Source organism: Paenibacillus sp. IHB B 3084, assembly GCF_001447315.1.
In the GTDB taxonomy this organism is placed as follows: Bacteria; Bacillota; Bacilli; order Paenibacillales; family Paenibacillaceae; genus Paenibacillus.
In genome coordinates, this window is sequence record NZ_CP013203.1 from 4,396,334 (window position 1) to 4,454,004 (window position 57,671).

Genomic DNA, 57,671 nt, shown 5'->3' on the forward strand with positions numbered 1-57,671 from the left:
GTCTGGTATAGGACACCCGCTTGGTTGTGATGTCCAAATGCTTGTCAAGATGCTCCAGACGCGGGAGAAAACGCGAAAACCATTCGCCCAAAAGAAAGCCGAGCATGCCGCCCAATGTATTTGCCATCAGATCGTCCACATCGAACACACGATACGCATGGTCAAAAATCCGTACAGTCCTGTTAGCTGCGTCATTTCAAAGAAGAGGGAAAGGCCAAAGGACAGGATCAGACACCATCCCCACCGCGCACGGAAATAATAACGTAAGAACATACCGAAAGGCACAGTCATAAGAACGTTAAAAACGACCTGGAGAAAAGCGCGTTCCTTCAGCAAATGCAGATAGCTGGAGGGTTGGGAGGGAGAGACGGAAGTCTCCCTGATAATGTCATGAATGAACTGCAAGGGCATTAGCTGCAATGCGCCTCCGGTTAACGCCGTATTATGACGCGATGCCGGTAGAGGCAAAATCACCAGAAAGAAAGCATTCATTAAGTATAAAAGCAACAGGTAAAGCAGCAATGCTCTCGTTTTATGGATATAACCATGCCTGCGGTACTGTACGATCAGAAAAGGTAGCGTAAACAGCAACGCGGCAAAGGGAAAGGCGAGAAAGGCATAAGAAACAGGAAACAGATACGCTTGAATCATGAGCTGTTTACGCCTGCTTTCCCCGGAACTTCACCAAAGACCAGATGACCAGAAATGCCATGAAAGCCACGCACACGCTAATGCTGATGCGATTTTGCGGGTCAAGCAAGAACAGGAATGCAATTACCCATAGGCATCCCACCGTAACCGCCGTCACATAAGGGAATCCCCATATTTTGAAGCTTGGCTCCACCGGATAAGATTTGCGCAGCTTCAACTGGGACAGACAAATACAGCTCCAGACGAGCAAAACGACAAAGCCCGGTACGGCCATCAGAATACGGAACAGTCCGTCCTGATCAATATAAGCGACCATCGAACCGACAATCAGGATCACGGCACACCATTTGAGACTATTCACCGGAACCCCATTCGAGGATACCCGGGCGAGTGATTTAGGACCTTCTCCGTTGACTGCCAGCGAATGCAGCATACGTGTAGCCCCGTAAATCCCCGAATTGGCGGCAGACAGTACGGCAGTAATCAAAATGAAGTTCATGACATGGGCCGAGCCTTGGAGTCCTGCCGAAGACAGCACCTGTACGAATGGGCTGGTATTCGCATCCAGCTGATTCCAGGGAATCAAGCCGCAAATGATAAGAATCGGCAGCGTATAAAACAATACGACGCGAAAAATAAAGCTTTTTACCACCTTAGGCAGTACCTTTTCCGGATTTTCTGTTTCTGTTAACGTCAGACCGATCAACTCAGAGCCTCCGTAGGAAAAGGTAACCACCAGCAGCGCCGAGAAAATAGCCAGCCAGCCATTGGGGAGAAATCCGCCATTCTGTACGTAATTGCTCAGATAAGGAGGAGTTTCAGTTGGGATAATGCCGAACAGGATACACCCACCCAATGCAATAAAGATGATAATCATGGCAATCTTAATACCCGCAAGCCAAAATTCAAGCTCCCCGAAACCGCCGACACTCAGCATGTTGACCACAATAATGAAGGCCGCACTCGCTAAACTGAGTACCCATAAGGGAACGTCTGGCAACCAGTATTGCAGGAAGCTTCCCGCTGCGATGACCTCAATGATGCAGACGGCCAGCCACATGAAGCAATACAACCAGCCGATGATAAAGGAAAGTCGTTCTCCAAAAGCTTTGCGAATAAAATCCTTCATATTCATGTTGGGATAGACGGTAGCCATCTCGGCAATTGCGCCCATAACGACCAAGAGCAGAAGCCCTGCGAAGATATAAGATAGAATGACCCCAGGCCCCGCCAGGCTGATCGTTTCGGTACTTCCTTTAAAAATACCGGTCCCGATGACTCCACCCATAGCCATAAAGGTAATATGCCTAGGGAGCAGTTTTTTGTGCAAAGTGGCTTCATTTGATTTCAATCTGAAATCCTCCTTCATAAAGTCAATAGCTTCAGCATAGCCCAAACAGGGTTGCTTCAATTAGGTTTATACTACATGAAAATATCCAATTAGGAAATGAAAGAAATAGGAATTGGCAAGGAGTTAACCATATATAATTCTACTATGACTAAAATGGGGGGAATAACCTGAAGAGAAATGTGTAGAAGAGCAGTTAAGAGGCAGAATGATGGCGCTGACGATTGCTCTATCTGCGGTCATTCTGCCTTTATTGTTCTGCTCGGCGGATATTTAAGTGATCATGTAGGAGTATCGCATTGCGGTGAAGGATTAGCTCCGCAATATTCCTTTAGCCCGCACTTGCTTGAGCCAACCAGGAAACTCATTCAGCAGACGGTCATACAATTCTGCGTCTGTCACGGAGTCAATGTCATCCAAGGCAAAGAAATCTGCATTATCCACTACGCGACCGCGCAGATTATCCAACTTTTGAAGGACTCCATAATCGGCATTACCGAGTCCGACGAATTGCCAGAAAATCGGAGATTTCGAGTACTTGATCAGCAGCTTTGATATTTTTTTCGTTTCATACACGCCGCCATCACTGAAAAAGATAATGTAGGTTGGGATTGTTTCATTAGGTACTTCTTCTGTATATTTTAAAATGATATCCGTCATCACTTCAGGCTCATTGTTACCTATTCCTATTTTCCCATATCCAGGTTCTGGGAAAGTCCGTTTTACGTAATTCTCGTAATCTCGTTCCGTGACGCTTGGAGCGCGTTGGGCTTTGTCTGCAAAAAACCATACGTCCATTTCACCATCGTCATCCATACAGGCGGCTACAGCCAACACACGTTCGAAGGCTTTTTGCACGGTTCCCAGTGAGTACAGCTTCCCCATGGAACCAGAAGCGTCTAATACAACCGCTACTCGTGCTTTTTCATGGTCTATCTGTTTCTTTTTCAGTGAAATTTGCACACTCTGCTTAAGTAAATTGATTTTTCCGCTACCGGGAAAGGAAGCATTCGCCTCCGCTTTGGCATTCACAGTATTCGTCGGTGCTGCTGACGGCTCCTCTTCTTCTACGGTGACGCCATGAGCCTCGGCAAGCGGTTTCAGGCCTCCGTTGAAACCACGCCCAACTGCGCGGAGCTTGAAGCCTGAGGTATGGCGGTATATTTCAGCGAATACGAGTGACGTTTCTTTGGTGGCCTCGGTAATGCTATAGGCGATATGTACCTGCCTTCCCTGAACGGTCAATGTGCAGCCAATCACATCAGCAAAAGTGCCTGGACCATCCAGAGTGGCGGCAAATACACATTTATCAACCCCAGTTCCTTGCAAAGCCCTTAAGGCTACAGTGAATTCAGCGGTTTTGTTATTCGGGCGCTCTAAACGTATATGGCTGTGCGGATCTGCTGGTTGATTGTAAAAAATGAAATAGTCATCCGAAGCGACTTTACCATCTTGGCCTACCATAAAACAGCTAACATCCAGCTCGGCTGGCGCATGCTCCCATGTAATGGTGACCCGTACTGTATCCTCCTTACCTAAAGGAGCATTAGCTCCTGTACTTAATACCATTTTTGAACCACTCATGCTGTCTACCTCCTATGTATTTCAAAATCATTATATTTATACAAATTGTACCATGGAAATCGTTTATTCGCCTTATTTCGAGCAGGAATTTTTGTCTCATGGTAGGCATAGTAGAAGATGATATATAATGGGGTTGGTTTGGAAAAATAAGATGGTATTTATGAAGCGGAGGCTTTGACAAGTGAAGCAGGAACGGAAAAAGCGGACAGGTTCCCAAACCGGGACGGGCAAGAAGTATGAGGCTGATGAGCTGAACAAGCTGCTTTCCGCATGGCTCCATTCGTCGATCCGTGTTATGGATGTCCGACATATTCGGCTGGAGCGGGAAGAGCGGCTTCAACCGTATCGTCTTCCGGCGCAGGCTTTCGTATTTGTGTTACAGGGAAGTGTACGCTTGCCTACGGAGGATCAGGATGATACAAGACATTCATGGTACGTGCTGCATGGCAGCAAAGGCCTGGAACTGAATATGACTGCCTCGGAACGAGGGATCGAATATATTCTTGTACTATATAAAGTGGCTTCTCTATCCGGACATGCAGTGTATAACCTTCCCCCTGTAGCTCATGGCTTTGTGCCGACGTATCCGGTTATGTTGTATCAAAAGCTGCAACTATTGGAGCAGGCATGGCATGATAAGGATACGTTGTCCAAGGTGCAGGCTCAGGGCAGGTTCTATGATTTTGCGTATGAATGTATGCGGCAATTGCAGGAGCAGAAGGTTCGAATGCCTTCCCGGGATATGGTGACACAGGCGATTCAATTTATGCAGACGCATTATGCAGAGTCCATTACGTTAGAACGGTTGGCCGGATTATTGGAATGCAGTCCAAGACACCTGACCCGGTTATTTAAAAAACAAACGGATTGCAGCCCGATTATGTTTCTGATCCAGCTACGAATGGACAAGGCGAAGGAGCTTCTGCGGAAGACAGATGCCACCTTACAGGATATCGCTGTCGGCGTGGGATACCCGGATGTCTATTTTTTTAGCCGGGCATTCAAAAAATATATCGGAGTATCCCCTGTTCATTATCGGGCCAGTTTACATCCTTCGCTCTTTTCGAGGGACAAAAGTCCAGATAATCCATTAGGCAGGTCTGGATGTTCCATTGATTCGATAAGTGGTGCACCGCATACTGTTACTGAGGATAATAATCATTATCAAAATTATGATGAAGGGATTTTACGAATGAATAGAAATAAAAGACATTCCATGGCGTTTATTGTATTGCTTAGTTTTACCCTGCTAGTCAGCGCGTGTTCAGGCACATCAAGTCCTGCGGCAACCGATGGCGCTTCTACAGGGACCAACAATACATCGGCAGAACAGACATCGCAGGAACGGGTGCTGAAGGATGCACTTGGACATGAGGTAAAGGTTCCGGCTCAGCCTCAGCGTGTGATCGCTTCTTATCTGGAGGATCATCTGGTTGCCCTAGGTGTTAAACCCGTAGCCCAATGGTCGGTAGGCAAAAATTCAGTTCAAGGCTACCTGCAAAAAGAACTGAAGGACGTTCCTACCATCGCTTCAGATCTTCCGTTTGAGGCGGTTCTGAACTTCAAGCCTGATTTAATCATTATGGACAGTGCGAGTATGGTAGAGGGGGATAAATATAACCAATACTTTAAAATTGCTCCAACCTACGTGGTAGGCAGTAATCTGAACAACGATTGGCGTCAAGAGCTGCTGACCATAGGTGAGGTGCTGAACAAGAGCAGCGAAGCGAAGCAGGCATTGAGCAATTATGACAAAAAGCAGCAGAAGCTAAAGCCAAGCTGAGCCAGACTGTTGGACAAAAAACCGCAGCGTCATTGTGGGTAACGGACAAAAACGTGTATGTAGTGAACCAGAATTTGTCCAGCGGTGATGTATTATACAACGACTTGGGATTCAAGGTTCCACAAGTCGTACAGGAGATTTCCAAAACAGGCAAGGTGAACTGGAGTAACTTATCCCTGGAGAAACTGGCGCAATTGGATGCGGATTATATCTTTATCGTGAACAGCAAAGGCGTAAGCAAGGATGAGATCATCAAAGATCCTGTATGGGAAGGGATTCCAGCGGTTAAAGAAGGCCATATATATGATTTTGGTAAAGATTCCAGTTGGCTTTATACAGGTACGATTGCAAACGGACAAATGATTGATGATGTTCTGAAAAGTGTAACTCCATAATTGAGATTGTAATTCAAAAGCGCTCACCCGTCGTTACGGCTTTATGCCGCAGTGATGGAGGAGCGCTTTTTTATGAAAAGATGCCTGCATAGGGCAGACATCTGAGTTTGCTTTTTAGATTAAGATTGCGGAGATACGAGGATTTTAACCTGATTTTTCTCTTTCAGCAGAGCTTCAAAACCGTGTTCAATCACTTCATCGAGCTTAATACGTTTGGTAACGAGCTTGTCCGCAGGGAAATACCCTTTTTCCATCAGGCTGATTACAGCCGGGAACACATCACGGTAACCGATAATGCCGGTCATATTGCGCTCTTTCATAACGATATTGTTAGGCTTGATTGGAGCTTCTTTTTCGAAAATGCTGACGATCATAATTTGTCCGCTGATTTTGGTGGACTCGATCGCTTGAGTCAGTACAGGAGGTACTCCAGTGACTTCATAGGCTACATCTACGCCGCCGTTGGTCCGTTTGTGCAGTTCTTCCACCACATCATAAGTCTTAGGATCAAGCACAATAGCACCCAGCTCTTCAGCTTTAGCTTTACGCTCCTCAGAAAGCTCTACTGCATAAATCTCAGATGCGCCCGAAGCTTTCAACGCTTCAATAACCAGCAATCCGATAGGACCAGCGCCGAATACTACAGCTTTGTCGCCGACTTTTAGTTGGCTTTGGCGAACAGCATACAGGGCAACGGCTGAAGGTTCTACCAAAGCGCCTTGCTCGAAAGACACGCTTTCGGGAATTTTGTGAACCATATGCTCGTCTGCTGCGACATATTCGGAAAATCCACCACCGCCGCCTGCCAGACCGAGGAAGCCCATTTTATCGCAAAGATTATATTTGCCTTGTTTACATGCATCACATTCTCCACATGCAAAAATCGGTTCTACGACCACACGGTCGCCAACCTGAATCTTGGTTACACCTTCGCCGATTTCGACCACTTGTCCAGAGAATTCATGTCCCATGACGACAGGAGCCTTTTCACCAGTTAATGGATGAGGAGCATCTTGGGGAATGAAGATCGGTCCTGCCACATATTCATGCAGATCACTCCCGCAAATGCCGCACCATTCCACTTTGATTTTTACTTTTCCTGCCAGAGCAGCGGGCTGCTCAATGTTTTCCAGACGTAAATCTTTTACTCCATGCCATCTCAATGCTTGCATGTCTGTCATCTCCTTGACGAATATATGATCATGTATTGTTATAAAAGCAAATGAATTAGGAAACGTTTCCGAAAAATAATATGTCACAATTTTTACACATTGTCAAACCAAATTCATACAAAAAGCACTTGATTTTTGTGTGAATATAATCACTTGTTACTACAGCGCTATATTTGGGCTATCGCTTTGACTAAAGAGATTTTGTGAATTTTTTAAACAAAGAAGCAATGATGAAGAAACTACTTCAATTTTTAAATACTCGTTCTATGGTATAATATCAATACAGAGATTTTATTGTTGAAAGTCAGAAAACGATTCCGACCGTGAAAGGATTTTGGGTGTGCCAGATCAAAAAAAAGTAACCATAGAGGATGTAGCCAAGCGAGCAGGGGTCGGTATTGCGACTGTCTCCAGAGCTATTAACGATAGTGAGGGCATCAGCCCGAGAACGAAGGCATTGATTTTGCAAGTGATTGAAGAAATGGGTTTTACGCCCAATACCTCGGCTCAGAGCCTGAAGGTTCGCCAAACACACCAAATTGCGTTGGCGGTGCCGGATATCCGTAACGCGATTATCCCTGAGATCGCTTGGTCCGTGGAGCAAGCTGCCAAGCAGCATGGTTACCGTGTCGTGCAAATTAATACCGCCGGAAATGCCAGAATGGAGCTTGAAACGGTGCGGGAGGTCAAGAAGCTGCATGTGGACGGACTTATTATTATGCCACTGGCGTATCCCAAAATGCTGGTGGATCTGATCAATAAAGCCAGCGTTCCGGTGTCCATCATTAACTACGGCAAAAAGCTGGGCGAAGACGTCAAAGCCGATATTGTCAGTCTGGCCCGACAAGAGGGACGGCTTGTGATGGAGCATTTGCTTAAAATCGGTCGAACGAGAATTGCTTATGCAGGCGCTGCGAAGGACAAAATCGAGGAAAGATACTTTGCCTATGAGCAATTTCTCCCGCATGTGGATATTTCTCTTGTTTATTTTGGCGATGATTTCTCCTTTGAGACGGGATTGCGTGCAGCCGATTATTTTTATAGCTTGAAACACATGCCGGATGCCATTTATGCGGTTAACGATATGGTAGCGATAGGAATCGTGAATCGATTTAAGGATTTGGGTGTAAAAGTGCCGGAAGAGGTAGCGGTGGTCGGCATTGATAACAATTTATGGGCTACGGTAACAACGCCGCAGATCAGCTCTGTTTCCATTATGGGAGAAGAGGTGGCACGATTGGCTGCGGAGCTGCTGCTCAAGCGGATTCAGGATCAGACACCGGGCGATTACGAGCGTGTGCAATTTGAGCCTCGTCTGATCGTGAGGGAATCGAGCGTCTCCGTGATCCGTAAGCCTACGGTTGGACGTGACGCGTAGAAGTCTAGATGGAATCTTCCTATCGTTATAACGATGGATGAACGGTCGCAAGCGTAGTAGGATATGGGTGGATTTTGGGCAATCATAACTACCATTGTTTGTTCGGACAGGAGAGTGAATTCATGTCAAAAGGTAGCGTGTTCGTTTCTGTAGCTTGTACTGCACTATTGCTGGCTGTAACCGTAGGTTGTACAACCAATCCGGTGGAAAAGCATGCTGACGCTGCGCCGCCGTCTGGAGCAAGTGCCGGGAAGCCCAAGCAAACTGCAGCCAATACGCAGCATACCCGGCAAAGTAAAGAGGAGCTGGTGCTTTCCTTTTATAAGGATTCATCCCTCAGTGATGAAGCAAAAGTACGTCACATGACGGACCATTTAGCAGGAATCCAATGGGGAAAGATGAACGAAATCAATGAACATCTAAGCCTGGAAATCATCGAATATCTGTATAGGCAGCGCGCTTTTATTCCATCGGAAAGTTTTCCAAATGTGATCCGAGCTTCTGAAGGATTGGATGGAGCTTTAAGCGAAAGCTATGCTGGTCTTATGGGAGATTTGTTTACAAGAGACAGAACTGCGATGACTCGAGCATTGGCAAATATGGACAAAACCAACCGCACACAAGGTATAGGAAGCATCGGGTATGCTCTCAGCTATAGAGAACCAAAGGAAGTCAAGAAAGAGATTCAACAATGGCAGGCAGGACAAAAGCTTACTACGGCAGAGAAGGATGTCATTCGAGCCTTGTTCGTCAAGCTGGATAATCCGTATTGATGCTCAAATAGTGATGACCACATGCATAGAGGAATATATTGAACAGCCGCGTCTCTACGGGAGGAGCGGCTGTTTGTGCTGTTTTTTTACATTCTGCCATGTATGATCGGGATAAGCGTTAGTAGAAGCAGTGGTTTCAGATGTTCATCTAACAACGGGTTCAAATGGTCGGGTGATCCTGATCCGAGCGCAAGCGTTTGATATCACTAATTGGAGGCAGGCCGAACAAGTGGGCGTATTCGCGGCTGAATTGTGAGGGACTCTCGTAACCTACCTGAAAACCGACATCTGCCGCATCCGCTGATTCGGATAACAACAGGCGGCGGGACTCTTGTAGACGTAATTGTTTTTGATATTGCATTGGGCTCATAGCCGTAACCTCTTTAAAATGACGATGTAGTGACGAAGGACTCATATTCGCTAGTTTGGACAATTCCTCAATACGCAACGGCTTATCATAATCCTGCTTAATCCGCTTTATGACTTCTGCGATTCGGTTGGAATGGCTGCCGGTCATGACCAGTTGTTTTAAGGATTCCCCCTGATTACCCTGTAAAATCCTATACAGTATCTCACGAATGACTAATGGAGCTAGCACCGGAACATCCTGCGGGATTTCCAAAAGATGCACTAGCCTTACCACGGCATCCAGCAGTAGAGAGTTAGTTTGGCTTACATACAAGCCTCGTCTGGAATCAGGCATTGGGCTTGTGGGAAAAGCAGATTCCTTGATCAGGTCCAAAACCTGATGCGGATCAAAATTGAGCCGGAGGCACAAATAAGGAACTTCTGCTGACGCTTGGATGACCTGCCCGGATATCGGCAAATCCACCGACACGACAAGGTAGTCGGATGTGCCGTAATGGTAACTTTCCTCTGCGAGCATCACGACTTTTCTGCCTTGTGCCACAATACATAAGGCAGGTTCATGGACTTGATGTATCGGAACGGTTGTATTTGAACTTCGGACGAAGTGAAGCGAAGGTATGGCTGTAGCGAGAACTCCGTCCTGATTTGAAAATCGTTCTATGAGCCTTGCCAACTCGGCTTGTTTTTCCATGGTAGAACCCTCTATTTTGGTTGCCCCCATCATGACACATCCCTTCTTTGCAAAGCAGTCCGTTTTCATTTTCAGTAGTTTATTACATATTAAGGGTCTTTGGAGGATTAGGCAATTATTTGCTCTGATTCTTCTACCAGCTCAAAACATCATCGTCTCATAATAAGGGTACAGAAACAACGCCAAATCAACAGATGAAGCACGTGATCAGAGGCAAAGTGCCTACACAGGTAGCTACATTGTGGAAGGTAACCATATCGAGTATGTGGACGACACCGGGTTTACGGCAGATGGCGAATTTGAGGATGGTGTTCTGTATCATGCAGGGATGTTTTTCAGTCAGCTTTTAAACTAAAGGAGGAATAAGCATGTTGGATATTAAAGGGAAAGTCGTAGCTATTACGGGGGCAAGCAGTGGGATCGGTGAAGCTACTGCCCGTTTACTTGCTCACCATGGGGCTCATGTGATATTAGGGGCCAGACGCACAGAGCGATTGGAGGCTCTGACATCCGAGATTCGTTCTAACGGTGGATCGGCTGATTATCAGCAACTAGATGTGACTAAGAGGGACCAGATGGAAGCGTTCATTAAGTACGCGGAAAAAACATTTGGGCGTGTGGATGTAATTTTGAACAATGCGGGAGTGATGCCTCTTTCAAAATTAGAAGCCCTGAAGGTAGAGGAATGGGATCGCATGATTGATGTAAATATACGGGGCGTTCTGCATGGGATTGCGGCAGGGCTTCCGATTATGAAAAAGCAAGGATTTGGTCAGTTTATCAATATCGCCTCTATTGGCGCGTATAGTGTAACCCCGACTGCAGCGGTGTATTGCGCTACGAAGTATGCGGTTCGGGCGATTTCTGAAGGATTGCGTCTGGAGGTGGGGGGAGATATTCGTGTGACGCTGGTATCGCCGGGAGTAACCGAATCTGAGCTTGCTGACAGTATTTCAGATGAAGAGGCCCGGCAAGGAATGAAAGAGTACCGTCGCATTTCGATTTCGCCTGATGCCATTGCCCGTTCTATTCTGTATGCCATGGAGCAGCCAGCGGATGTAGATGTTAATGAAATTATTGTCAGACCCACGGCAAGCCCGAATTAACGCCATGGCATCCATGATTCCCCTTTCTACTCAGATCATTTTTCCCTCCATCCTTTATGGATGGGGGGTATTTATAGGATAAGAAGGACCATCATTCACACCACAGAGTGTAAAAAAGCTGTGCCTTTATAATAAGCGGGTTTACTTTTACAAATGTTTGTGATAACTTTATTTCGACAAACATCGAAATTAAGATTAGACGTAGAAGGGGGCTGAACAGGGTGAAAGATGCTACAGATATGCAGCAAGCTGTAAAAATATATAAAGCGCTGGGCGAACCGACTCGTCTCAAAATAGCATTTTTGCTGAAAGAGGAAAGTGACCAATGCTGCTCTGTTCTGGGTGAGAAGCTGAACAGTGTTGCAATTTCAACGTTATCGCATCATCTGAAGCAAATGGCAGAATCCGGACTGCTGACGTTCCGTAAAGAGGGAACCTTTATTTATTACAGCCTGGATGTTGAAGTAGCGAAGAAATATGCCCCATACCTGATGATATAATTTTTTTAGTCTTAATTTCGATATTTGTAAAAATATAAAAATATAATAGAAAAGAGGCGTTATATAAAATGCAGAGCACGTGGAAAGTATACATTTTGGCAATTATCAGTTTTTTGGTAGGCACATCTGAATATATTATCTCAGGAATTCTGGATCAAATTGCAACTACAATGGGAATTACGGTGGCTGCCGCAGGTCAGTTAATTACAGTGTTCTCCCTTGCTTACGCTATTGGCACGCCGATTCTGATGGCAGTCACTGCTAAAATGGACAGACGTAAACTGCTCCTGTATTCCCTCGGATTGTTCGCAGTTGCCAATCTGCTCTCCTTTGTTCTGCCGGGTTTTGGCATGTTTATTGCCGCACGTATTCTCATGGCACTCGGGGCGGGGATGGTCGTGGTTACAGCACTAAGTATTGCAGCGAAAATTGCTCCAGCCGGCAAGCAGGCCAGCTCCATTGCTACGGTCACCATGGGTTTTACAGCCTCGCTAATTATTGGTATTCCGCTTGGCAGAATGATATCTTCCGCATATGGATGGAAAACCGTATTTCTCGGCATCGCTTTGGCAGGGATTATCGCCCTGATTGTTATTGCTATGACGATTCCCCGTATAAAAGGAGATAAACCTGTCCCCTTACTGCAACAGTTTGCTCTTCTAAAAAAGCCCGAAGTCGCTTTGGGATTAGGCATTACCTTCTTTTGGCTTGGAGGTTATTCACTTGCATATACTTATATCTCACCATACTTGCTGGATGTATCAGGTGTAGGAGAGGATATGCTGAGCATCGTATTACTCGCCTTCGGGATTGCCAGTCTGATCGGGTCGAAAATCGGTGGATACAGTGCAGATAGAAAGGGCATTCCCTTTACGTTATTCGGAGGCATGGTGCTGCATATGATTTCGTTGCTCTTACTTCCTTTTGCAGCTCACTCCCTGATCGCAGTATTCGCTTTATTGATCCTTTGGTCGTTCGCAGCCTGGACATCGGGGCCGACTCAACAATATAATCTGGTCACTCTTGTACCAGAGTCTTCTGGCGTAATGCTGAGCCTCAATCAGTCTACGATGCAGCTTGCAATGGCAGCTGGAGCCGGAATTGGTGGCGTGGTTGTAGGTCAGGTTTCGCTGGCTTCCATCACCTGGTTTGGAGCAGCAGGGGTCGCTATCGCCATTGTGGCTACGTATTTACTTTCACGGAGATCCTCAGTTCAAACGCAAGTGAGTGTTACGGAATAAGGTATATAGGTAAGTAGATATAGTTGTACCTCTGAAATACAGATATAATAATGGAATTAGTGTTTCACAAGGAGAAATTAATGAAGAAAAAGATAAGGCAGATTGTCGTCGAAGGGCAAACTTATGAATATTTACTGAATCATCATTTTGTGAATGGTCAAAGCATTAATGTATTAAAAGTTTTTTGGGAAGGGAAAAAGATTGCACCACTCTTGGTTACCTTTTTGACATGGAATGATCCCATTGGAGGTAGTCCATTGGCTACAGGTGTCGAACTGTATCATCATAGGAGTGGAGTCTCGGAAATATATAATCTCAATTATCCGAAAATCGTTCGGGCATGGATTCTACATGGTTTAGAAAGCGGATGGACAGGAAAAGAAACATGGGAGATTGAAGACGCATTATCAACAATGATCGATATGGGCTATGAAGCACAATGGTTAAGACCCAAAGCATAAGAGAAGAACCCGACAATCGCGTCGGGTTCTTCTAGCGCCACAAAAAGTCCGCCTTTTTGAAGATCAGTCCAGCGAATCACATTGGGAAAAAGTCGTTCTACATATTCTCTGGGTGGACGCTCGTGAGCTTGAGTCGTTAAAGCTGCACCATGAGGAACAGAGCATTGTCGCCTGATCCCGGCCAACAGGTTCGTTGCAGTCTTTCTTTCAAATCCTGTATATCCTGACTTCCAATATTTAAAGAGAAAGGTTGAAGGTCCATTCATATCCTCCTCAGATGCTGTTTGCGGTTGCCTCTCTATGTAATTATGTGAGTGTTACCCAAAATGTTGCAGGTTGCAAACAGTTAGTGAGAAAGCTTGTTGAATCTATCAGGATTTGAATTTCTGCGCTATACGCTTCTTATTCTTTTGACGCCAAATCCATCTTTCGATAAAGTTTTTTTCTTTTCTTTCCTGAAGTGTTTCCTTCATACCCTTGATGAGAAATTCGGATCTGCGCTTGTCATTTCTGCTAATCTCGCGCAGTTCCTCAATAAATTTATTGTCCATGTCCGCATCTCCGTTAGTTCAGGATTATACAATGTGCCAAGCTAGATTATACAGAACATATGTTCCTTTTTCAAGTCTGTTACGTGTTTATGAAATCATAGAACGATTTTGTGAAATGGTAATCCCAGGCCCAAACCAATTCTTCCAGTGGACATAAGCTAGAATTGGAAAGGAGGAATTACAACATGATCAGCAAAGCATTTGTATCTCAAACGTATCCGCGTCTTACCGTCTTTGGTGAAGAAAATTTTCGGGGGGCCAGCAGAGTATACACGGGAAATTTAGGTATTCGTGATCCGTTCTCGATGGCATAAAGAGCCTGCGTTTCTTTTCTACAAGCAGCGATGCTACACTGGTACTCTTTACCCGCACACGGTTTAAAGGTAATTTTCAAGTCTTTAGAGGCAATCGCCGCTTCGCCGACCTGGATGATCTGATTCGTGGAAATGATGTAGAATCTCTTATCTCTACCAATCAACGTTTGATGTTGCAGCAAATCCGTAATATCCGCAGTACCGGGAAACTTCCATCCGGCTATCGTTTGATCTAACGACCTCCCTTTCGACTTAAGGAACATTTTACAAGACTGTTTCAGGAGCTTGCAAGTTTCGGGCTTCCGGGGCAGTCTTTCTATTTGTACACGCGACTTACATACTTGAATGATGAGAGGAACTGTACGAGAGAATAGGGGGTTTATAGTATACTGAGGACATACAAATTACATAATTACGTATTTTAAAGTTCAAATCAGGGAGCATTTTTGTGTAGGAGGAATCTATGAGTCTTTCAAAGCTGGAGTATTTTGTGTCGGTTGCTGAGCTCTCAAGTTTTACCCAAGCAGCTAAAAGGCATTATATTTCGCAAACCGCCATCAGTCAGCAGATCGCCTCTTTGGAGAAAGAACTTAGTATCAAGCTGTTTGATCGCACTGTAAATCCTATTAAGTTGACCGAAGCCGGAGCGGTGTTTTACAAGGATGTTCAAGCGATGCTGAGCCAATATCAGAATGCTATTAAAAAGCGCAGCATATCTATAAAAATCAAAATCGCATCCTGACCATAGGCTACTCCAGTCTCTATGAAATCCAGCTCATTTCGGATATCGCTGTCAAATTTCAAGAGCTGCACCTGGATGTAGAAATTACATTTATCAAGAAAAATATTGACGATCTGGTGGAGGCTTTGAGCAATGGGGCCTGTGATGTTGCTTTCACCATGGACTGTGCTTTTGACGAGAATAACAAGAAAATCAAACAGTATCCGGTATTTAAAGGCAGCATGCTCTTGGGCGTGGGGAAAAAGCATCCGAAAGCGAATCAGAAGACCATCGAATCCAAAGAGCTTCAGCATGAAAAAATTATTTTTCTGAGTGAAGAGCCTTCCTCTGTAGCTTTGAACGGAATGATCGAAAATTGCCGTGCGGACGGCTATGAGCCATGTGTTATTGAGAAGGTTTCAACGCTGGAAACGCTGATTCTATTAGTAGAGCTGCATAGAGGTGTTGCCTTTTTCCCCAATGTGCCCCAAGTCACCCAGGATAACAGAATCTCTTATCTGTCCATTACGAACTCGCCGCATCAATTTCAAATTGTCGTGGGATATCCGTCCAAATCCTTGAATACATTAACGGAAAGCTTTCTATCGTACGTGAAAGAGACCGTTGTATAGTAGACTCTCGTATATAGCAGATGTGTTGGGCCTCATAAGTTAAACTTATGAGGTATAATTATTTTATGTTATGACCAGACGGAGCCTTGATTTAAAATCAAGATAACAAGTCGAACTTAGGTTTGTGAAAACAATTACTAAATGATAGAGCGTAAAACAAAGGAGCTGTTGGACATGGCGAATGTACAAGGGAAAACAATTATTACAGGAGCAGATGGACAATTCGGAAGCAGTGTGGCTAAAGGAATTCTCAAAACTGTAGCACCGGAGAACCTTATTTTTACAAGCCCTAACCCAGAAGCTTTGGATGAATATAAAAATTAGGCGTAGATGTGAGAAAAGCGGATTTTAACAGCGTGGAATCTATTAAAAACGCTTTTGAAGGCGGGGAGCAATTCTTTCTGGTTTCGATGCCGATTATTGGAGAAGAACGGGTGCAAATGCACAAAAATGCGGTAGACGGTGCAGTAGCGGCGGGCGTAAAGAAAATCGTGTACACGTCCTTTTTGGGTGCAGGTGATGACGAAAACCCCGCTTTGGTTACCGTAGACCATCGTATTACCGAAAAATATATTCAACAATCCGGCCTGAAATGGAACTTCATGCGTGACAGTCAATATTTTGAATCCTTGCTTCGCTATGGATTGCCGGATGCCTTGAACAAGGGTGAATGGATTTTCAATTATGGAGATGGAAAATGCGCGTTTATTTCGCGTGAAGACTGTGCCCAAACGGCCGTAGCACTGTTGTTAGGTAAGGGAGAAGATAATACGACCTATGATGTTACAGGTCCGGAGCTGCTTTCAGCCGATGATATTGTGCAGATCACGACCGAAATTACAGGCAGACCGCTTCGTTTTGTAAATAAAACGGATGAGGAAATGTATGCATTGTGGGATAGTCTGGGTGTACCGAGAAACACAGATCAAGGGATGAAAAATTCGCCTATTCCTTGGTGTAGTGATGATATGGTAACGGGCGGCCGCGCTTTGCGTGAAGGTCTGATGGCGGTGCTCAGCGATGATGTGGAGAAATTGACGGGTCAGAAGCGCAAAACCATCCGGGAAATGATACAACAAGCTTATGATCGCGGTGAATTTTGATTCGGTAGAACAAGCATGTGAAATGTGCCAGAGAACCCCTTCGAGGAGCCTCTGGTTTTTTGTTTTCGTTTGAATAACCTTTATTGTTTTGTTGAAAATATTTTCAATTTGCTTGGTGGATTTGGAGCAAATAGATTCCCACAGACCATAAGGGCAAGAATGAGGACGAAACAAAAATATCCTCTTGATAGAATGAGATACATCACATATCAGGAGGCTATTACATGAACAAAATACAGCAATTTAAAGCACTTCACACATCAGAGGAACTGTTGTTTTTGGGGAATGCGTGGGACTTGTTATCTGCCGTGGCTTTGGAGAAGGCAGGCTTTCAGGCGATTGGCACGACGAGCTGGGGGATTGCGAATACGCTTGGATTGTCCGACGGGGAGCTTATTGATTTTGACCAGCATATAAGGATTATTCAGACGATTGCAGATCATGTCCAGATTCCGGTGTCGGCAGATATTGAGGCAGGGTATGGGGAGGACACAGCAACGATTGTCGAGCATGTTTTAAGGACAGCAGATGTGGGAGTCGCAGGGATTAATATTGAAGATTCATTAAAACAGCAAAAGGGACTTCGAGAAGTGGTTCTGCATAGTAACCTTCTGTCCAAAATAAGAGCAGCACTGGATGCTCATGGATTTAACGATTTTTTTATAAATGCAAGAACGGATACATATTTACAAAAGGATGTTCCGCTTTCCGAAACGATCGAACGAGCAAAATCGTATGTGGAGAGTGGAGCGAGCGGAATTTTTGTTCCGGGGTTGAAGGTTGATGAAGAGATCAGGGAAGTGGTACATCAGGTACATGCTCCGCTTAATCTTTTATCCTTGCCGGGGCTGACGAATACCCGTAAGGTTCAGCAATTAGGAGTGAAACGGTTTAGCTTTGGCAATGCATTTTCGGATCATATCATTACTGCTTTGAAAAAGAACGCTGAGCAACTGATAGAGCTACAAGATACTTCGCATTTATATGCGTGAGGATGAACTTTAGAAAGGACAGGATATTCGATCATGGCTGAAATCAATCTTTCTTTTGAAGAAATGTGGGAGAAAATTATGGCGTGTGATCGTAAATATGACGGGTTGTTTTTTACCGCGGTGAAAACAACCCGAATATACTGCCGACCTTCCTGTCGATCCAAAAAGCCGAAAAAAGTAAATGTTGAGTTTTATGATGACATCGATACTGTGGAAAAGGCGGGGTTTCGTGCCTGCAAAAGATGTCAACCTCATATTGATCATTCACCGTATATCAGGCTTGTCCAGACTGTGGTTACCTTCCTGGTCAATCACTATAAGGAACGACTGGTACTGCAGGATATTGCGGATTATGCTGGAGTAAGTCCCTTTTATCTGGACCGAATCTTTAAACAGGAAACCTCAGAAACCCCGCGTACCTATCTGGAAAAAATAAGAGTGGATAAAGCAGCTTATCTGCTTAAAAGTACCGATTGTACCAATCTTGAGATTTGCTATGAGACGGGCTTTCAAAGTCCTTCGAATTTTTATAAGGCATTTCGCTGTTTGAAGCAGTGTTCCCCTAGTGAATACAGGAAGCTGAACAGGTGAATAGATGCTGTAGATCTATAGACACAGGAGGTTGTTATCCTTTTATGAGCAGGCTATATTTATTGAATTATGCATCCCCGATTGGAGAGATAGAAATATGGGGCACAGATGAGGCCGTCCATTCTATCATGTTCTCTGATCGGGATACATCAACTACCACGATGCTGGACGAGACTTCACACCCCGTTTTAGAGGCGTGCGCTAGTCAGCTTGACGAGTATTTTAAAGGTACGCGCTATGAGTTTACGTTTCCTTATGCTTTTGAGGGCACAGATTTTCAGAAAAATGTATGGGATGCTTTGGTGAAAGTAGGCTACGGTGAAACAGCGGCCTATAAAGACATTGCCTCTTCGATTGGAAATGAAAAAGCCATTAGAGCTGTAGGCAGCGCCAATGGGAAAAACAAGCTGAGTATCGTGATTCCATGCCACCGAATTATTGGTTCCAACCAGAAATTAACGGGTTATGCGGGGGGCTTATGGAGAAAGGAATGGCTACTCAGGCATGAGAATCAATTCAAGGAGCTAAATATGAATATGTAACAACAGCAAAAAAAGTAAGACACAATATCCATAATTGTCATCAGATGGAATTAACTTCATCTAACCCTATGCTATGATTTACCAAAAAGAAAGATTCAAAAAGGGGAAATAAGGATGAAGTTCAGAAGGACTATATTTTTATTTATGTTTTCAACGATGCTCATGGGTTTGTTTGCTGTAGGAACAGAAAGAGCACATGCAGACAATTCTATGGTACTAAGAGATGGAAACAAGCTTATACTTATACTTGATGATGGTAACGGGATCAACAAAGAGTTTAAATTTAATATGGACTATAGTATTAAGCAAGGTACTCCAATTCGTTTGTACAGCAATCTTACTGAAATTTTCCCCGGAGATTTTTCGGTTGATTATGCTAATTCTACGATAACAATTTCGGATACTCACGCAGCACCTTATCCAGGATCAAAGAATTATATTGAGTTTCCGATTGAACCAGACATGGAATGGTCTGCCGGAAAAATGTGGGGTGTAGCTCTTCCTAATGGAGATGGTCTGAGTCGTACTTTCAAAATAAAGACCCGCAATGTGATTAAAGAAGGCACCAAGACCCATTTAATTATTGACAATACGCACTTTTCTCCTTCTGATTTCACAGTTGATTACGTAAACAAAACACTAACGATTGAAAATAAAGCACCAGCACCTCCTTTTGGGGCGAAAATTGAATTTTACTACAATAAATTGGACACCATCGACACAGAGCCCTCCGATAAATTCTCAATAATATCATTTTTCCGTGATCCAAGAATCATTCAGCTTGAAGCGGAATCCAAAATGGCTCCAACGGTCAGTGAACCAGTGGCTGCTCCATCTGTTGATGAGCCGAAAGTAACGCAGCCCGTTATCGAGTCTAAAGAAGATCAAGCTGTAGATGAATCACCCGAGATTCCTTTGTCTATACCGTCTGGAGAAAGCTTTCCGGGTACGTTTACGATCAATTCTTCGGGTACTTCGTTTACAGTTCGTTTGAAGATGAAAAATATTCAGCCCACGTACACTTCCTACGTTATGGTGAAAAATTCGGAAGAACAGTTGGTTAAACGCATCCAGTTCGATCCGGAAACAACGTTTAGCTACCCTTTGAGCAACCTGAACTTGTCTACGGGCGGGTACTACTTTTATATTAAAATGATGGATCAGTCGGGCAATTCGGCAGCGTCTGTCCCCCAGTTTATTCCCGTAAATAATAACAAAGCTCAGGTTTTGGTGTTTATTGATGGGAAGCTGCAACAATATGAGCAGCCTGCGACTTCGATTAGCGGAAGCATGCTGGTGCCGTTTCGTACTGTTTTTGAGGCGCTTGGAGCGAAGGTGAAATGGGATGGTGCTACGAAGACCGTTACCGCGACCAAAGGGAATACAACGATCAAGTTAAGCGTAGGCTCCAGAGATGCCTATATCAATGGTAAGTTAGTGCGTCTCAATGCGGCGCCGAGATTAATTAACGGCAAAGTGATGGTTCCTATCCGCTTTGTAAGTGAGGCGCTGGGAGCCAAGGTGAAGTGGAATATTGCCGCTCAGAGTGTTGTGATCTTTCTTGCCCCGCAACAGGTTTTAACAACAAATGAAAGTGAACAATTAATGGATGAAGACGAGGCCAACACTGAGCCACAATCGAAGCCTGCCATACTGAACAATATATCCAATACCATCACCAAATCTTCTGATATCGTATTCGTTATTGATGTTACGAGTAGTATGACCGGAACGCTGGATTATGTAAGACAGAAGGTTAAAGGCTTTGTTGATTTGGTTCCATCAGGCTCCCAATTTGCCGTTGTTGCATTTCGGGACATTAATTTAACAGCAGATAAAGATTTGGAGTATTTTGATTTTACGGCGGATAAGAGCAAGTTAAAAGGGAATTTGAATACGTTACGTCCTTCTGCTGGCGGGGATCTGAAAGAATCCGGGCTGGAGGCCATCCAGCTGGCTGTAAGTAAATTTTCCAAAAGCTCTAATTCCAAAACCATCATATTCATTACAGATGCACCCGTACATGATAAAATACAGCGCTGGGTAAAGCCCGTTTTTCAGTGGACGAAATAAACGAGCAATTACAGAAAAATGGCGTTATTTTTAATGCGATAGTTCCTGCAAGCGGACTGGCCAATAAACAAATGAAAAAGCTCGTAGATAGCAACAAAGGAACCTTGTATGATATTAAGGATGCTAAGCTGAATTTAGCGAAGTAGGTTTGTCCAAACCATAATAAAGCCGTATAAAGGGAGCTGATGTCAGGCTCCCTTTTGCTATCATAAGCAACCTGTGATGTAAGAGTTCTAAATGGCTGAAAGCTCACTCTCCGTCACCCATTTATGATTTTTGACAGGCTCTCCTCCTGTAGTCGGCGTATAATCTACCATATATACGGTCGTTGGCTCCGCGGAATCAATGGTAGCCTTGGCCCCATCCATCCCCTTCATATGATCTGCTGCCAGGATAACTTCCGTGCCCGGTGCATAGGGCTCGCTGCCCGCATCTTTAATCTCTTCATGAATAACCCACTTATGTTTAGTCACTTTTTCCCCTCCAGTGGTTGGAGTATATGAAACCGTATAAGCAGTAGTCATATAAGCACCAATAATCGTGGCAGTAGCGCCGTTCATGCCTGCCATATGGTCAGCTCGGATGATCGCTTGGCTGCCAACTTTGAAGGCTGGATTGGGGTGATTAAAAATAGACAGGTGTGCCTGATATTATGGAGCTAGTGAAATATGAGATCAAAGGAGTCGCCGGATGGAGGCCACTGAAAAACATGGTTCTTACAGATAGCTGAAAGAGAATCCATTAAAAAGACGACATTCATTCCTTTATTTTTGAATGAGATGTCGTCTTTTTTTTGCTTCCTCATGTCTACGAGTGCTCCTCTTTTTAGCTCATCAACTTCAAGATCCGCTTCAGATTCACCGCGAAAATCGCCATCGCTCCTTGCATTTCCATGCCAATCAGACCCGAGGAGGATGCCACATCATACCCGTGTCTGTGCTTGAGTTCACTGTTCTTGGCTTCAATTTTGTATCGCTCTTTGGCCTTGGTCTTAAAGACCTCACTCTCCTGAAATACGGCTTGAGCCAGATGTTCGTCGCTTTTTATACTTACAGAATACGTCTTGCTTTTTGCCCCGTCCTTGTAGCAGCCTTCCCGAAGAAGGCATCGCTTGCATGTTTCTACGTCAAAGTAATAGGTGTCGGTTTGGTTTTCTCCTCGGCCTTTTTTCCCCTGCCGCGCCCGGCGAGTTGCCAGATGACCAGCCTTGCACACATACATCCCTGCATCTTTATTGAACTCAAATTCGTCTTCCTTCTTTCGGTTTCCCTGAGTAATCAAAGGATGTAGTTTTGCGACCAGTTGGATGTTTTCTTGTGCACTGTAGGCGAGGTTATCTTTTTCTGAATAGGCTGCATCTCCAATCACCGTTTCCACTTTCATTCCTACCGCCTTACTTTTTTCAATCAAGGTTTGGAGTTGCTTGCCGTCGTGTTTTTCCCCGGTGGTAATTGTTGCCGCTGTTATGATTCGCTCTTCACTCATAGCGATGTGGGTTTTGTAACCAAAAAACGAGAAGTCCACACTTTTGTGACCCCTTTTGGCATCGGGATCCGCAGACGTTTGCAGATGCTCCACATCGTCGGTGACGGTTTCTTTCAATAAATTCAACGGTTCTGTAACCTTCGGCAGTCCGGTAAATCGCCCATCCTGTTCAATCACAGCGACCAGTTGCTGGCTATACTGGATTTCATCTTCTAGGACATCCGTGGCGGGTTTGGCGGGAAACTTACTTTTCATGGATTCATCCAGCGTGTAGATGGCCTTTCTGAGACGCTTGGAACGTTCCCGTAGCACGGCTTGCGGTGTTTTTTCAGTGTAGCGGGCTTGGGTATGAGTTGCGTCCACAATAATAGATTTACTGTGAATAACGCCTTTTTCGATGGCGATTTCCACCGTTTTGCCGATGAGCAAATCTAACAACTTCATACCTTTGAGCCGTAATTTGCGAAACTTGGTGAGTAGACTGGGATCAATGACAGCTTCTTCTGGAGCCATATGCAGAAAAAACTTGAATGACAAATCCGTTTTTGAGCGCTCAACCAGGTCGATGTCAGACAAGTCAAAGATGGACTTGAGTAGCAAATATTTAAACATCCGAACCGGATCTACAGCTGTACGTCCGTTGTCATGACAATAGTTGTCATGCAGTTCCTCATACACAAAGCTAAAGTCCACCAGTTCGTCCATTCTCCGCAACATATGATCTTTGGGGATGAGTACATCGTAAAGTGCTGTATACGGACTCAACAAAAAGCTCTGCTGTTTCGGGAGCACAGGGATCACCAACCTTGGATAAGATACTTCAATTATACCGAAAAAAAGAGACAGACTCTTCAAAAAAATGAGGAACTGTCTCTTTTGGTGAGCTGGGAGACTTTTTCAGTGGCCTCGCCGGATGCGGTCCTTTTTTGTTATGGAGAAGATGTGTTATCAAATATTGTTGACAGTTATCAAAATATCATTGTAATATTTATAAACACATAAGATTACTCGGAATTTGATTGGATTGCAGCATTCTAACTTAACAAAAAGCAGATGATATTAGGGGGAGAAATCGAAATGAAGAAAAAATGGGTTCCATTTATACTGCTGGTGGGAGCAGTCGCACTTTTTATCTCTGGCTGTGGCAGTAAGAATACGACGGGAAATGCTGCGAGTGAAGAAAAGAAGACACTGCATATCAGTTTTAATCCAGGTCCTTATAGTGATCAGTTCAAGAATGGAGTGGCTCCGTATTTGGAGAAGAAGGGCTACAAGATTACATATAAAGAATTTACAGACGGCGTTCAGCCCAATGTAGCTGTGGCTAATGGTGATATTGATGCTAATGTGTTCCAGCATTCACTCTATCTGGCTTCTATGAATAAGCGGGAGAATATTGATCTGGTTGGAGCTGTGCAGGTTCCGACTCCACCGATGGGATTGTACTCCAGCAAGCATACCAGCCTTGACGAAGTCAGCGACGGTGCTCAAATCAACCTGCCGAACGAGCCAGTCAATATGCTGCGTGCGCTGAATATTTTAAAAGAAGTGGGCTGGATTACGTTAAAGGATAATATTGATCCACTGCAAACATCGGTGAACGACATCACTTCTAATCCGCATCATTTGCAATTTGTGGCTACTGACCCGGCACAGGGACCACGCGCACTGGAGGATGTTGATTTTGCTGCTATTCAGGGGAACTTTGCCGTTTCGAATGGAATGAAGCTGACCTCGGCATTACAGCTTGAAAATATGACAGACCCATTCACGAACGTGGTGGCTGTGGATAGCAAGAACAAGGACAAGCCATTCGTCAAAGACATTATTGAGGGGTATCATTCAGATGAATTCCAAAAGTACATCAAATCGAATCCGGTTTATGAAGGCTATAAGCTGCCAAGCTATTTTAAATAATATGGGGTTACTGTCTTCTGCGGGCTGACACTGTCAGCCTGTATCTTATGGATAAAAGGTGGCAATGAACGTGATTTTTTCATCCTCTGATCTCGTTAAGGCTCTGCCTGACAACTATTTTAGCGTCATTGACGACAAAGTGAACCTGTACAAAAGCAAATTAATAGATGTAATCAATTTGGCAGCCGGCAACCCGGATCAGCAGACACCGGCGCATATCATCAGCGCTTTGAAGGAAGCAGTTGATCAACCGATAAATCAGGGCTACCCGCCTTTTCACGGGAAAAAAAGCACACTGGAGGCAGTCGCCGCGTTCTATAAACGGGAGTATCAGGTGGAGCTTGATCCCGATCGGGAGGTTGCCGTATTCAACGGCTCCGCCATAGGGGTAATGGGGATTCCGCAGGCATTGCTAAATCCCGGTGACTGGTTGCTGACCACCGACCCGGCGTACCCGCAATATGTTTCCGCTGCTGCGCTGGCAAGAGCCCATATCCATACGATTCCGCTCCATGAAAAGGATGGATTTTTGCCTGATTATACATCGGTGCCGGAAGAAATCGCCCAACAGGTCAAATTGCTCATTCTGAATTATCCGAACAATCCGACTGGGGCTGTAGCTACTACAGATTTTCTGACGAAGACGTTGGACTATGCCGCTGAGCACCGTTTTCCGGTTATGAACGATTTTGCTTACGGTGCCCTTGGGTTTGGGGGGCATAAGCCGCTCAGTCTATTGCAAATCCCCGGCGGCAAGGAATATGGTGTCGAGACGTATACGGCTTCCAAAACGTACAACATGGCTGGCTGGCGCTTCGGCTTTGCTGTTGGAAACGCGTCTGTTATCGGTGCGCTCAAGCATTATCATACACATGCTTACAGCACTGTTTTTGGAGCGGTGCAGGATGCGGGTGCTGTGGCATTACTGGGTTCGCAGGAGCCGGTGCGGGAACTGGCGGCATTATATGAGCGGCGACGCGATGTTCTCATTGCGGCGTTGCGTGGTATTGGCTGGGATGTAGCCGCACCCAAAGGAACTTTTTTCGCCTGGTTCAAGGTGCCTGAGGGCTATACCTCCGCTTCTTTTGCGGACTTTTTATTAGACGAGGCCCATGTTGCAGTGGCTCCCGGCGAAGGTTTTAGTCGTGCCGGAGCATCCTATGTGCGGGTGAGTCTGGTGAACAGTGAAGAACGGCTACTGGAGGCGGTGCAGAGAATCGCCGCAACGGGCATTTTTAAAAAATAAACTAAAATGCAAGGAATGTATGGAGGGAGCGAGAAACGAACTTTGAGTATAGCCATTATCGGAGCCATGGAAGAAGAAATAGCAGGTTTGAAAGCGCAGATCGAAGGGATAAGCATGACCCGGATCGCGAATGGAATTTTTTATACAGGCCGCCTTCAGGGCAAAGAAGTTGTACTGCTGCAATCGGGAATTGGTAAAGCGAACGCGGCCTTGACTACGGCGCTGCTGATTGAGCGCTTTAACCCGGAGCTTGTCATTAATACCGGGTCTGCTGGCGGGCTTGATCCAGCGCTTCGTGTTGGGGATGTCGTAGTGGCGACCGAGCTGACTTACAGCGATGTGGATGGAACGGCGTTCGGCTATACATACGGGCAGGTGCCGCAGATGCCGGCAAGTTATCCGGTGGAGCAAGCGCTGCTTGATTTTGCGACAGAAACACTGGTAGAGACCAAGATTGAGGGGCGGATCGTTACTGGTCTGATTACGACGGCAGACTCCTTTATCTACCAGGCTGAGCGGGCCCACTTTATTCGCAGCCAGTTTCCTGAAGCCAAGGTGACGGATATGGAAGGGACGGCGGTCGTCCAGACAGCGTACCAGTTTGGTATTCCGTTTCTGGCCGTTCGTTCTCTGTCTGATCTTGCCGGAGCAGAAGCGGCGGGTTCCTTTAATTCCAATCTTGACCTAGCTGCGGCCAACTCGGCAGCAGTGGTTGTGGCTCTTGTAGCTGCATACGATAGAGCCAAGCTATAGTATATTCAGAAGCGCTTTTTTTTCCGCTCGTTCCCATCGTGTATGGTCAACGTATTTTGTTTGTCGTGCTTTTCGAAAGACCGTTAATGGCTATATCTGCTGTGACAGTTGTCCGCAAATTTGTACACCCAACTCGCAAGCCTGGGCGAACTGCCTGGAAACCGCCTCCAGTTTCTCGGGAGGAACCATAATTTTAGCCATGATTTCTACCTCGGATGATTAAAATAATTACATATATTTTAGTGAATATAGCAGACATTAGAAAAAAGAAGGGGATTTAAAGCAAAAATAAGTCGTTTGTACGAGTTCATGAGGAACAATAAGCGAGAAAGGTAGGAATAGGGACGTAAAAAGCCACTCTTTTCAAAATGGAGCTTTCCATCTGACAGAGTGGCTCTCTTGATTAGAATTAGAACCCATGTATAATGTGCGCCGCTTCAGTTTTATTTTAGAGGAACCTGCTTGGACAGCTTTTCGAACTGCTGCAAGTGAGGTGTGATCTTGGCGGTGATTCCTTTAAGATATTTGATAGCTGCTTGTCTTTGACGTTCTTTGGCGGCTGTATCTTCCGGGAACATGGAGTATTCCTTTTGGATGGAGCCATTTTGATAGCTTACAGAAAAAAGCTCTCCATTTTGCCACCTTTGGACTAAATTCTGATTACTGTGCAGGATGTTTAGCACTTCATTGCCATTTTTGTAAGTGAAGCTGTAATCTGGATCAGCGACAGCGTGGATTACTTTGTAGCCATTTTGTAATCCATTTTTCTGAAAGGCACCTACCTGGATCTCATTCGAACGTATCGTTCCGTCCATTTGAGTTACTTTTTCAGTCTGCGTACCCTTGCCGCTCATATTGTCATTGCTCCATGAACCGTTGTATACGACCTTATGGATTTGTCCGTCTGCATCGGTGTACTGATTGATATACTTTCCAGTACCGGAACGCTTACCATTCACAAAATCGCCTGAATACTGCTTGTTTTCACTCCATTTGATCGTACCGCGTCCGTTCGGCTGACCGTTCTCAAGCTCTCCGTAGTAAGTAGTCTGCCCGGATAGTTGCACCGTTTCCTTAATAGCAGACGCGCTCGCCGCAGGCACACTGGCAAATAGCGCTCCAGCTATCAGCGATACGGATATCATGACAGGCAGGGACAGGGCCACACCTTTTTGCGAAAATTTTTGCATCATGATTTCTCCCCTCTCGAATTTTGTACTTGATGAAATATAGTTTAATATATATTGAGAATTATAGGAAATCACAAAGAGAATAACAGGTAATGAGGAGGAGCATACATGAACTTACCTGAACATGGGAGTGAGGATGTGTCGAGCATTCTTGCATTGGACTTAGAACAGGAGCCTGTCCAAACTATAAACGGTATCCATAAAGTGGAGCCTGATTCACATACGTACTGGCTGATTGACGTTGAATTCAGTGGGTTTACGATGTCGGATGAAGAGATTTTGCAATGGTTTCAAGGTTACATCGTGTATGGATATGTCCATGATTTACAGATTTGGACCAGTGTGGGCCGCAGGCAGGAAGAGGAGTGCCGTTATGATAAAATCTGTATTTGTATGGATGTATTCGATAACGTAGAAATGCAGATTAGTCTGGACGAAGCCAAAATTGCAGAATTTATGAATACCCTGTAGGGTGTTGGATGAGTAAGGGAGATGTGTTGTGGATAAAAAGGCAAAGAAAATACTGATGAACACATTCTGGTCCTCCAGCGGCTGGAAGCAGGAGCGGGGATCTTTTTCGGGTGAGGATTTTGAATATGCCAAAAGCAAGGGCTTGATGTTCGATCCGATCACCATTACACATAACGAGATTATAAATAGGTTACATGAGCTGCACCAGCAAAAGGCTACAAAAGAACGAGTGGCAGCAGCATTTTTGCATAGTCTTTCCACGAAAAAGGTTCATATACGAAGCGCCTTATCGAGCTGGGCATTAACCGCAAGGCTTCCTTTGCACACCTATGGTGAGCGGCCTGTCGTCCTGCCCAATTACAGTAGCTGTGGGGATTGTAATTTTAATAAAATGATGTCCGATAAGGAATACGTCAATGAAGATTTGAATGTACTAAATTTTGAACGAATCAAATGGGGCGGTATTCGTCTGAACCACCTTCTGTATTGCTGGATGGACCTTGAATTGTTCAGTCAAGAAGAGGATGTTCAGGTTTCCGATAAGGATCTGGCTATACTTCATAACATGCTCGAAGCTGTTCATAACTGTGATGCTCAAAGCAGTGCACGTCAATTGGAAAAGCGCTGGAAGGATGTGTTTCCATCCAGCAAAAACGAGCGTGATGTAGTCATGGAGGTGTGGGGATATGCCGGACTGCTGGTCCCACAGGACACGCCTCGTAAACGACAGAACGGCAATCATGATTTTTATTCCGTAGCAGTTTGGCAAGGAGATGACGGATACTCGCAGGAGGCGTTGGACTATTTCTTCGGTACGTTTTTATAGAGAAAGTGAATCGTTACGCCACATCTTGATCATGACGGTTCCTCAAACAACAAACGTTCTTCTTCCCGACTATGAATGGCATTGACAACCAGAAGCGCGTGGAACTGCTGAAGAACTTCAGGCGTAAGCCCTTCTTCACGGATCCCGGCTTTGAGCTCTTTTACAATGATTCGGAGCAGATCATGATCCCGTGTAAGTTTGACGACAGCCTCCTGCAGTTCCGGTTTTTTCTCGACCATTTCCTGATAGAATCCTTCCTCTTCTGCATCAGCATGGCTGAGAATGCGGGTTTCCCAATATTCGATCAAGTGGTCGGCAGCCTGGCGCGCCACCTTGAATTCTTTTGCTTCGAGTAATTCCTCTACTTCTCTCGTCTTATCTAGAGCGCCAGATAGCCCGCCTTGATGAATGGCATGATGAGCATGCAGTTGACGTAAAGAAGGTCCTCCCATAACAGTTCATCCTTTCTTTGTTCCCTTTTTTAGTACAGTATAGCATAAGAAAATAGCGTTATTTTTCCGGTTAGGATTTTCCCCCCTAAGGAAAAGGGAACTCCCTAATTGGTTCGATTTCATATAATACTTAGAATGAAGTTAGAAGATAAAACTCAATCTTGGGGGAATGGATGATGAATCGATTAACCGAAATAACTGACATAAAAAAGATTGTGAAAAAAGGATCAAGGGTTTGAAGGGGATGAGCAGATACATACCCAATCAACATGGAGCCTGGGCCATGCTCATTCTTCCATTTTTATTTGGTTTAGCTGCTTCTCGAGGGGATCTCATTCATATACCCCTATTTGTGTGCTGGTTTTTTATCTACTTATTCAGTTTTCCTGTCCTCCAATGGATCAAAACAGGCAGCAGTGAAAGATACCGCAAACCCGCCGTTGTATACGGAGTGATATTACTTCCTTTGTTAATTTCACTGATATGGTTTGAGCCTGCCTTGATCTGGTATGGAGTTCTTCTATTGCTTTTTTTATGGCTAATATTTATTTTGCAAAAACGAAAAATGAACGTGCTTTACTCAATGACATTGTTGCAATTCTACTCTTTTGTTCTTTTATATACCCCGTTATTTATATGGGGGGAGGAGAGGATTGGAGAGTAGCAACAGAGCTATTCTTGCTTTTGGTGCTTTACTTTATCGGAACTGCTTTGTATGTCAAAACGATCATTCGTGAAAGAAAAAATATACGTTACCATTATGCTTCCATCATCTATCATTTGGTGATTTTGTTGTTTGCTACTTGGTTAAAGTTACCTCTGTTTGTTCCTTTTTTGATTTTTTTGATACGGGCCATATGGCTTCCTAAACTCGGATTAAAGGCAAAACAAGTTGGCATGGCGGAAATTGGATTTTCAATGATGCTCTATGTTTTTGTGTTGTTTTTATACTTCTAAAAGGAGAGACATCAATGATATCTTTGAAAACGCCGCGTGATTATCATACAGATCCGTTTATAGTCATCTGGGAGGTTACACGAGCTTGTGCTTTAAAGTGCCTTCACTGTAGAGCGGAAGCTCAGTACAAACCTGATCCTCGCCAACTGACACTAGAAGAAGGTAAGAAGCTTATAGATCAAATCGCTGAAATGAATCATCCATTGGTTGTATTCACAGGCGGAGATCCTTTGATGCGTCCTGATCTGTTTGAACTGGCTCGATATGCAATTGAAGAGAAAAATCTGTCGGTTTCGATGACCCCCAGTGCCACCCCTAAAGTGACACGAGCAGCGGTAGAAAAAGCAAAGCAAGTTGGGTTATCGCGGTGGGCGTTTAGTCTGGACGGTTCATGTGCAGACATTCACGATCATTTTCGGGGTACAGCGGGTTCTTACGATACGACCATGCGAGGAATTGGTTATTTAAAGGAACTGAATATCCCTATTCAAGTGAACACTACGGTGTCCCGGTACAATCTTCATGATCTGGAGCAAATTGCAGAAAGGGTAAAGGAAATGCAGGCCGTGTTATGGAGTTTATTTTTCCTTGTTCCAACTGGACGTGGCATGGAGAAAGATATGATTACTCCTGATGAGCATGAAGCCGTAATGAAATGGTTGTATCAAATACAGCAACAGATGCCGTACGGTGTGAAGGCTACAGAAGCTCCTCACTACCGGAGGGTTGTACTGCAGCAAAAGCACAGAGCAGGTGAGAGCAGTGTAGCAGACGGACAAAAGAGGGCAGATGTTTTAGGACGTGCTCCTAAAGGCGTAAATGACGGAGATGGATTTGTTTTTATTAGTCATATCGGCGAAGTATACCCGAGCGGTTTCCTGCCTCTTATGTGCGGGAATGTACGAAAGGATAGCTTGGCAGATATTTATCGCAACTCTCCGATCATGATGAATCTTAGAGATAAGTCCCTACTTAAAGGTAAATGTGGAGTCTGTGAATTCAAGACCGTCTGTGGGGGCTCCAGAGCAAGGGCTTTTGCAATAACAGGAGACTATTTAGAGAGTGACCCTTATTGCGCTTATATCCCCGGGGTTGGAGAGGAAAAGTGTTTTCATGAAAAAAGTTCTAAAAAAGTCGTTATTCTCGGTGGAGGAATAAGCGGTTTAAGTGCCGCTTTTTATGTGAAAAAGCTGGCTGAGGATAGGCAGCTTGAAGTAGAAATTACACTGGTGGAGAAAAGTGAACGTCTGGGAGGAAAGCTGCAAACCGTTCGCCAAAACGATTTTATGATCGAAAAAGGACCGGATGCTTTCTTGGCCAGAAAGACAGCAATATTGGATCTAACCATGGAGTTGGGGCTGGAAGCTGAGCTGGTATCGACAAACCCGAAAGCCAAATCTGCTTGCATTTTGCATAAGGGCAAACTTCATACGATGCCGATGGGCTTCATTCTGGGCATTCCAACAAAGCTCACTCCTTTCATTCGGACAGGGCTTATTTCTCCGCTGGGAAAAGCACGGGCAGCCCTGGATTTAATCATTCCAGCGAAGAAAGGTGATGCGGACGAATCTCTAGGTGATTTTATCAAGAGGCGTCTCGGCAAAGAAGTTCTGGATCAGATTACTGAACCTCTGCTGTCTGGAATTTACGCTGGGGATACACATTCCCTGAGCCTCATGTCAACCTTCCCTCAATTTAAACTAATGGAACAAAAGCATGGAAGTCTGATTAAGGGTATGTCTAAAGGGGCTGGAAGAATGCCAGCAGTACAAGACAAACTGCCGGATATCGCTAAGAAAAGTATGTTTCTTTCTTATCGGCTAGGATTATCTACGATCGTGGAGCGGCTAAAGGAAAGGCTGGATACCGTATGTTTTGTTATGGGGCAAGGTGTAGTTGAAGTAAGGAAAGAAAGCGGTTATCAGGTCATTTTAGAACATGGACAAAAAATAGATGCGGATGCGGTGATCTGCGCTGTTCCCGCTTTTGAAGCGGCTACATTATTCTCCGGCGTTGCAAGCGCTAGCTGGTTACACAAGATTCACTATGTTTCCGTAGCCAATATTGCTCTTGCTTATAAAAACACAGATCTTAATCTTGCTTTTGAGGGAACGGGATTTTTAGTCCCCCGCAAAGAAGGCAAAAAGATTACGGCATGTACTTGGTCTTCGACGAAGTGGAGCCATACTGCTCCTGAAGGATATACGCTTTTACGGACCTATATCGGACATGCAGGTGCACAGGAGTGGATTCAGATGACAGACGATCAACTTGTGGATGCCGCGCGTAAAGATTTGAAAGATTTAATGGGCCTGGATGCGGAACCAGAATTCGCCGAAGTCAGTAGGTGCGATCGATCCATGCCGCAATATCCAATTGGACACAAAGAGCATATGGCGAAGATAAGGCAGGACTTCGCACAGGATTTACCGGGTGTTTTTCTATGCGGTGCTGGCTATGGGGGCGTTGGAATTCCAGATTGCATCGCTCAAGGGAAAGAAGCGGCTGAACAGTTGCTTTCTGATTTTTTATAATCAGGCTCTTTCCACTAGTGAAAGAGGGAACCCCCTGATTGGTTCAGCTTTAAGGGAGACGTAGAATGAAAGTTAAGCATAAAATCGAAGTAAGATGGAGGAATGGAAGATGAGCCAGTTAACGGAAGAAACATGGGTGGCGGACATTGTGAAAGCAGTACCCAAAACGGGAGATCTGTTCCGCAAACTGAGGATTGATTTCTGCTGTGGAGGGAAAATATCGCTCCGTGAAGCAGCAGCCAATCGAGGCCTCCACGCTGGTGAACTGCTGACGCAGATACATGAAGTGGAAGAAAAGCAGGCACAGCATAAGCAAATGCAACCTCCTTCACTCGAACCAAAAGAACTAATCGCCTATATTCAAAATGAGTATCATACGAAGCTTCGGGAAGAACTATCGGCGTTAACGCCGTATGTAACCAAACTAACGCGGGTTCACGGCGAACGTTATCCGCATCTCAAGCGAGTTAATGAACTGTTCACCTTGCTTAAACAGGAATTATCGGAACATATTCAAAATGAGGAGGACCTTGTGTTTCCGATGATTGAAGCATTTTTAGAAGAATCAACAGTGGAACGAGCAGATGCGTTAAATCCAACTTTATCCAAGTTGCAAGACGAGCATCAAACGGTGGTGGAATTCCTGAAGGAAATGCGCTTGATCACAAACGGCTTTGAGCCGATGCAGGAAGCTTGTGGTACGCACCGTCTCGTATTGAAGCGGTTAGAAGACCTGGAAGCAGATATTTTTAATCATATTCTTCTTGAAAATTGTACACTGATCGAACGTACGAGACAGGCACAGCTAATAGCGAAACCCATTAATTGATGATGAATTAACATGAGGAGCCGAACCAATTGCAAAAATTAATTAAAAGTAGCACTGTTTTCGTTTTGGTTATTTCCATCATTTTATTATTATCAGGATGCGGTACGAAACAACAACTAGATTCAAATGTTGGCAGCGCGGGTCAGAACGGATCTTCCAACCAGACATCTTCGAAAACGGCTGAAACTATTGAGCTTACCATATCCGCAGCAGCAAGTTTAACGGATGCGCTCAAAGAAATTCAGCATTCATACGAATCAATCCATACAGGCATCAAATTGAATTTTAACTTCGGCGGCTCTGGTGCGCTGGAAAAACAAATTGAGCAAGGAGCGCCGTCGGATTTGTTTCTGTCCGCTTCGACCAAAAATATGAAGTCCCTTGTTGATCAGCAGTTAATAGATACGAAAAAACAAAAAACGTGGCTGACGAATGAATTGGTCGCGGTTATCCCTGCAGACGGGACGATGAACATCGCGAGTGTAACCGATTTAACAAAAAAAGAAGTGAAGAAAGTTGCGATCGGAATTCCTGAAAGTGTTCCAGCGGGTAACTACGCACAGGAAGCACTGACGAAAGCGAAGCTTTGGGACACGTTACAGAGCAAGCTGGTTCAAGCGAAAGACGTTAGACAAGTGCTGCAATATGTGGAAACTGGGAATGCAGATGTCGGATTTGTATATAAAACAGATGCATTGACTTCACAAAAGGCAAAAATCGCCTTTGAAGTGGATCCCAAAACCTATTCACCTGTTGAGTATCCAATCGGGATTGTCAAAGCTTCAAAGCACATTCAAGAAGCCGAAGACTTTTATGCATACCTACAATCGCAAGAATCTCTGAATATTATGGCTAAGTATGGATTTACCATACCGAAGTGAACATGCAAGATATAGATTGGAATGAATATTGGTCTCCTATCCGATTATCGTTGCAGGTTGCACTGTTATCCAGCGTTCTGGTAATCATATTAGGCTTGCTTGTGGCATGGTCCATGTCGCGGTTAGGATTATTTAAAGGGAAAACGGTCGTTGAAACCGTGCTTATGCTGCCCTTGGTACTCCCACCGACGGTTGTTGGTTTTTTACTACTAATATTACTTGGACGAAAAAGCGGGTTCGGACGTTTTGTAGAGCAATGGTTTGGAGAACCTATTATATTCTCGTGGTGGGCAGGGGTTATAGCAGCGGTGGTAGTGGCTTTTCCTCTTGTCTATCGGACGCTGAGAATGGGATTGTCTTCTGTTGACCGGGACTTGGAAAACGCGGGACGTTCGATGGGTGCAAGTGAATGGCAGGTTTTCCGATATATCACCTTCCCTTTAATTTTCCCTTCTTTTAAAGCCGCCTTTATACTCGGTTTTGCCCGCGGTCTGGGCGAATTTGGTGCTACGCTGATGATTGCCGGAAATATTCCGGGTAAAACACAAACGATTCCGACGGCCATTTATATTGCGGTGGATGCTGGTCATCTTCCTATGGCCTGGGCCTGGACATGCTCTATCGTACTCATTTCTTTTATCATGCTCCTGTTAACGGGCCAAAAGAACAATTAATCACTTCATATAAGCTTCCCTTTAGTAGAGGGAGGCTTTTTTGTATCTTTCCATAGAACGAGGGATTTCCTGTAGCACTATAGGACATTCCCTAATGGGAACAGAGATGAATGAATTACATAATGAGAGTAAGCGAATGAGTCTTCCCTTGGAACTTGCGTTGGGATGATTCTTTCTAAAAAGGAGTGTTGGTCATCGATGAAAAAAAAATACAACCTCAACTTTTTTAAACCGATCGAAAGCTATTCGGGAAATTGGTCAATCCTTGAGGAAAAAAATAGAGAATGGGAGAACGTGTACCGTCAGCGTTGGTCTCATGACAAAGTGGTTCGGACGACTCATGGAGTGAACTGCACCGGTTCCTGTAGCTGGAAGGTTTTTGTCAAAAACGGCATCATTACCTGGGAAAATCAACAGATCGATTATCCTTCCTGCGGTGTAGATATGCCAGAATTTGAACCGCGCGGATGCCCGCGTGGGGCTACATTTTCCTGGTATGAATACAGTCCATTACGGGTGAAATACCCTTATATGCGCGGTAAGCTGTTGCGGCTTTGGCAGGCAGCCATCCAGGAACATGCCAATCCGGTGGAAGCATGGGCAAGCATTGTGGAAGATCCGGAGAAAGCCAAGCTCTACAAATCAGCTCGCGGAAAAGGCGGTCATGTCCGTGTCGCTTGGGACGATGTCCTGCGTCTGATCTCGGCGCAGCTCATCTATACCATTCGTAAGTATGGTCCCGACCGCATCGCGGGCTTTACGCCAATCCCGGCGATGTCAATGATAAGCTACGCTTCAGGAGCCCGATTCATTTCGCTTCTCGGTGGACAGATGTTGAGTTTCTATGATTGGTATGCCGACCTTCCGCCTTCATCTCCTCAAATTTGGGGTGAGCAGACGGATGTACCGGAATCTTCTGATTGGTACAATGCGGGTTACCTGATCATGTGGGGATCGAACGTACCACTTACCCGGACGCCAGACGCTCATTTTATGACGGAAGTACGTTATAAGGGAACAAAAGTCGTATCAGTGGCTCCCGACTTGGCGGAGAATGTGAAGTTCGCTGACAACTGGCTTGCACCACATCCGGGTACAGATGCTGCCGTAGCCCAGGCTATGACGCATGTTATTCTCGATGAGTTCTACAAAGAGCGCCAAGAACCGATGTTCATTAACTATGCCAAACAATATACGGATATGCCGTTTATGATTCTGCTTGATCCACACGAAGGAGTCTGGAAAGGTGGACGTTTTCTACGGGCGAGTGACCTTGGGGATGTATCGCCGCATGCAGACTGGAAGCCAGTCATATATGACGAAGCGGCGGGGGAAATGCTGGTCCCGAACGGTACGATGGGACAGCGCTGGGAGCAGGATAAGAAATGGAACCTGATTCTGGAACGGGAAGATGGAACAAAGGTTGAGCCCGCGCTCACTGTGGAAGGTCATGGCGAGCAATGGGAAGAAGTCGTATTCCCTTACTTTGATAACGCCGGTAATGGAACGTTCAAACGTGTAATTCCAGCCAAAAAAGTACGCTTGGCAGATGGCTCGGAACGTTACGTAGCAACCGTGTACGATTTGATGATGAGCCAGTACGGTGTCGCACGCAATGACAGCCCTCATAACGCCAAGAATTATTACGACGAGGCTTCGCATTATACCCCTGCCTGGCAGGAGAAGATCACAGGTGTGAAGGCGTCAGTTGTGGTACAGATTGCTCGGGAATTTGCTCAAAATGCTATCGATACTAAAGGGCGCTCCATGATTATTATGGGTGCGGGTATCAATCACTGGTTCAATAGTGACACGATCTATCGATCCATCTTGAATCTGGTCGTGTTGACTGCTTCCCAAGGTGTAAACGGTGGAGGCTGGGCGCATTATGTTGGTCAAGAAAAGCTCCGCCCAATCGAAGGCTGGTCAACGATTGCCTTTGCAAAAGACTGGCAAGGGGCGGCTCGGCAGCAAAATGCGACATCATTTTTCTACTTTGCAACGGAGCAGTGGCGTTATGAAGAAAGTGGAACAGACAGCTTGAAGTCACCGATTGGCGGGGATGTTAGTTACACACATCCAGCAGACTACAACGTGCTCGCAGCGCGCCTGGGGTGGCTGCCTTCTTATCCACAGTTTAATAAAAACAGCCTGCTGTTCGCTGAAGAGGCGGCACAATTAGGCAAGAAGTCCAACGAGGACATCATTAATCATTCTGTAGAAGAGATTAAATCACGTAAGACACGCTTTGCTGTAGAAGATCCTGGGGCAGCCGAAAACTTCCCGCGTTCACTCTTTGTTTGGCGGTCAAATCTGATTTCCAGTTCGGCGAAGGGACAAGAGTATTTCATGAAACATTTACTCGGAGCATCCGATGCCCTGCTTGCTCGGCCGAATGAAGAACAGAAGCCTGAGGAAATCGTTTGGAGAGAAGATGTAGAAGGAAAGCTTGATCTGATGGTTGCACTTGATTTTCGGATGACAACGACCCCATTGTATGCGGACATCGTGCTTCCGGCTGCAACTTGGTACGAAAAAACAGACTTATCGTCAACAGACATGCATCCTTTCGTTCATCCGTTTAACCCGGCTGTTAATCCACTGTGGGAATCCCGCGCGGACTGGGATATTTACCGCCAGCTTTCTGAGGTCTTTTCGGATATGGCAAAAGAGTACCTACCAGGAATATATAAAGACCTTGTGACCGCACCGCTCTTACACGACAGTATAGGCGAGATTTCACAGTCGATGGGTCTTGTAAAGGATTGGACGAAGGGCGAGATTGAAGCAATTCCGGGTAAAACTATGCCGAATTTCAGTATTATTGAACGCGATTATACAAAAATTCATGATAAATTCATCTCACTCGGTCCGAATTTGATTACCGGCAAAGCAGGTGCACATGGCGTCAGCTTCTCCGTGGCGGACGAATATGAGGAAATGAAAAAGTTGAATGGAGTTTATTATGATGAGTCCATTAAAGACGGGCTACCGAAAATTCAGACAGCTCGCCAAGTGGCCAATGCAATTCTTCACCTTTCATCCGCGACTAATGGACGGGTTTCGCAAAAGGCTTATGAGCGGGCAGAAGAGCTTCACGGTGTGGAACTCAAAGATATCTCGGCCGATCGGGCAGCGGAAAGAATCACCTTCCAAAGTATCACGGCACAGCCGCGTGAAGTTATACCGACACCGGTATTCACTGGATCGAATAAGAAGGGACGCCGCTATTCACCATTTACAACGAATATTGAACGTCTCGTTCCGTTTCGTACTTTGACGGGAAGACAGCATTTTTATATTGATCATGAGATTTTCCAACAATTCGGGGAATCATTGCCAATCTACAAACCGACGCTGCCGCCAATGGTGTTCGGCCCTCGCGACCGGGAAATAAAAGGCGGGCAAGATTCACTTGTGCTCCGTTATCTAACACCGCATGGTAAATGGAATATTCACTCCACCTACCAGGATAACCAGCATATGCTTACATTGTTTCGTGGAGGTCCTACGGTGTGGATCAACAACGAAGATGCAGAGGAACACGATCTTGCCGACAATGACTGGGTAGAGGTATACAACCGTAACGGCGTTGTAACTGCCCGGGCGGTTGTCAGCCACCGGATGCCAAGAGGAACGATGTTCATGTACCATGCTCAGGATAAGCACATTCAAGTGCCAGGCTCTGAAATCACGGATACACGCGGTGGTAGTCATAACGCTCCGACAAGAATTCATCTAAAACCAACTCAGATGGTCGGTGGATATGCTCAGCTTAGTTATGGATTTAACTATTATGGTCCGATCGGAAACCAGCGTGATGTGTACGTTGCGGTACGTAAAATGAAGGAGGTTAACTGGCTTGAAGATTAAAGCTCAAATTGCCATGGTCATGAACCTGGATAAATGTATTGGCTGCCATACGTGCAGCGTGACATGTAAAACAACCTGGACGAACCGCAAAGGTGCGGAATATATGTGGTTTAACAATGTGGAAACCAAACCCGGTATCGGTTATCCGAAGCGGTGGGAAGACCAGGAACTTTATAAAGGTGGCTGGCAGCTCCGCAAAGGGAAATTGGAGCTCAAGTCAGGCAATAAGCTGTCCAAGATAGCACTGGGTAAGATTTTTTACAATCCAGATATGCCGGAAATGAAAGATTATTATGAGCCTTGGACTTATAATTACGAGCAACTGACCAACGCCGGCGAGCAAAAGCATTCACCTGTGGCACGTGCGCATTCTGCGGTAACAGGTGAAAAAATGGATTTGGAATGGGGACCAAACTGGGAAGATGACCTGGCGGGTGCGCATGTAACCGGCCCGCTTGATCCCAATATTCAGAAAATCGAAGAAGAGATTAAATTTAACTTTGAGAAGTCGTTCATGGTTTATCTCCCACGGCTTTGCGAACATTGCCTAAATCCAAGCTGTGTCGCATCATGTCCTTCGGGCGCCATGTACAAACGGGATGAGGACGGAATCGTGCTCGTGGATCAGGAAGCTTGTCGCGGCTGGCGGTATTGCATGACGGGCTGTCCATACAAAAAGGTGTACTTTAACTGGCAGACGAACAAAGCAGAAAAATGTACCTTCTGTTTCCCGCGTGTGGAAGCTGGTCTGCCGACAGTCTGCTCCGAGACATGTACAGGACGAATTCGCTACCTCGGCGTTATGCTGTATGACGCGGATCGGGTGCTTGAGGCCGCTTCTACGCAGGATGAGAAAGAACTTTATAAAGCGCAGTGCGACCTGTTCATGGATCCAAGTGATCCGGCAGTGATTGCTCAAGCGAGAAAAGACGGCATCTCGGAGGACTGGATTGAAGCAGCGCAGAACTCGCCGGTCTACAAGCTTGCTATTGAGCACAAGCTGGCATTCCCGCTTCATCCGGAATATCGCACATTACCTATGGTGTGGTATGTGCCACCACTTAGTCCGATTATGAATTACTTTGAAGGGAAAGACTCGATTGAGAATCCCGATATGATCTTTCCGGCTATCGAAGAGATGCGTACCCCCATTCAGTACCTTGCCAATATGCTAACGGCGGGCGACACGCAAACCGTGAAGGAATCCTTGCAACGAATGGCTATGATGCGCTCCTATATGCGTGCCCAGTCCACAGGACAATCTTTCGATGAAAGCCGTCTTGAGCGCATCGGTATGACACCGCGGCAGACTGAGCAGATGTATCGACTTCTGGCGATTGCCAAGTATGAGGATCGTTTCGTCATTCCGACATCGCATAAAGAAGGATATTCGAATCCGTACCGGGCTCAAGGATCTGCGGGTTACGGCGATACCATGGGAAACATGGGTTCAGGCTCTGGATGTGACGGCTGTAGTATGGCAAGTTCAATGGGCATGGAAGAGCCTTTGAAAACTGGCAAAGAAATGTATGAAGAAAACTTCTACGGGGGTATTTGGCGTGATTAATGTAGCGAAGCTGTATGAATGCAAGCCATCATTCGGGTTTTTCGCCCAGCAACTCATGTACCCAGAAAAGCTGGATTTTCATCCGGCTTTTCTGGAAGCATCGTTTGATCCGAACCATCCGGCATATACGTATGCGAACACCTTCTGGTCCCTTATGCAAGGGTTCAGTATGGAAGAGATTCAGGAAATGTATACAGAAACCTTTGACTTTCAAAAAAATTGTGCACTATATATGACTTACTTCAAATTCGAAGATGCAAAAGAACGGGGACAAATGTTGGTCAAGTTAAAGGTGCTATACGAGATGTACGGACTTGAAATGCCAGATGGAGAGCTGCCAGATTACCTTCCGCTCATGTGTGAATTTCTGTATGCCGCCGAATGGGCGCAAGATCCGAAGACGACAGAAAACTTCCGCATGCCAATCGCGATCCTGGAAGACGGCACATATCATTTGCTTAAAGCACTGGAAAAAATGGAAAGCCCGTATTTTCATCTGGTGAAGGGACTGCGCGAAACGCTTAAAGCTTGCGTAGAACAGGAGGCAGCCGCGCAATGATGATGCTAGAGCAGTTTTTATGGGTCATTTTCCCTTATATGTGCGTGGTCGTCTTTATTGTAGGGCATATTTTCCGCTACAGAAACGATCAGTTCAATTGGACAGCGAAATCAAGTGAGTTTATTGAAAAAAAACAATTGATGATCGGAAGTCTCTTATTCCACCTGGGTATTATACCGGTTATTATGGGTCATGTATCCGGTCTGGGCATACCAAAAACCTGGATGCATGCACTGGGTGTAAACGATCATCTGTATCATATTGGAGCAGTTTATGTTGGTGGAATATTTGGAGCGATGACGTTTCTCGGTATGTTGATTCTTACCTCTCGTCGTTTTACAATACGCAGTGTACGCCGTTTAAGTACAGCGTCTGATTTGATTGTAAACGTATTGCTTTTGGCCATTGTATGCATGGGGATGTTCGCGACTCTCGTGACGAATGCGGTACAGCCGGAATTCGATTATCGGGAGACGATCTCGATCTGGTTCCGCGGTTTATTCATATTCCGTGTTGACCCGACACTGATGAGAGATGTACCAATGTCTTTCAGGCTTCATATACTTATGGGCTTTGCGATTTTTGCATTCTGGCCGTTTACCCGGCTTGTACATGTGTGGAGTGTTCCGTTGAATTATGTGCGTAGAAGTTATATCCTTTACAGAAGACATAAATCGAATTAGGAAAGCGGGCTCTGCCTTCTTTCCTAATTCTATTAGGAGAGAGCGATGAATAATAGGATGGATTATCAAAGGGAGCTTGAGCGAATACGCGAACATTTCGGTTATGATTTCATGGCGCTTGCTCTGGTTGAACCGGCCGAATATCAATACGTAATTAAATGGAAAAATGCAGCCGGTAATTTAAATGATCGCTTTAAGCGGATTGTGCTGCAATCCGGTAAGGGCATAGCAGGAATCGTGTTTAAAACCGGGAAATCCGTTTTCATTCCATCTGTTTATCAATATGTGGGGGCAGACAACCTGTTTAACTATCCGATCGTTCAATCCGAGAAGCTCAAGAGTCTCGGGGCTGTTCCCCTATGGAATGATGCTCGCGTCGCGGGCGTACTGCTTGGTGGATTTCGGGAAGAACAGCTGATGACCGAAGCCATGATGCGTGATTTGGAAGCCTTGGCGCATAGGGGAATTGGAGAGTTGAACGGGAAGGAAGTGATGTGAATTGACATTGTCTGTAGGGACTGGCTCTTTGAGTGCGCTAATGGTGAAGTTGTTTGAGAACAGTACGGAAGCCATTTTCTTTTTTGATAGACAAGGGAATACCCTAGCCATGAACCCGGCAGCTGAGGAGATTGTGGGCGATGATGTCCTCATTCAACTCTATGAAGGGAAGGACAGAGCTTTATGTGGAACATGCAGGGGCTATACAAGTGAAACGGAGCCCCGCACCTGCCTTGACTGTTATTTCAATATGCCAGAATCCAAGGATTTCGCTTCTTTTCAGGTGTATCTGGAAACGAAGAGCAACGGAATGGTTCCCTATGCCGCTTCTTTTCACACCATTGATTCTGAACATGGAACACGGGTGTTGATGTTGAGAGACTTGACTCCGCAATTTCAGACGCAGGAAAAATTGTATCAAAACAAAATGATGAAGCATGTCATTGAAGCGCAGGAAAATGAGCGTAAACGGCTTTCCAGGGAACTGCACGACAGCGTCGCCCAGGAATTGATGAGCGCGGTTGTTGAACTACGGGTGTTAAAATACATGACGAATGATGAACAGCTCATCAAAAACATGAAGCAGACCGAAGCATCTATGACACGATTGCTGGATGATATCCGCAACCTGTCTGTGGAACTACGCCCCGCCACACTTGATGATTTTGGGCTTGAAGCGGCATTTCGTTCCCACTTTAAGAGGGTTGAACAAAGCTTTGGTCTTGTGGTTGAATTTGTGTCAGATCTTCCCCAAAAGCGATATGGAAGTGAAAAGGAAACGGTCATTTACCGTGTCTGCCAAGAGGCTGTTCTCAATGCCTTGAAGTATGCCCAGGTAGACATGGTTAAAGTTTCTTTGACTGAGCACGATCATACGCTTCGTTTGACTGTAGAGGACGAAGGAATTGGCTTTGAAAAGGGGAGCAATCCTATTGGAACGGGATTAGGTTTATATGGTATGCAAGAGCGAGCAGAGCTGGTAGGCGGAAGTTTTGGCGTCCTTTCAAATGTTGGTCAGGGAACCAAAGTCTTTTTACAAATTCCGATTGGCCAAGAGGAGGAATAGAGACTTGATCAAAATTGTGTTAGCGGATGACCATGCTATTGTACGAAGCGGATTTTCCATGATTTTGAACTTCCAATCGGATATGGAGGTTGTCGGTACGGCTGCAGATGGCATTGAAGCGTATACGATGGTAGCTAAATATCGTCCGGATATTCTAATCATGGACCTCAGCATGCCCCCAGGCGAAAGTGGATTGATCGCCACAGGCAAGATTAAAGAGGACCACCCTGATACTAAAATTCTGATTCTGACCATGCATGACGATGAAGAATATCTTTTTCATATTTTAAAGAATGGTGCTTCAGGATACGTTTTGAAAAATGCTCCAGATGAGGAGCTATTGCTTGCTATACGAACCATTCATGGGGGTGGGACTTATATCCATCCTAAAATGGCCACCTCTCTCGTTCGTGAGTTCATCAAAAAAGATACGACGTCACAATCAGAAGATCCGTATGAGATCCTGTCCAAGCGGGAATTGGAGATTCTGCCTCTGGTCGCAAAAGGTTACGGTAACAAGGAAGTTGCGGAAAAGCTGTTCATCTCTGTCAAGACGGTGGAAGCGAACAAAGCGAAAATCATGGAAAAATTGAATTTAAGAAGCCGGCCTGAACTGGTCCAATATGCATTAAAGAAAAAAATGCTGGATTTTTAGCCGATGAATGGAGGAAATCCGCGTGCTGGAAAATAAATTGCGCTTTTCCAAACCTGCCATGCGTATTCTTGAAAATGAGCATCGATATCTAACATATCTGATGGATGAATGGCATGCCATTGTATTGTGGTTTGAGCAGCACAGAATACTAGATTTGGAAGAAGGCCGCAAGCAACTGGAAAAACTGAGAATGCAGATTATCGATTTTAGGGTACCCCTCAAGAAACATACCGAAAAGGAAGAAGAACACTTCTTTTCTCTGCTAGGAACCTACATTGGTTTTGAACAGGGACCGCTCGTCGGTATACAGGAGGAGCACCGTGAAATAGAAGGCTATATCGATCATTTTCTTCATCAGACGGAGGGCGATCTGAGTTTGCTCACGCTTGATGAGATTCAGGAGGCGACCAAGAACGCGGGAGAGGCCTTCGAAGTCCTGACTGTACATTTTATAAAAGAAGAAACCGTACTTTTCCCTATGGCAGAGCAACAGATCAATCGGAATGATCTGACCAAGTTATGTGACAAATTAAATACGCTTATCTCTTGAATTGACCAAGCCGCTTCATAAAGAAGCGGCTTTTTATATTTTCAGGGAGTCCCCTGCCAGGTAAAGGGGACTCCCCTATATTCGAACAGATCGGCTAGCGGCTACAATGGGGACAGAAAATTCAAAACAATAATTCGACAGAAAAAACGTTGAAAAGGTGAGTTAAATGATTAGAAAAATGCAGTTGCCGTTACAAACATTGAACTTGATTCTTGGATTCATGGTATGGGTTATCATTTCTTCGCTTATGCCGTTCATTACGGAGGATATTGCTATTCCACCCGGAAAATTGGCCATGGTCACGGCGATTCCGGTCGTACTTGGTTCGATTCTGCGCATTCCGCTTGGTTATTATGCCAACATCTTCGGAGCAAGAATCGTTTTTCTCGTTAGCTTTATTTTGCTTTTGTTTCCCGTCTACTATATCAGTGAAGCTTCTACGATGATGGATTTAATTATCGGTGGCTTGTTCCTTGGGATTGGAGGAGCTGTGTTCTCGGTTGGGGTGACTTCGCTGCCGAAGTATTACCCAAAGGAAAAGCATGGGTTTGTAAATGGGATGTATGGTATAGGAAATTTGGGAACAGCCATCACTACCTTCTCGGCCCCTATTGTGGCTACCCAAATTGGCTGGGCCCCTACAGTGAAGCTGTATCTCATTCTGCTGCTTGTTTTTATCGTTTTGAATTTTCTCTTAGGGGACCGTCATGAAGCTAAAGTAAAGACGCCCATTATGGAACAGATTAAAGGAGTTTACAAAAATGAGAAGCTTTGGTTTTTCTCACTCTTTTATTTTATTACATTTGGCTCATTTGTAGCGTTCACGGTGTACTTGCCGAATTTCCTGGTATCAAATTTTGAACTGACCAAAGTGGATGCAGGGATGCGTACAGCAGGCTTCATTGCGATTGCTACTTTCTTCCGTCCCATCGGTGGCTGGCTGGCGGATCGGTTTCAGCCTCTGTTCCTGCTGGTAGGCACGTTCTCTGTTTATACGGTCGCTGCGATTCTTTTGGCTTTTTCACCAGGGATCACCCTTTATGCAGTAGGCTGCTTGGCGATCGCTGTATGTGCTGGAGTGGGGAACGGCGTCATTTTCAAGCTAGTTCCATTTTATTTTAATAAACAAGCAGGTATAGTTAACGGAATTGTATCCATGATGGGCGGTCTCGGTGGCTTTTTCCCTCCGATCTTGTTGTCGACGATTCATGCCGTTACTGGCCATTATTCCATTGGATTCATGCTACTCTCCCAAGTGGCGCTGGCTAGCCTGATCCTCGTCATATGGCTGTATTATCAAGGGACACAATCTAATGAATGAGCGTTATTCCAGACAAATCTTATTTAGACCTATTGGTGGCGAAGGGCAGCGTAATCTATCCGCTGCTGTCGTCACCATTATTGGTTGCGGGGCACTGGGTTCCGCCATTGCCGAAACATTGGTAAGAGCGGGCGTTGGGGAGCTTCATCTTGTCGACAGGGATTATGTAGAGATGTCGAATCTGCAACGTCAGCAGCTGTTTACGGAGCAGGACGCCGCGGAAATGCAGCCTAAGGTCATGGCAGCCGAAAAAAGGCTGAAAGCCATACGAGAAGACGTGCGGTTGTACACATATCTCGATAATTTGGATGCCGAGCTTGTTCAAGAACTTGCCAGCAAAAGTATATTGCTGATGGATGCTACGGACAATTTCGAAACTCGTCTGCTTATCAACGATGCTGCACTGAAGGCAGGAATTCCATGGATTTACGGAGCCTGTGTTGGAAGCACAGGCGTTGTTTTTCCATTCGTGCCGGGCGAGTCTGCTTGTTTACGCTGCCTTCTGCCATCGTTGCCTGCGATCAATCAGACCTGCGATACGGCTGGAATCATCTCGCCTGCAGTCCAGGTGACAGCCGCCCTCCAATGTGCAGAAGCCATGAAGTGGCTGAGCGGCAGACATGATAAGATGCGCCGCAAGGTTCATCTATTTGATCTATGGGAGAACACGCAGATGGACATAGGGATTTCCCGCATCCGTAACCAAGATTGTCCAACCTGTGGAGAATATCCTACGTTTCCTGCACTGACGGCATCACGTCGCTCGGCGTATGCTGCTCTGTGCGGACGGGATGTGGTACAGGTTCTTCCAGACCCCCATCGTCCGATCACGCTCGATGATGCAGAGAAAATGGGCAGGCTTATAGCAGATAGCGTAAAAAGAACTCCTTATTTCGTTGAATTTTATGCTTTTAAGCATCGAATGATTTTATTCAAAAACGGAAGGCTTCTCATACACGGTGTACGAAGTGTTGCCAACGGTCAAAAACTATATCATCAGCTGTTCGGTTAAATGAGATGTAGATACAAAAAGCAGAAATATTTATAAGAGTCTGTCACCGGAAAGTAGCTTGTCCGGTGGCTGGAAGGTGGATAAGATGAGTGTATTTGAAATCGTGACGGAGCCCATTATCCCGCAGGCTTATGCGGATTATGTCCTAAGGCCGGAAGCAGGAGCGGTGACTGTTTTTACAGGGCACGTACGAGAATGGACTCAAGGCGTACGGACCTTATACCTTGCTTATGAGGCCTATGTCCCTATGGCCCAAAAAAAACTCACAGAGATTGGTTGCGAAATCGAACAGAAATGGGAAGGGACACGAGTAGCAATCGCGCACCGCATTGGCGAGCTTCAAATCGGTGATATCGCCGTTGTCATTGCCGTTTCTTCACCTCACCGTTCGGATGCCTATGAGGCGAATGAATACGCGATCGAACGAATCAAAGAAATAGTTCCTATTTGGAAACGAGAGATTTGGGAAGATGGAACGCAGTGGGTCGGAGATCAAAAGAAAAAGCCGGGGGAGATCAGTCATGATTAAGCTGTACTACTTTGCGGGACTCCGTGAGGTGACGGGGAAAACAGAAGAATGGGCAGATTTGGCGGGCCAAACGGTAGGCGATTTATCCAATTGGATAACAGATCAATATCCAGATATGCCGATCAAGTCTGTGCGAATTGCGATAAACGAGGAGTATGCGTTGTCTACGGATGTATTACAGGATGGAGACATTGCAGCCTTCATTCCCCCAGTCAGCGGCGGCTAATGATAATGATGCTAAACAACTAGAAAGGAGGGGGCGTATGAATTTTCATCCACTGAAAGACAAGTTGCAGCGACCGATTCGTGACCTGCGTATATCGGTTACGGACCGCTGCAATTTTCGCTGTTCCTATTGCATGCCCAAAGAAATTTTCGGTGACGATTACGCCTTTCTTCCCCAAAATGAATGTCTGTCGTTTGAAGAGATTCACCGGCTGACGAAGCTCTTTGTATCCCTGGGTGTAAAAAAGATCCGACTCACGGGCGGCGAACCATTAATGCGCAGGAATCTACCTGACCTGGTCTCCCAAATCCTGTCCATTGACGGAGTGGAAGATGTCGGCTTGACCACCAACGGTGTGCTGCTAGGACAGCAGGCTAAGCCCCTCTATGACGCGGGGCTACGACGGCTTAACGTCAGTCTGGACGCTCTGGACCCCGAGCTGTTTGGGCGGTTGAATGGGCGGGGATTAAGCCTGATGTTATTTTGAAGCAGATCGAATATGCAAGAGAAATCGGCTTTGAAATCAAGGTCAATATGGTAGTTCAAAAAGGCGTTAATGACTCGGAGATTTTGCCGATGGCCGCTTATTTAAAGGAGCAGGGAATAACCCTTCGCTTTATCGAGTTTATGGATGTAGGTAATGACAACGGATGGAGCTTCAAAAAGGTACTAACCAAAAAAGAAATCGTTGAACGACTTAAGAATGCGTACGAGCTGGAGCCGATGGATCGGGATTACTTTGGAGAAGTGGCAAAGCGTTACCGTTATAAAGACAGCGATGCACAGATTGGTTTTATTACTTCGGTTTCTGAATCGTTTTGTTCGTCTTGCACACGTGCCCGCTTATCGTGCGATGGCAAGTTTTATACATGTTTGTTTGCTTCAGGAGGATTTGATTTACGCCAGCTGCTTCGTAATGGAGCGAATGACCAGGAATTACTCGATGTGATTACTTCAGTATGGGAACAACGCACAGACCGATATTCCGATGAACGTAATGAACAGACGGCAAAAAACAAAAAAAAGATTAGCATGTCCTACATTGGCGGCTGACATTTTATACCATGAGAGTGTGCTGTATTTGATGTGGTTGCTCCAAAAAAGAAAGCGCAAACATTTTTGTTGGCAAAACTTAAAAACGATGTTATTATGATCTTGGGATTGTTACTGAAAAGGCAAAACCCGAGGCATGGAATTAGATTTCCATGTGTTGGGTTTTGCCTTTTCTTTTTAGAATACAAGCTTTACGATATCCTGCATGATATGAATATCTGGCCCAGCCATAACGCAGAAAGGTGAGTGATATAAAGCCTTACAAGTGCTGAACAACAAAGATGATGACGTCGACCAACGAATCGACATCCGAAAAATGATGTCATAGGACGTGGTTAACCGACTATATTCATTTTCAAAACGGAATATCAGATCGGTTTGGGAGCACTCAAGATCATTCAGGGAAAACGTAAGGCTTTGTCTCTTGTTATGAATGCGTTTTCATAACACGAAATTGTAAATCAATATATTTGAATTTGATTTACGACGAAGGTTTGATCGGCTATTACCGTCTTGTGACCTATCTGAAATTTCGCCCAGCATCTAAATCCTTTTTTAAATTTGATGGGATAAGGGGGGCAGTTAGATGATCATAACGAAGATATTTAATAACAACGCCATAATAGCCAAAGATCAAAAAAGAGATGAATTTGTTGTTATGGGTCGTGGTATTGCATTCAAAAAGAGTGCGGGCGAACAAGTAGAAGAGCATCTAATTGAAAAGGTCTTTGTGCTTAAACATAAAGATGCTTCAGAAAAATTCAAGTTATTGTTAGAGGATGTTCCATCAGAATATGTTTCGTTATGCTATGACATCATTGAATATGGAAAAAGCATATTAGAAGCACAATTGAGCGATTATATATATGTTTCACTTACGGATCACATGAACAATGCATTTAAAATGTTTGATGAAGGGTTTAAAAATACAAATCCATTAATTTGGGAGATCAAAAAATTTTATCCCAAAGAATTTGGGGTTGGATTAAAAGCACTGGAGTTCATTGAAGACGAAACAGGCAAACGCTTGTCGGAAGATGAAGCAGGCAATATAGCCCTTCATTTAATAAATGCTCAAGTAAACAGCTCCTACAATAAGGTAGCAGATGTTGCACAGCAAACTCAAAAAATACAGGATATCTTAAATATTATTAAATACTCTTATAATAACACCATAGATGAACACTCAATCAGTTATGAGCGATTTATTACACATTTAAGATTCTTTTTTCAGCGATTAAATAAAAAAGAAAAAGTAGAACTGGAAGACGACTTTTTGTGGAGGCAAGTGAAAGCAAAGTACAAAAAGGCCTATGGCTGCATGCTGAAGATTGAGAAATACTTGGATATGGTATTGTCAGATGAGGAAAAGCTGTATATAACGATTCATATTCAGCGTGTGACCCAAAGACAAAATTGAATAACTCTTGGATTGTTACTGGTAATGCAGGCGAAACCAACCTAGATCGAATTTGATCTATTTTGGTTTTGCCTTTTTTATAAATACCATTATTTTGAATAGTTCAATTCCCTCGAAGGCACAATATATAGGCAGTCTATAATATTGCTGAAACGCTCTCGAGATGGATACAAAATGCCAACTACAAATAAAGGGGAAGTTACGATGAAGTATGAGACATTAGCAAAAGACATTATCAAAAATGTCGGCGGCAAAGAAAATGTGAATAGTCTAACTCATTGTGTAACACGTTTGCGTTTCAAACTAAAAGATGAAAGCAAGGCCAATACAGAGGTTTTGAAAAACATGGATGGTGTTGTTACAGTAGTAAAAAGTGGTGGGCAATACCAGGTTGTTATAGGTAACCATGTACCGGAGGTTTACGCTGAAGTTACTGCTGTAGGCGGTTTCCAGGAAGCGTCTTCAGAAGAAGCATCAGATGAAAAAATGAGTTTGTTCAATAGATTCATTGATACGATTTCAGGTGTATTTACACCAACGCTTGGTGTCCTGAGTGCCACGGGTATGATTAAGGGCTTCACTGCCTTATTTGTAGCTTTGGGCTTGCTTACCACAACATCAGGTACCTATCAAATTCTCAATGCTTTAGGTGATTGTTTGTTCTACTTCTTTCCTATTTTCCTGGGGTATACGTCGGCCAAAAAGTTCAATGCCAACATTTTTATAGGTATGGCCATAGGGGCATCTCTTGTTTATCCGACATTTAGCACGATAACAGCCTCGGGCAAACCGCTGTACACTTTATTTAGCGGAACCATATTTGAATCGCCTGTGTATATAACATTTTTGGGTATTCCGGTCATTCTGATGAGCTATGCGTCAACCGTTCTTCCGATTATCATATCCACCTATGTAGGCTCAAAAATAGAAAACTTCTTTAAAAAGGTCATCCCTAGCGTAGTGAGAACATTTTTGGTTCCGTTTTTCACCTTGTTAGTTATTGTTCCGTTAGCACTGATCGCAATTGGACCTCTCTCAACTTGGGCTGGTCAGCTGCTTGGCGCAGGCACTCTCTTTGTGTATAACTTAAGTCCAATTATTGAAGGTATACTCATGGGTGCTTTCTGGCAAGTGTTTGTTATCTTTGGATTACATTGGGGACTTGTTCCGATCGCACTTAACAATTTGGCAGTGCTCAAATTCGACCCGATCCTTGCTGCGACGCTTGGAGCTTCCTTTGCTCAGACGGGTGTCGTGCTGGCAATTTTGTTTAAAACCAAAAATGCAAAGCTGAGATCACTTTCCATTCCAGCTGTCATCTCGGGGATTTTTGGTGTTACAGAACCAGCGATTTACGGGATTACATTACCACGCAAGAAACCATTTATTTTAAGCTGTATAGCGGCTGCAGTAGGCGGCGGCATTATAGGAATGATGGGAACGAAAGGGTATATCCTCGGTGGATTGGGTGTTTTCGCCATTCCGAGCTATATCAGCCCGGCAGGAATAGACAGCGGATTTTATGGAGCTATTATTGGAATCTTGGTAAGCTTTGTATTAGGATTCTTGCTTATGTTCTTTAGCGGATTTAAAGATGATGAAGTGAAAGAAGCGAATAAGGAAGACAGCACAACAGGAGGAGCTAAAGGAGAAATTTTAGTCAAACAAGAGACTGTGATGAGTCCATTAAAAGGCGAAGTGAAGCCTTTATCTGAAGTAACAGACGAAGCCTTTTCGACAGGTGCTCTGGGTAAAGGGATTGCCATTGAGCCTTCCGAAGGCAAGGTCGTTTCACCTGTAGACGGCGTATTAACATCATTATTTTCGTCAGGTCATGCGATCGGAATTACAAGTGATCACGGTGTTGAAGTCCTCATCCATGTAGGCAAGGATACAGTCAAATTAAAAGGCAAACATTTTTATCCTAAAGTAAAACAGGGGGATGCTGTTAAAAAAGGTCAGCTGCTCATGGAGTTTGATATGGAAGCTATCAAAGAGGCAGGTTTTGTTCTGACCACACCTGTTATCGTGGCTAATACTGCGAATTACCTGGATGTTATTGAAACAGAGAAGAAGTCGATTGATTTTCAAGAGGATTTATTGACGGTTGTAGTCTAATCCTAATTAAATGTTGAGGAGGAACTGAACAATGAAAAATATAACTAAGGAATTTCCACAAGGATTTTTATGGGGAGGGGCTACGGCTGCTAACCAATTTGAAGGTGGATATAACGAAGACGGTAAGGGATTGAGCACCGCCGATGTAATTACAGCTGGGACACATACGACTTCCCGAAGAATTACACCTGTATTGGAAGCAGGAATGAACTATCCAAGTCACGAGGCTATTGATTTCTTCCATCACTATAAAGAGGATATCCGATTATTTGCAGAAATGGGTTTCAAGGTCTTTAGAATGTCCATTGCCTGGTCAAGAATATTTCCTAACGGAGATGATGCAGAGCCGAATGAGCAAGGCTTACAGTTCTATGATCGTGTATTTGCAGAATTGAAAAAGTATAATATCGAGCCTTTGGTTACGATCTCACATTACGAAGCGCCGTTTAATCTAACTCAAAAATATAATGGCTGGTCTGACCGCAGAGTGGTAGATTTTTATGTGAGATATTGTGAAGTGCTTTTTAACAGATATCAAGATGTCGTAAAATACTGGTTGACCTTTAATGAAATCAATATTTTAACCTTGTCTTTTGGTGCGTTCATGGCTGGAGCCATGATGCCGGAGGGGAATGGAGAGCTTGCCCATGCTACAGTGAAGGATGAGCAGGTTCTGTATCAAGCTTTGCACCATCAATTTATTGCCAGCGCAAAGGCAGTAAAGCTGGGGCATGAAATCAACAAGGACTTTAAAATCGGCTGTATGATTGCTTATATGTGTTCGTATCCACTTACATGTCATCCTGATGATTTACTGCTGGCCCAACAAAAGGATAACTTGAGCAACTTCCTGTGTTCAGATGTTCAAGTAAGAGGAGCCTATCCCGGATTTGCCAAGCGATATTTTAAAGAAAATAATATTGATATCGCCATGCAAGAAAATGATGAGAATATCCTTAAGGAAGGCTGTGTGGATTTCTATACCTTCAGTTATTATTCATCTACTTGTGTCAGTGCCGATCCCAACCAGGAGAAGGTGGGAGGGAATTTATCCATGGGATTAAAGAATCCTCATTTGAAAGCAAGTGCTTGGGACTGGCAGATCGATCCACAGGGATTAAGATGGTCCCTCAATAACATTTATAACCGATATGAAATCCCGTTAATGGTTGTTGAAAATGGCCTTGGCGCCGTAGATACAGTGGAAGAAGACGGCTCCATTCACGATGATTATCGAATTGATTATCTAAAGCAACACATTGAGCAAATGAAAGAAGCGATTGCTGATGGAGTAGACTTAATAGGGTATACGCCTTGGGGGTGTATTGATCTGGTAAGTGCGGGAACCGGTGAAATGAAAAAGCGTTATGGGTTTATATACGTCGATAAGGATAATGAAGGCAAAGGGACACTTGCCAGATCCAGAAAGAAGAGCTTTTATTGGTATAAGAATGTGATAGAAACGAATGGAGAGCAGTTGGATTAAATCTTTGTGCCTGATTTGCGAGTGGAGTAGAACCTAAAACGAATCTAAAAAAGATAAAGCAGCGCGTGCCGATCTTAATTTGGTATGCGCTGTTTAATTTCTCTGAAATGAAAACAATCTATTTCCGTTTTTTTAAGGAGATAAAACCATTAGTCACGATTGTATTCGTACGAGATATGATGCTTATAACGCTATGTATGTGTGCCCATTCTGCCAGGCTATCCGCAATGAATTTTAGTCAATCCCCTCATGGATCCCCGAATATCTCCACAGCTTATTCCAATAAGTCTGGTCAAATAGTTCAAATTCAGCTAATATTATTGATAACGATTCTCATTTAGAGGATCAGGATGAATGAAAACATTTGAGGTGGAAGCGTGTGAATTCAAATTCGTTATCATTAATATATCAGCATTATTTGGAAAAAACTCCGTTCAGACAACAGAACGAGCATACGTATATGATTTTACCGGAAGCGGGCCATGGACATATCTACAGAGTTACAACTTACAGCGGAATTGAAATTGTGTATTCGCACCTTCAATATCACGAGCCGTACCCGACCAACTTTGCTTCCAGAGGACAAATGATTGAGCTTCAATTTGCGCTTTCCGGTCAACGTCATGTGAATGTGGCTGGTCTGGATTATACACTCCCGATGGGGCAGGGGCACTTATTTTTTTACAGGATTTTAAAGCGCTTTTCCATCCTCCGGTTAATGAACAATACAAATCATTTGCACTTGGTATTCCTGTTTCGTTGTTTAATTATGCGGCTTCACAGTTAGCGGCTCGTCGGCAGGTAGCTATTGAATTTAATCAAATTCTTAAGGGAGCTGCATTCCATCACTTTAGTTTTGAACTGGATCACAGAAGTATAGTGATGATTGAGCATCTGATAAAAGACTTGAAAAGTGTGCATAGATCGCCTTTATTAATGGAAGCAGCTGCATTAGAGATTTTGAATAGGTTTATGATTCAATTATTTGATTTAACACCCATGCCCGAAGGTTTGTCTAAAGAAGATGTCAGAAAGCTGCATATGGCTCGGCAAATCCTTGAATCCAGCATGATTGATCCTCCCTCACTAATCGCATTATCCAAAAAAGTTGGCCTAAACGACTTTAAATTAAAAAAGGGGTTCAAGGCTTGTTTTGGAACTACTGTATTTGAATATTTGCGTCAAATTCGTCTGGATTATGCGATGAAGTTGCTACGAAGTCAAGAAAGTAATGTGACAGAAGCAGCGATGGCTGTAGGATACAGTAATGTGAGTGCATTTTCAGAGCAATTTTTCCGAGAATACGGAGTGAAGCCATCATCCTTAAAGAAAGTATTTTAAATTAAAAATCCGTTTAACCGTAGAATAATCCGTATATAGGCAGTAGGGTTTTGCTATGACTCGTATACTTTTGCATAGAGAGAATCTATAACAGAGGAGTGTACGAGGATGAATAGAATAAAAGGGAGCATCTTTTTTAGCGTATTTGTGGCTATGCTAGGGCTCATGCTCATTGCTCCAATTATGCCGCCCCTTATTCGTGAGTTGGGGTTAAGAGAAAGCCATTCTGGGTTAATCATATCGCTGGGTTCTATTACCATGGCCTTAATGGCTCCAGTATGGGGAAATCTGAGTGATGCAAAAGGACGCAAACCTGTAATCCTGATTGGGTTCATAGGGATGTGTATAAGTTGCTTGCTGTTTACGCTTACTCTTTTTGGAGGATTGAATGGATGGCTCAGCGGGGGGCTGTTGTTAGTCCTGCTGATTGTTACACGCGGTTTGATAGGCGGGTTTATCCCGGCGGTATTGTCATCTTCCCAAGCCTATATGGGAGATGTGACGGAGGGAGAAGATCGGGGCAGTGGGATGGCTATTATTAGCGCGGCCAATGGGCTTGGACTGGTATTTGGACCCGCTATTGCAGGTGCCTTTACTTTAATAGGCCTGCTGTGGCCCCTGTATTTTGGAATCGTGATTGCTGCTGTAGCATTTGTAGTGGCCCTGCTGGCAATTCCGTCTGCAAAACCCGTTATTCAGCAAAAGCCAGCCCGGATTAACCCTTTTCAACCAGGTCTACGAATGTATTTGTTTGTAGGTTTGGTTACGATGATTAGTATTGTGACCATCCAGGTTATAGGCGGATTTTATTTTCAAGATCAATTAGGCCTTTCATCCGAAGAAACAGCAAGAGTAGTTTCCTTTGGGCTCATGTTTTCTGGGGCAGCCATGCTGATCGTACAGATCGTTCAGATGAAATGGCTTAAATGGCAACCCAAGCCGATGATTTTGCTCGGTTCTCTGTTCCTTATTGCCGGGATGCTGTTATTCCTCATTTCAACCAGCTTGGTAGTCTACAATTTAGCGTTCTTTATGTTTGGTATAGGTACGGGCTTACTAATGCCTGGATTTATGGCCGGTGCTTCTCTTTCTGTCAGTAAAGAACAGCAAGGGGGAGCCGCTGGTTTGGTGGCTGCTGTCCAGGGCATTTCTGCGATTATTGCTCCTATTTTGACAACGACTCTGTATCGGGAGGACAAATATATTCCCTTTGCTCTTATAGCGGTTCTGGTAGCTGTTATGGCTATCATTATGTTGGGGGTAAGAAAAAGAAAAGGGGCAGGAGATTGACTAAGAAGGGAAAAATAAATTGATAAAGATCCTTTGTCCTGTTGGATGAAGGATCTTTGTGCTTTCTATATATAGTAATCTGGCAAAGCAACAATGCGGTACGGTTGTGTTGTCATATTTTTTTGATTCTTTCATTAATACACTACATTAAAATAACTTTATGTGTTAGTTTAGTGCGCGAACGACAAAATTCGTCATTATTTTTAGTTATTCAGGACGTGGTACCCGCTCCTGTTCCTTAGTACAATTAATCAAAATAACAAGTGATGAAAAGAAAGGTGACAAATAAGCAGGGATTACGGATAAGGGGGGACAGGCCGTGGCCGTTTACACACTACGTAGATTGATTCAAATGATTCCGGCACTGCTTGGTATTGTCGTCATTACATTCATGATCTCGAGAGTGCTTCCGGGTGATCCTGCCGTGATGCTTGCGGGGGAACAGGCTACACCTGAGACGATTGAAAATATTCGCAGCAGCATGGGACTAGATCAGCCGAAGTACATTCAATTCTTTCATTATGTAGTTGGATTGTTCCAAGGTGATCTGGGTCAGGCTTATCACACCGGACAGTCAGTGGCAAGCGACTTTGCTACCCGGTTTCCGGCAACCATCGAGTTGGCGCTGGCAAGCTTGATTATTGCAATCCTGGTGGCAATCCCGATTGGCATTTTGGCGGCAACTCGAAAAGAATCGATTGTTGACCACATTTCACGTGTGTTTTCCTTAATCGGTGCATGTATGCCTATCTTTTGGATTGGACTGTTATTCATTTATATTTTTTATGCTAAATGGGGCATCGCTCCTGCGCCAATGGGCCGAATTAGCGGTGACATCAATCCGCCGACGCACGTTACGGGGCTTTATGTACTCGATAGTCTGATGACCGGTGATTTTGTAGCTTTAAAGAGCAGTTTATCCCATTTGGTCCTGCCAGCAGTCTGTCTAAGCACAGGCACTATGGCGATTGTGGCGCGGATGATGCGTTCCAGCATGTTGGAAGTCATCGGCCAGGATTTTGTCCGCACGGCCAGAGCCAAAGGTCTGCGCGAAGGGATTGTCATTTACAAGCACGCGCTCATTAACGCTTTTATTCCCACACTTACCGTACTTGGTTTGCAGGTCGGTTACCTGATTGGTGGAGCGGTTATTACCGAAACGATTTTTACCTGGCCAGGCGTAGGCAGTTATGTGACGGATTCAATTTTAGCTGCTGATTACGCGCCGATTCAAGCAT

49 protein-coding genes and 9 pseudogenes (2 of these 58 running past the window's edge) are annotated in these 57,671 nt (G+C 44.6%); 47 read left to right on the top strand and 11 right to left on the bottom strand.

Features of this window, described 5'->3' with window-relative positions:
* The 3 genes and pseudogenes from ASL14_RS20620 to ASL14_RS20630 form a co-directional block, all read right to left on the bottom strand.
* A pseudogene (locus ASL14_RS20620) lies at positions 1-651 on the bottom strand (VanZ family protein) (it extends 491 nt beyond the left edge of the window).
* A gap of 7 nt (positions 652-658) precedes the next feature.
* On the bottom strand, positions 659-2,002 hold the full coding sequence (locus ASL14_RS20625) for an amino acid permease (RefSeq protein WP_134913266.1): 1,344 nt from the start codon (positions 2,000-2,002) through the stop codon (positions 659-661).
* A gap of 309 nt (positions 2,003-2,311) precedes the next feature.
* Positions 2,312-3,583: a VWA domain-containing protein gene (locus ASL14_RS20630; protein ID WP_134913267.1), complete on the bottom strand. Its 1,272-nt coding sequence runs from the start codon at positions 3,581-3,583 to the stop codon at positions 2,312-2,314.
* Between the two features lie 766 nt (positions 3,584-4,349).
* Between ASL14_RS20630 and ASL14_RS27475 the strand changes: the two are divergent.
* Positions 4,350-5,761: pseudogene (locus tag ASL14_RS27475) on the top strand (ABC transporter substrate-binding protein).
* 119 nt (positions 5,762-5,880) lie between these two features.
* Here ASL14_RS27475 and ASL14_RS20645 read toward each other — a convergent pair.
* Positions 5,881-6,933 (bottom strand): 2,3-butanediol dehydrogenase, encoded by a 1,053-nt coding sequence (locus ASL14_RS20645; RefSeq protein WP_134913268.1) that lies wholly within the window; start codon positions 6,931-6,933, stop codon positions 5,881-5,883.
* A 340-nt stretch (positions 6,934-7,273) separates the two neighbouring features.
* Between ASL14_RS20645 and ASL14_RS20650 the strand changes: the two genes are divergently transcribed.
* Complete coding sequence (locus ASL14_RS20650) at positions 7,274-8,311, top strand: LacI family DNA-binding transcriptional regulator (protein ID WP_134913269.1); 1,038 nt, start codon at positions 7,274-7,276, stop codon at positions 8,309-8,311.
* Positions 8,312-8,433: 122 nt separating this feature from the next.
* Positions 8,434-9,084, top strand: a complete 651-nt coding sequence (locus tag ASL14_RS20655) for a hypothetical protein (protein WP_134913270.1) — start codon at positions 8,434-8,436, stop codon at positions 9,082-9,084.
* 160 nt (positions 9,085-9,244) lie between these two features.
* On the opposite strand, the gene ASL14_RS20660 is transcribed toward ASL14_RS20655, so the two are convergent.
* Positions 9,245-10,174, bottom strand: coding sequence for an AraC family transcriptional regulator (locus tag ASL14_RS20660; protein WP_134914595.1), 930 nt, complete (start codon positions 10,172-10,174; stop codon positions 9,245-9,247).
* A gap of 163 nt (positions 10,175-10,337) precedes the next feature.
* Here ASL14_RS20660 and ASL14_RS20665 point away from each other — a divergent pair.
* From ASL14_RS20665 to ASL14_RS20685, 5 genes and pseudogenes are all read left to right on the top strand, one after another.
* Positions 10,338-10,499 (top strand): annotated as a pseudogene (locus ASL14_RS20665) (Atu4866 domain-containing protein); the annotation flags it as partial.
* Positions 10,500-10,512: 13 nt separating this feature from the next.
* The gene (locus ASL14_RS20670; RefSeq protein WP_134913272.1) at positions 10,513-11,250 is read left to right on the top strand and encodes an SDR family oxidoreductase; all 738 of its coding nucleotides are present in this window, start codon (positions 10,513-10,515) and stop codon (positions 11,248-11,250) included.
* Positions 11,251-11,471: 221 nt separating this feature from the next.
* Positions 11,472-11,750 (top strand): ArsR/SmtB family transcription factor, encoded by a 279-nt coding sequence (locus ASL14_RS20675; RefSeq protein WP_134913273.1) that lies wholly within the window; start codon positions 11,472-11,474, stop codon positions 11,748-11,750.
* Between the two features lie 68 nt (positions 11,751-11,818).
* Positions 11,819-12,991 carry an MFS transporter gene (locus ASL14_RS20680; RefSeq protein ID WP_134913274.1) on the top strand — a complete coding sequence of 391 codons (1,173 nt, stop codon included), beginning with the start codon at positions 11,819-11,821 and terminating at the stop codon, positions 12,989-12,991.
* 80 nt (positions 12,992-13,071) lie between these two features.
* Complete coding sequence (locus ASL14_RS20685; protein WP_044648966.1) at positions 13,072-13,452, top strand: hypothetical protein; 381 nt, start codon at positions 13,072-13,074, stop codon at positions 13,450-13,452.
* On the opposite strand, the gene ASL14_RS20690 is transcribed toward ASL14_RS20685, so the two are convergent.
* Both ASL14_RS20690 and ASL14_RS20695 read right to left on the bottom strand, forming a co-directional pair.
* Positions 13,419-13,718: a hypothetical protein gene (locus ASL14_RS20690; RefSeq protein ID WP_134913275.1), complete on the bottom strand. Its 300-nt coding sequence runs from the start codon at positions 13,716-13,718 to the stop codon at positions 13,419-13,421. The two genes, ASL14_RS20685 and ASL14_RS20690, sit on opposite strands and share 34 nt — an antisense overlap.
* A 105-nt stretch (positions 13,719-13,823) precedes the next feature.
* The gene (locus ASL14_RS20695) at positions 13,824-14,003 is read right to left on the bottom strand and encodes a hypothetical protein (protein WP_134913276.1); all 180 of its coding nucleotides are present in this window, start codon (positions 14,001-14,003) and stop codon (positions 13,824-13,826) included.
* A 185-nt stretch (positions 14,004-14,188) separates the two neighbouring features.
* Here ASL14_RS20695 and ASL14_RS20700 point away from each other — a divergent pair.
* The 9 genes and pseudogenes from ASL14_RS20700 to ASL14_RS20735 all read left to right on the top strand — a co-directional run bounded on the left by ASL14_RS20700 (position 14,189) and on the right by ASL14_RS20735 (position 20,971).
* Positions 14,189-14,553: pseudogene (locus tag ASL14_RS20700) on the top strand (hypothetical protein).
* A gap of 227 nt (positions 14,554-14,780) precedes the next feature.
* Entirely contained in the window at positions 14,781-15,059 is a 279-nt protein-coding gene (locus ASL14_RS20705; RefSeq protein ID WP_134913277.1) for a LysR family transcriptional regulator, read from the top strand.
* Positions 15,060-15,103: 44 nt separating this feature from the next.
* Entirely contained in the window at positions 15,104-15,670 is a 567-nt protein-coding gene (locus tag ASL14_RS20710; protein WP_237171648.1) for a LysR family transcriptional regulator substrate-binding protein, read from the top strand.
* A 174-nt stretch (positions 15,671-15,844) separates the two neighbouring features.
* The gene (locus tag ASL14_RS27480) at positions 15,845-15,994 is read left to right on the top strand and encodes a hypothetical protein (RefSeq protein WP_189338189.1); all 150 of its coding nucleotides are present in this window, start codon (positions 15,845-15,847) and stop codon (positions 15,992-15,994) included.
* Between the two features lie 8 nt (positions 15,995-16,002).
* On the top strand, positions 16,003-16,773 hold the full coding sequence (locus ASL14_RS20715) for an NmrA family NAD(P)-binding protein (RefSeq protein ID WP_134913279.1): 771 nt from the start codon (positions 16,003-16,005) through the stop codon (positions 16,771-16,773).
* Positions 16,774-16,997: 224 nt separating this feature from the next.
* Positions 16,998-17,765, top strand: a complete 768-nt coding sequence (locus tag ASL14_RS20720; RefSeq protein WP_134913280.1) for an isocitrate lyase/PEP mutase family protein — start codon at positions 16,998-17,000, stop codon at positions 17,763-17,765.
* 33 nt (positions 17,766-17,798) lie between these two features.
* Positions 17,799-18,356 (top strand): bifunctional transcriptional activator/DNA repair enzyme AdaA, encoded by a 558-nt coding sequence (locus tag ASL14_RS20725; protein ID WP_187644808.1) that lies wholly within the window; start codon positions 17,799-17,801, stop codon positions 18,354-18,356.
* A 44-nt stretch (positions 18,357-18,400) separates the two neighbouring features.
* Positions 18,401-18,898, top strand: a complete 498-nt coding sequence (locus tag ASL14_RS20730) for a methylated-DNA--[protein]-cysteine S-methyltransferase (RefSeq protein ID WP_134913282.1) — start codon at positions 18,401-18,403, stop codon at positions 18,896-18,898.
* Positions 18,899-19,186: 288 nt separating this feature from the next.
* Positions 19,187-20,971: a stalk domain-containing protein gene (locus ASL14_RS20735; RefSeq protein WP_223264071.1), complete on the top strand. Its 1,785-nt coding sequence runs from the start codon at positions 19,187-19,189 to the stop codon at positions 20,969-20,971.
* A 233-nt stretch (positions 20,972-21,204) separates the two neighbouring features.
* On the opposite strand, the pseudogene ASL14_RS20740 reads toward ASL14_RS20735, so the two are convergent.
* Positions 21,205-21,588 (bottom strand): annotated as a pseudogene (locus ASL14_RS20740) (YdhK family protein); the annotation flags it as partial.
* A gap of 208 nt (positions 21,589-21,796) precedes the next feature.
* Positions 21,797-23,248 carry an IS1182 family transposase gene (locus tag ASL14_RS20745; protein WP_134910922.1) on the bottom strand — a complete coding sequence of 484 codons (1,452 nt, stop codon included), beginning with the start codon at positions 23,246-23,248 and terminating at the stop codon, positions 21,797-21,799.
* A 285-nt stretch (positions 23,249-23,533) separates the two neighbouring features.
* On the opposite strand from ASL14_RS20745, the gene ASL14_RS20750 reads away from it, so the two are divergent.
* The 3 genes from ASL14_RS20750 to ASL14_RS20760 all read left to right on the top strand — a co-directional run bounded on the left by ASL14_RS20750 (position 23,534) and on the right by ASL14_RS20760 (position 26,372).
* A complete protein-coding gene (locus ASL14_RS20750; RefSeq protein WP_134913283.1) occupies positions 23,534-24,373 on the top strand; it encodes a MetQ/NlpA family ABC transporter substrate-binding protein in 840 nt (279 codons plus the stop codon).
* A 70-nt stretch (positions 24,374-24,443) separates the two neighbouring features.
* Positions 24,444-25,619 (top strand): aminotransferase class I/II-fold pyridoxal phosphate-dependent enzyme, encoded by a 1,176-nt coding sequence (locus tag ASL14_RS20755; RefSeq protein ID WP_134913284.1) that lies wholly within the window; start codon positions 24,444-24,446, stop codon positions 25,617-25,619.
* 42 nt (positions 25,620-25,661) lie between these two features.
* Positions 25,662-26,372: a 5'-methylthioadenosine/adenosylhomocysteine nucleosidase gene (locus ASL14_RS20760; RefSeq protein WP_134913285.1), complete on the top strand. Its 711-nt coding sequence runs from the start codon at positions 25,662-25,664 to the stop codon at positions 26,370-26,372.
* Between the two features lie 443 nt (positions 26,373-26,815).
* Here the strand turns inward: ASL14_RS20760 and ASL14_RS20770 are convergent, their stop codons facing one another.
* Positions 26,816-27,562, bottom strand: coding sequence for an MORN repeat-containing protein (locus ASL14_RS20770; RefSeq protein WP_134914596.1), 747 nt, complete (start codon positions 27,560-27,562; stop codon positions 26,816-26,818).
* A gap of 108 nt (positions 27,563-27,670) precedes the next feature.
* Between ASL14_RS20770 and ASL14_RS20775 the strand changes: the two genes are divergently transcribed.
* Positions 27,671-28,033, top strand: a complete 363-nt coding sequence (locus ASL14_RS20775) for a hypothetical protein (RefSeq protein WP_223264072.1) — start codon at positions 27,671-27,673, stop codon at positions 28,031-28,033.
* 28 nt (positions 28,034-28,061) lie between these two features.
* Positions 28,062-28,859, top strand: coding sequence for a hypothetical protein (locus tag ASL14_RS20780; protein WP_134913286.1), 798 nt, complete (start codon positions 28,062-28,064; stop codon positions 28,857-28,859).
* A gap of 29 nt (positions 28,860-28,888) precedes the next feature.
* Here the strand turns inward: ASL14_RS20780 and ASL14_RS20785 are convergent, their stop codons facing one another.
* On the bottom strand, positions 28,889-29,311 hold the full coding sequence (locus tag ASL14_RS20785) for a hemerythrin domain-containing protein (protein WP_025682831.1): 423 nt from the start codon (positions 29,309-29,311) through the stop codon (positions 28,889-28,891).
* A 283-nt stretch (positions 29,312-29,594) separates the two neighbouring features.
* On the opposite strand from ASL14_RS20785, the pseudogene ASL14_RS29350 reads away from it, so the two are divergent.
* The 25 genes and pseudogenes from ASL14_RS29350 to ASL14_RS20905 all read left to right on the top strand — a co-directional run.
* Positions 29,595-30,268: pseudogene (locus ASL14_RS29350) on the top strand (YwiC-like family protein).
* Between the two features lie 14 nt (positions 30,269-30,282).
* A pseudogene (locus ASL14_RS27485) lies at positions 30,283-31,371 on the top strand (TIGR04053 family radical SAM/SPASM domain-containing protein); the annotation flags it as partial.
* Positions 31,351-32,802: a protoporphyrinogen oxidase gene (gene hemG, locus ASL14_RS27490; protein ID WP_189338274.1), complete on the top strand. Its 1,452-nt coding sequence runs from the start codon at positions 31,351-31,353 to the stop codon at positions 32,800-32,802. The pseudogene ASL14_RS27485 and the gene hemG, both read left to right, overlap by 21 nt.
* Positions 32,803-32,911: 109 nt before the next feature.
* Positions 32,912-33,631 (top strand): iron-sulfur cluster repair di-iron protein, encoded by a 720-nt coding sequence (ric, locus tag ASL14_RS20800; RefSeq protein ID WP_134913288.1) that lies wholly within the window; start codon positions 32,912-32,914, stop codon positions 33,629-33,631.
* A gap of 29 nt (positions 33,632-33,660) precedes the next feature.
* Positions 33,661-34,512 (top strand): molybdate ABC transporter substrate-binding protein, encoded by an 852-nt coding sequence (gene modA / locus ASL14_RS20805; RefSeq protein WP_134913289.1) that lies wholly within the window; start codon positions 33,661-33,663, stop codon positions 34,510-34,512.
* Positions 34,509-35,186: a molybdate ABC transporter permease subunit gene (modB, locus tag ASL14_RS20810; RefSeq protein WP_134913290.1), complete on the top strand. Its 678-nt coding sequence runs from the start codon at positions 34,509-34,511 to the stop codon at positions 35,184-35,186. Before modA ends, modB begins: the two co-directional genes overlap by 4 nt.
* 198 nt (positions 35,187-35,384) lie before the next feature.
* Positions 35,385-39,059: a nitrate reductase subunit alpha gene (locus ASL14_RS20815; protein ID WP_134913291.1), complete on the top strand. Its 3,675-nt coding sequence runs from the start codon at positions 35,385-35,387 to the stop codon at positions 39,057-39,059.
* A complete protein-coding gene (narH, locus tag ASL14_RS20820) occupies positions 39,049-40,626 on the top strand; it encodes a nitrate reductase subunit beta (RefSeq protein ID WP_028542275.1) in 1,578 nt (525 codons plus the stop codon). Before ASL14_RS20815 ends, narH begins: the two co-directional genes overlap by 11 nt.
* Positions 40,619-41,185: a nitrate reductase molybdenum cofactor assembly chaperone gene (narJ, locus tag ASL14_RS20825; RefSeq protein ID WP_134913292.1), complete on the top strand. Its 567-nt coding sequence runs from the start codon at positions 40,619-40,621 to the stop codon at positions 41,183-41,185. Before narH ends, narJ begins: the two co-directional genes overlap by 8 nt.
* On the top strand, positions 41,185-41,868 hold the full coding sequence (gene narI, locus ASL14_RS20830) for a respiratory nitrate reductase subunit gamma (protein ID WP_082067264.1): 684 nt from the start codon (positions 41,185-41,187) through the stop codon (positions 41,866-41,868). The genes narJ and narI overlap by 1 nt, the downstream gene beginning before the upstream one ends.
* Before the next feature lie 45 nt (positions 41,869-41,913).
* Positions 41,914-42,366: a GAF domain-containing protein gene (locus ASL14_RS20835; RefSeq protein ID WP_044647999.1), complete on the top strand. Its 453-nt coding sequence runs from the start codon at positions 41,914-41,916 to the stop codon at positions 42,364-42,366.
* A gap of 1 nt (position 42,367) precedes the next feature.
* Positions 42,368-43,432, top strand: a complete 1,065-nt coding sequence (locus tag ASL14_RS20840; RefSeq protein ID WP_134913293.1) for an ATP-binding protein — start codon at positions 42,368-42,370, stop codon at positions 43,430-43,432.
* 7 nt (positions 43,433-43,439) lie between these two features.
* Positions 43,440-44,087, top strand: a complete 648-nt coding sequence (locus ASL14_RS20845; protein WP_023989699.1) for a response regulator transcription factor — start codon at positions 43,440-43,442, stop codon at positions 44,085-44,087.
* A 22-nt stretch (positions 44,088-44,109) separates the two neighbouring features.
* Positions 44,110-44,637 (top strand): hemerythrin domain-containing protein, encoded by a 528-nt coding sequence (locus ASL14_RS20850; RefSeq protein ID WP_189338191.1) that lies wholly within the window; start codon positions 44,110-44,112, stop codon positions 44,635-44,637.
* Positions 44,638-44,803: 166 nt separating this feature from the next.
* The gene (locus ASL14_RS20855) at positions 44,804-45,958 is read left to right on the top strand and encodes a nitrate/nitrite transporter (RefSeq protein ID WP_044647996.1); all 1,155 of its coding nucleotides are present in this window, start codon (positions 44,804-44,806) and stop codon (positions 45,956-45,958) included.
* Positions 45,951-46,970: a ThiF family adenylyltransferase gene (locus tag ASL14_RS20860; RefSeq protein WP_134913295.1), complete on the top strand. Its 1,020-nt coding sequence runs from the start codon at positions 45,951-45,953 to the stop codon at positions 46,968-46,970. The genes ASL14_RS20855 and ASL14_RS20860 overlap by 8 nt, the downstream gene beginning before the upstream one ends.
* Positions 46,971-47,055: 85 nt before the next feature.
* Entirely contained in the window at positions 47,056-47,499 is a 444-nt protein-coding gene (locus ASL14_RS20865; protein WP_134913296.1) for a molybdenum cofactor biosynthesis protein MoaE, read from the top strand.
* A complete protein-coding gene (locus ASL14_RS20870; protein WP_134913297.1) occupies positions 47,492-47,725 on the top strand; it encodes a MoaD/ThiS family protein in 234 nt (77 codons plus the stop codon). Before ASL14_RS20865 ends, ASL14_RS20870 begins: the two co-directional genes overlap by 8 nt.
* Before the next feature lie 37 nt (positions 47,726-47,762).
* Positions 47,763-48,778, top strand: a pseudogene (gene moaA / locus ASL14_RS20875) (GTP 3',8-cyclase MoaA).
* A gap of 586 nt (positions 48,779-49,364) precedes the next feature.
* Positions 49,365-50,198: a BglG family transcription antiterminator LicT gene (licT, locus tag ASL14_RS20880; protein WP_134913298.1), complete on the top strand. Its 834-nt coding sequence runs from the start codon at positions 49,365-49,367 to the stop codon at positions 50,196-50,198.
* A gap of 204 nt (positions 50,199-50,402) precedes the next feature.
* A complete protein-coding gene (locus tag ASL14_RS20885) occupies positions 50,403-52,316 on the top strand; it encodes a beta-glucoside-specific PTS transporter subunit IIABC (RefSeq protein ID WP_134913299.1) in 1,914 nt (637 codons plus the stop codon).
* Positions 52,317-52,347: 31 nt separating this feature from the next.
* The gene (locus tag ASL14_RS20890; protein ID WP_134913300.1) at positions 52,348-53,802 is read left to right on the top strand and encodes a glycoside hydrolase family 1 protein; all 1,455 of its coding nucleotides are present in this window, start codon (positions 52,348-52,350) and stop codon (positions 53,800-53,802) included.
* 379 nt (positions 53,803-54,181) lie between these two features.
* Positions 54,182-55,143, top strand: a pseudogene (locus tag ASL14_RS29355) (helix-turn-helix domain-containing protein).
* Positions 55,144-55,251: 108 nt separating this feature from the next.
* Positions 55,252-56,433, top strand: a complete 1,182-nt coding sequence (locus ASL14_RS20900) for an MFS transporter (protein ID WP_134913301.1) — start codon at positions 55,252-55,254, stop codon at positions 56,431-56,433.
* 319 nt (positions 56,434-56,752) lie between these two features.
* On the top strand, positions 56,753-57,671 hold the 5' portion of the coding sequence (locus ASL14_RS20905; protein ID WP_189338192.1) for an ABC transporter permease. The gene runs 92 nt beyond the window's last position; 919 of the gene's 1,011 nt are visible here — the first part of the coding sequence; its start codon is at positions 56,753-56,755; its stop codon lies off the right edge, out of view.

Coding starts and splice junctions, on each gene's coding strand:
- ASL14_RS20775 (WP_223264072.1), top strand. CDS start 27,671: ATGAACTTACCTGAACATGGGAGTGAGGATGTGTCGAGCATTCTTGCA.
- ric (WP_134913288.1), top strand. CDS start 32,912: ATGAGCCAGTTAACGGAAGAAACATGGGTGGCGGACATTGTGAAAGCA.
- ASL14_RS20785 (WP_025682831.1), bottom strand. CDS start 29,311: ATGGGAGGACCTTCTTTACGTCAACTGCATGCTCATCATGCCATTCAT.
- ASL14_RS20865 (WP_134913296.1), top strand. CDS start 47,056: ATGAGTGTATTTGAAATCGTGACGGAGCCCATTATCCCGCAGGCTTAT.
- ASL14_RS20855 (WP_044647996.1), top strand. CDS start 44,804: ATGATTAGAAAAATGCAGTTGCCGTTACAAACATTGAACTTGATTCTT.
- ASL14_RS20655 (WP_134913270.1), top strand. CDS start 8,434: ATGTCAAAAGGTAGCGTGTTCGTTTCTGTAGCTTGTACTGCACTATTG.
- ASL14_RS20815 (WP_134913291.1), top strand. CDS start 35,385: ATGAAAAAAAAATACAACCTCAACTTTTTTAAACCGATCGAAAGCTAT.
- ASL14_RS20695 (WP_134913276.1), bottom strand. CDS start 14,003: ATGGACAATAAATTTATTGAGGAACTGCGCGAGATTAGCAGAAATGAC.
- ASL14_RS20870 (WP_134913297.1), top strand. CDS start 47,492: ATGATTAAGCTGTACTACTTTGCGGGACTCCGTGAGGTGACGGGGAAA.
- ASL14_RS20630 (WP_134913267.1), bottom strand. CDS start 3,583: ATGAGTGGTTCAAAAATGGTATTAAGTACAGGAGCTAATGCTCCTTTA.
- ASL14_RS20685 (WP_044648966.1), top strand. CDS start 13,072: ATGAAGAAAAAGATAAGGCAGATTGTCGTCGAAGGGCAAACTTATGAA.
- ASL14_RS20835 (WP_044647999.1), top strand. CDS start 41,914: ATGAATAATAGGATGGATTATCAAAGGGAGCTTGAGCGAATACGCGAA.
- ASL14_RS20720 (WP_134913280.1), top strand. CDS start 16,998: ATGAACAAAATACAGCAATTTAAAGCACTTCACACATCAGAGGAACTG.
- ASL14_RS20885 (WP_134913299.1), top strand. CDS start 50,403: ATGAAGTATGAGACATTAGCAAAAGACATTATCAAAAATGTCGGCGGC.
- ASL14_RS20705 (WP_134913277.1), top strand. CDS start 14,781: ATGAGTCTTTCAAAGCTGGAGTATTTTGTGTCGGTTGCTGAGCTCTCA.
- ASL14_RS20770 (WP_134914596.1), bottom strand. CDS start 27,562: ATGCAAAAATTTTCGCAAAAAGGTGTGGCCCTGTCCCTGCCTGTCATG.
- licT (WP_134913298.1), top strand. CDS start 49,365: ATGATCATAACGAAGATATTTAATAACAACGCCATAATAGCCAAAGAT.
- ASL14_RS20730 (WP_134913282.1), top strand. CDS start 18,401: ATGAGCAGGCTATATTTATTGAATTATGCATCCCCGATTGGAGAGATA.
- ASL14_RS20860 (WP_134913295.1), top strand. CDS start 45,951: ATGAATGAGCGTTATTCCAGACAAATCTTATTTAGACCTATTGGTGGC.
- ASL14_RS20725 (WP_187644808.1), top strand. CDS start 17,799: ATGGCTGAAATCAATCTTTCTTTTGAAGAAATGTGGGAGAAAATTATG.
- ASL14_RS20680 (WP_134913274.1), top strand. CDS start 11,819: ATGCAGAGCACGTGGAAAGTATACATTTTGGCAATTATCAGTTTTTTG.
- ASL14_RS20660 (WP_134914595.1), bottom strand. CDS start 10,174: ATGGGGGCAACCAAAATAGAGGGTTCTACCATGGAAAAACAAGCCGAG.
- ASL14_RS20690 (WP_134913275.1), bottom strand. CDS start 13,718: ATGAATGGACCTTCAACCTTTCTCTTTAAATATTGGAAGTCAGGATAT.
- ASL14_RS20645 (WP_134913268.1), bottom strand. CDS start 6,933: ATGCAAGCATTGAGATGGCATGGAGTAAAAGATTTACGTCTGGAAAAC.
- ASL14_RS20900 (WP_134913301.1), top strand. CDS start 55,252: ATGAATAGAATAAAAGGGAGCATCTTTTTTAGCGTATTTGTGGCTATG.
- narI (WP_082067264.1), top strand. CDS start 41,185: ATGATGCTAGAGCAGTTTTTATGGGTCATTTTCCCTTATATGTGCGTG.
- ASL14_RS20890 (WP_134913300.1), top strand. CDS start 52,348: ATGAAAAATATAACTAAGGAATTTCCACAAGGATTTTTATGGGGAGGG.
- ASL14_RS20670 (WP_134913272.1), top strand. CDS start 10,513: ATGTTGGATATTAAAGGGAAAGTCGTAGCTATTACGGGGGCAAGCAGT.
- ASL14_RS20750 (WP_134913283.1), top strand. CDS start 23,534: ATGAAGAAAAAATGGGTTCCATTTATACTGCTGGTGGGAGCAGTCGCA.
- ASL14_RS27480 (WP_189338189.1), top strand. CDS start 15,845: ATGGCGAATGTACAAGGGAAAACAATTATTACAGGAGCAGATGGACAA.
- ASL14_RS20735 (WP_223264071.1), top strand. CDS start 19,187: ATGGACTATAGTATTAAGCAAGGTACTCCAATTCGTTTGTACAGCAAT.